The sequence below is a fragment of the Microvirga sp. P5_D2 genome (genome assembly GCF_054049475.1).
In genome coordinates, this window is sequence record NZ_JBFUMH010000025.1 from 1 (window position 1) to 46,648 (window position 46,648).

Annotated in this window: 47 protein-coding genes and 1 other RNA gene; 11 read left to right on the forward strand and 37 right to left on the reverse strand. The window is 60.5% G+C overall.

Annotated features, from left to right (window positions below; all coding sequences use genetic code 11):
• From ACXJKO_RS09730 to ACXJKO_RS09745, 4 genes are all read right to left on the reverse strand, one after another.
• Positions 1-274: uroporphyrinogen-III synthase (locus ACXJKO_RS09730; protein WP_457090888.1), on the reverse strand; the 274-nt coding region annotated here is incomplete at its 3' end.
• A 3-nt stretch (positions 275-277) separates the two neighbouring features.
• Positions 278-1,756, reverse strand: coding sequence for a siroheme synthase CysG (gene cysG / locus ACXJKO_RS09735; RefSeq protein WP_457090889.1), 1,479 nt, complete (start codon positions 1,754-1,756; stop codon positions 278-280).
• Positions 1,757-2,111: 355 nt separating this feature from the next.
• On the reverse strand, positions 2,112-3,443 hold the full coding sequence (locus tag ACXJKO_RS09740) for a CmpA/NrtA family ABC transporter substrate-binding protein (RefSeq protein WP_457090890.1): 1,332 nt from the start codon (positions 3,441-3,443) through the stop codon (positions 2,112-2,114).
• A gap of 4 nt (positions 3,444-3,447) precedes the next feature.
• Entirely contained in the window at positions 3,448-4,056 is a 609-nt protein-coding gene (locus ACXJKO_RS09745) for an ANTAR domain-containing response regulator (protein WP_457090891.1), read from the reverse strand.
• 324 nt (positions 4,057-4,380) lie between these two features.
• Between ACXJKO_RS09745 and ACXJKO_RS09750 the strand changes: the two genes are divergently transcribed.
• Both ACXJKO_RS09750 and ACXJKO_RS09755 read left to right on the forward strand, forming a co-directional pair.
• Positions 4,381-4,590, forward strand: coding sequence for a cold-shock protein (locus tag ACXJKO_RS09750; protein ID WP_457090892.1), 210 nt, complete (start codon positions 4,381-4,383; stop codon positions 4,588-4,590).
• Positions 4,591-4,704: 114 nt separating this feature from the next.
• Complete coding sequence (locus tag ACXJKO_RS09755; protein ID WP_457090893.1) at positions 4,705-4,932, forward strand: hypothetical protein; 228 nt, start codon at positions 4,705-4,707, stop codon at positions 4,930-4,932.
• Between the two features lie 15 nt (positions 4,933-4,947).
• Here the strand turns inward: ACXJKO_RS09755 and ACXJKO_RS09760 are convergent, their stop codons facing one another.
• On the reverse strand, positions 4,948-5,166 hold the full coding sequence (locus ACXJKO_RS09760) for a hypothetical protein (protein ID WP_457090894.1): 219 nt from the start codon (positions 5,164-5,166) through the stop codon (positions 4,948-4,950).
• A gap of 101 nt (positions 5,167-5,267) precedes the next feature.
• On the opposite strand from ACXJKO_RS09760, the gene ACXJKO_RS09765 reads away from it, so the two are divergent.
• The 6 genes from ACXJKO_RS09765 to ACXJKO_RS09790 all read left to right on the forward strand — a co-directional run bounded on the left by ACXJKO_RS09765 (position 5,268) and on the right by ACXJKO_RS09790 (position 7,760).
• Positions 5,268-5,477: a cold-shock protein gene (locus ACXJKO_RS09765; RefSeq protein ID WP_457090895.1), complete on the forward strand. Its 210-nt coding sequence runs from the start codon at positions 5,268-5,270 to the stop codon at positions 5,475-5,477.
• 107 nt (positions 5,478-5,584) lie between these two features.
• Complete coding sequence (locus tag ACXJKO_RS09770; protein ID WP_457090896.1) at positions 5,585-5,785, forward strand: hypothetical protein; 201 nt, start codon at positions 5,585-5,587, stop codon at positions 5,783-5,785.
• A gap of 49 nt (positions 5,786-5,834) precedes the next feature.
• Positions 5,835-6,182 (forward strand): DUF6481 family protein, encoded by a 348-nt coding sequence (locus ACXJKO_RS09775; protein WP_457090897.1) that lies wholly within the window; start codon positions 5,835-5,837, stop codon positions 6,180-6,182.
• A 70-nt stretch (positions 6,183-6,252) separates the two neighbouring features.
• The gene (locus ACXJKO_RS09780; RefSeq protein ID WP_457090898.1) at positions 6,253-6,447 is read left to right on the forward strand and encodes a hypothetical protein; all 195 of its coding nucleotides are present in this window, start codon (positions 6,253-6,255) and stop codon (positions 6,445-6,447) included.
• 82 nt (positions 6,448-6,529) lie between these two features.
• The gene (rpsU, locus tag ACXJKO_RS09785; protein ID WP_457090899.1) at positions 6,530-6,835 is read left to right on the forward strand and encodes a 30S ribosomal protein S21; all 306 of its coding nucleotides are present in this window, start codon (positions 6,530-6,532) and stop codon (positions 6,833-6,835) included.
• 205 nt (positions 6,836-7,040) lie between these two features.
• Complete coding sequence (locus ACXJKO_RS09790) at positions 7,041-7,760, forward strand: lysophospholipid acyltransferase family protein (RefSeq protein WP_457090900.1); 720 nt, start codon at positions 7,041-7,043, stop codon at positions 7,758-7,760.
• A 54-nt stretch (positions 7,761-7,814) separates the two neighbouring features.
• Here the strand turns inward: ACXJKO_RS09790 and ACXJKO_RS09795 are convergent, their stop codons facing one another.
• The 11 genes from ACXJKO_RS09795 to ACXJKO_RS09845 all read right to left on the reverse strand — a co-directional run bounded on the left by ACXJKO_RS09795 (position 7,815) and on the right by ACXJKO_RS09845 (position 21,396).
• A complete protein-coding gene (locus ACXJKO_RS09795; RefSeq protein ID WP_457090901.1) occupies positions 7,815-8,555 on the reverse strand; it encodes a hypothetical protein in 741 nt (246 codons plus the stop codon).
• A gap of 72 nt (positions 8,556-8,627) precedes the next feature.
• Positions 8,628-8,957: a transfer-messenger RNA gene (ssrA, locus tag ACXJKO_RS09800) on the reverse strand.
• 96 nt (positions 8,958-9,053) lie between these two features.
• On the reverse strand, positions 9,054-10,166 hold the full coding sequence (locus ACXJKO_RS09805) for a DUF1513 domain-containing protein (RefSeq protein ID WP_457090902.1): 1,113 nt from the start codon (positions 10,164-10,166) through the stop codon (positions 9,054-9,056).
• The gene (locus ACXJKO_RS09810; protein WP_457090903.1) at positions 10,156-11,202 is read right to left on the reverse strand and encodes an imelysin family protein; all 1,047 of its coding nucleotides are present in this window, start codon (positions 11,200-11,202) and stop codon (positions 10,156-10,158) included. Before ACXJKO_RS09810 ends, ACXJKO_RS09805 begins: the two co-directional genes overlap by 11 nt.
• Before the next feature lie 9 nt (positions 11,203-11,211).
• Positions 11,212-12,399: a di-heme oxidoredictase family protein gene (locus ACXJKO_RS09815; protein ID WP_457090904.1), complete on the reverse strand. Its 1,188-nt coding sequence runs from the start codon at positions 12,397-12,399 to the stop codon at positions 11,212-11,214.
• A complete protein-coding gene (locus ACXJKO_RS09820; protein ID WP_457090905.1) occupies positions 12,399-13,859 on the reverse strand; it encodes a multicopper oxidase family protein in 1,461 nt (486 codons plus the stop codon). The genes ACXJKO_RS09815 and ACXJKO_RS09820 overlap by 1 nt, the downstream gene beginning before the upstream one ends.
• A gap of 7 nt (positions 13,860-13,866) precedes the next feature.
• Positions 13,867-15,144: an imelysin family protein gene (locus tag ACXJKO_RS09825; protein ID WP_457090906.1), complete on the reverse strand. Its 1,278-nt coding sequence runs from the start codon at positions 15,142-15,144 to the stop codon at positions 13,867-13,869.
• Positions 15,145-15,404: 260 nt separating this feature from the next.
• Positions 15,405-18,008, reverse strand: coding sequence for a TRAP transporter permease (locus ACXJKO_RS09830; RefSeq protein ID WP_457090907.1), 2,604 nt, complete (start codon positions 18,006-18,008; stop codon positions 15,405-15,407).
• Positions 18,009-18,093: 85 nt separating this feature from the next.
• The gene (locus ACXJKO_RS09835) at positions 18,094-19,068 is read right to left on the reverse strand and encodes a TAXI family TRAP transporter solute-binding subunit (RefSeq protein ID WP_457090908.1); all 975 of its coding nucleotides are present in this window, start codon (positions 19,066-19,068) and stop codon (positions 18,094-18,096) included.
• Between the two features lie 97 nt (positions 19,069-19,165).
• On the reverse strand, positions 19,166-20,509 hold the full coding sequence (locus tag ACXJKO_RS09840) for an aspartate aminotransferase family protein (RefSeq protein ID WP_457090909.1): 1,344 nt from the start codon (positions 20,507-20,509) through the stop codon (positions 19,166-19,168).
• Positions 20,506-21,396, reverse strand: coding sequence for a MurR/RpiR family transcriptional regulator (locus ACXJKO_RS09845; RefSeq protein ID WP_457090910.1), 891 nt, complete (start codon positions 21,394-21,396; stop codon positions 20,506-20,508). Before ACXJKO_RS09845 ends, ACXJKO_RS09840 begins: the two co-directional genes overlap by 4 nt.
• A gap of 86 nt (positions 21,397-21,482) precedes the next feature.
• Between ACXJKO_RS09845 and ACXJKO_RS09850 the strand changes: the two genes are divergently transcribed.
• Positions 21,483-22,325 carry a 3-keto-5-aminohexanoate cleavage protein gene (locus tag ACXJKO_RS09850; RefSeq protein ID WP_457090911.1) on the forward strand — a complete coding sequence of 281 codons (843 nt, stop codon included), beginning with the start codon at positions 21,483-21,485 and terminating at the stop codon, positions 22,323-22,325.
• Between the two features lie 28 nt (positions 22,326-22,353).
• Here the strand turns inward: ACXJKO_RS09850 and ACXJKO_RS09855 are convergent, their stop codons facing one another.
• From ACXJKO_RS09855 to ACXJKO_RS09895, 9 genes are read right to left on the reverse strand one after another with little or no spacing between them, the layout of a single operon-like run.
• A complete protein-coding gene (locus tag ACXJKO_RS09855; RefSeq protein ID WP_457090912.1) occupies positions 22,354-23,172 on the reverse strand; it encodes an MBL fold metallo-hydrolase in 819 nt (272 codons plus the stop codon).
• Between the two features lie 50 nt (positions 23,173-23,222).
• Entirely contained in the window at positions 23,223-24,290 is a 1,068-nt protein-coding gene (locus tag ACXJKO_RS09860; RefSeq protein WP_457090913.1) for a phosphotransferase, read from the reverse strand.
• Positions 24,287-25,042, reverse strand: coding sequence for an SDR family NAD(P)-dependent oxidoreductase (locus ACXJKO_RS09865; RefSeq protein ID WP_457090914.1), 756 nt, complete (start codon positions 25,040-25,042; stop codon positions 24,287-24,289). Before ACXJKO_RS09865 ends, ACXJKO_RS09860 begins: the two co-directional genes overlap by 4 nt.
• Positions 25,043-25,055: 13 nt before the next feature.
• Positions 25,056-26,258 carry an acyl-CoA dehydrogenase family protein gene (locus tag ACXJKO_RS09870; RefSeq protein WP_457090915.1) on the reverse strand — a complete coding sequence of 401 codons (1,203 nt, stop codon included), beginning with the start codon at positions 26,256-26,258 and terminating at the stop codon, positions 25,056-25,058.
• A 9-nt stretch (positions 26,259-26,267) separates the two neighbouring features.
• Positions 26,268-26,711 (reverse strand): PaaI family thioesterase, encoded by a 444-nt coding sequence (locus ACXJKO_RS09875; protein ID WP_457090916.1) that lies wholly within the window; start codon positions 26,709-26,711, stop codon positions 26,268-26,270.
• Positions 26,708-27,682, reverse strand: coding sequence for an NADPH:quinone oxidoreductase family protein (locus ACXJKO_RS09880; protein WP_457090917.1), 975 nt, complete (start codon positions 27,680-27,682; stop codon positions 26,708-26,710). The genes ACXJKO_RS09875 and ACXJKO_RS09880 overlap by 4 nt, the downstream gene beginning before the upstream one ends.
• 16 nt (positions 27,683-27,698) lie before the next feature.
• Positions 27,699-28,877, reverse strand: a complete 1,179-nt coding sequence (locus tag ACXJKO_RS09885; protein ID WP_457090918.1) for an acetyl-CoA C-acyltransferase — start codon at positions 28,875-28,877, stop codon at positions 27,699-27,701.
• Between the two features lie 17 nt (positions 28,878-28,894).
• Positions 28,895-30,982: a 3-hydroxyacyl-CoA dehydrogenase NAD-binding domain-containing protein gene (locus tag ACXJKO_RS09890; RefSeq protein WP_457090919.1), complete on the reverse strand. Its 2,088-nt coding sequence runs from the start codon at positions 30,980-30,982 to the stop codon at positions 28,895-28,897.
• A gap of 35 nt (positions 30,983-31,017) precedes the next feature.
• A complete protein-coding gene (locus ACXJKO_RS09895; protein WP_457090920.1) occupies positions 31,018-32,178 on the reverse strand; it encodes an acyl-CoA dehydrogenase family protein in 1,161 nt (386 codons plus the stop codon).
• A 99-nt stretch (positions 32,179-32,277) separates the two neighbouring features.
• On the opposite strand from ACXJKO_RS09895, the gene ACXJKO_RS09900 reads away from it, so the two are divergent.
• Positions 32,278-33,084, forward strand: a complete 807-nt coding sequence (locus tag ACXJKO_RS09900; protein ID WP_457090921.1) for an IclR family transcriptional regulator — start codon at positions 32,278-32,280, stop codon at positions 33,082-33,084.
• 43 nt (positions 33,085-33,127) lie between these two features.
• Here ACXJKO_RS09900 and ACXJKO_RS09905 read toward each other — a convergent pair whose 3' ends face one another.
• From ACXJKO_RS09905 to ACXJKO_RS09960, 12 genes are all read right to left on the reverse strand, one after another.
• Positions 33,128-33,877, reverse strand: coding sequence for an enoyl-CoA hydratase/isomerase family protein (locus ACXJKO_RS09905; RefSeq protein ID WP_457090922.1), 750 nt, complete (start codon positions 33,875-33,877; stop codon positions 33,128-33,130).
• Between the two features lie 40 nt (positions 33,878-33,917).
• On the reverse strand, positions 33,918-34,919 hold the full coding sequence (locus tag ACXJKO_RS09910) for an oligopeptide/dipeptide ABC transporter ATP-binding protein (protein ID WP_457090923.1): 1,002 nt from the start codon (positions 34,917-34,919) through the stop codon (positions 33,918-33,920).
• 54 nt (positions 34,920-34,973) lie between these two features.
• The gene (locus ACXJKO_RS09915; protein WP_457090924.1) at positions 34,974-35,942 is read right to left on the reverse strand and encodes an ABC transporter ATP-binding protein; all 969 of its coding nucleotides are present in this window, start codon (positions 35,940-35,942) and stop codon (positions 34,974-34,976) included.
• Between the two features lie 14 nt (positions 35,943-35,956).
• Positions 35,957-37,483 (reverse strand): ABC transporter substrate-binding protein, encoded by a 1,527-nt coding sequence (locus ACXJKO_RS09920; RefSeq protein WP_457090925.1) that lies wholly within the window; start codon positions 37,481-37,483, stop codon positions 35,957-35,959.
• A gap of 15 nt (positions 37,484-37,498) precedes the next feature.
• Positions 37,499-38,347 (reverse strand): ABC transporter permease, encoded by an 849-nt coding sequence (locus ACXJKO_RS09925; RefSeq protein ID WP_457090926.1) that lies wholly within the window; start codon positions 38,345-38,347, stop codon positions 37,499-37,501.
• On the reverse strand, positions 38,344-39,264 hold the full coding sequence (locus ACXJKO_RS09930; RefSeq protein WP_457090927.1) for an ABC transporter permease: 921 nt from the start codon (positions 39,262-39,264) through the stop codon (positions 38,344-38,346). The genes ACXJKO_RS09925 and ACXJKO_RS09930 overlap by 4 nt, the downstream gene beginning before the upstream one ends.
• Positions 39,265-39,320: 56 nt before the next feature.
• Entirely contained in the window at positions 39,321-40,139 is an 819-nt protein-coding gene (locus tag ACXJKO_RS09935) for an enoyl-CoA hydratase/isomerase family protein (RefSeq protein ID WP_457090928.1), read from the reverse strand.
• 4 nt (positions 40,140-40,143) lie between these two features.
• Entirely contained in the window at positions 40,144-42,267 is a 2,124-nt protein-coding gene (locus tag ACXJKO_RS09940; protein ID WP_457090929.1) for an acetate--CoA ligase family protein, read from the reverse strand.
• Positions 42,268-43,097: 830 nt separating this feature from the next.
• Complete coding sequence (locus tag ACXJKO_RS09945; RefSeq protein WP_457090930.1) at positions 43,098-43,874, reverse strand: MIP/aquaporin family protein; 777 nt, start codon at positions 43,872-43,874, stop codon at positions 43,098-43,100.
• A 19-nt stretch (positions 43,875-43,893) separates the two neighbouring features.
• The gene (locus tag ACXJKO_RS09950) at positions 43,894-45,207 is read right to left on the reverse strand and encodes a family 1 glycosylhydrolase (protein ID WP_457090931.1); all 1,314 of its coding nucleotides are present in this window, start codon (positions 45,205-45,207) and stop codon (positions 43,894-43,896) included.
• Between the two features lie 100 nt (positions 45,208-45,307).
• Positions 45,308-46,177, reverse strand: a complete 870-nt coding sequence (locus ACXJKO_RS09955) for an alpha/beta fold hydrolase (RefSeq protein ID WP_457090932.1) — start codon at positions 46,175-46,177, stop codon at positions 45,308-45,310.
• A gap of 11 nt (positions 46,178-46,188) precedes the next feature.
• Positions 46,189-46,392, reverse strand: a complete 204-nt coding sequence (locus ACXJKO_RS09960; protein ID WP_457090933.1) for a hypothetical protein — start codon at positions 46,390-46,392, stop codon at positions 46,189-46,191.
• Positions 46,393-46,425: 33 nt separating this feature from the next.
• Between ACXJKO_RS09960 and ACXJKO_RS09965 the strand changes: the two genes are divergently transcribed.
• Positions 46,426-46,648, forward strand: a 223-nt coding sequence (locus tag ACXJKO_RS09965) for a DedA family protein (protein WP_457090934.1), incomplete at its 3' end; no start/stop codon positions are given.

Sequence of the window (46,648 nt, forward strand, 5' to 3'; positions counted from 1 at the left end):
GTCCAAGGCTGGCGATCACCTCCGCCTCGATGCCATCGCGGCGGGCAAACGCCAGCAAGCGAGCCAAGCCCTCGCCTGTGTAAAGGACGAGACTGTCGTGCTGCCCTTCAGCAAGCCGCTTCAGCCAAGACTGAACCGGCGCGGCATCTTCGACGTCATGGATCGAGACCAGCGGACAGGGAATAACGACAGCGCCGTATCGTTCTAGCATACGTGTGAACAGATCGAGTTCGCGGCTCTCTGGCACGGCAATCTTTCGGCCTTGCAGCATCATCGCTTACGCTTCCGTCAGCAGCCGCTGCGCAGATGCAGAACTGTGCCCAAGGCTCGACTGGAGAGCCCTACCGAAGACGCTGCCGACGCCAATGATCACGGGCTTCGAAGGATCGCGTTGATCGCTCGCCTTGCCGAGATCAGATATGGTTCCGGCCCACCGATCGTCATTCCGCGACACGTCCGACACCATCACTGCTGGAGTGTCCGCGGAGAAGCCCTCCTCCACCAGTCGTGCGGCAATGGCGCCTGCCGTTCCTCCGGCCATGTAGAAGATGATTGTCGTGAGAGGATCCACCAAGCCTTGCCAATCCAGATTGTCCGGAAGTTGCCCCGTCCTCGCGCATCCTGTTACGAACCGAACCGACTGCGCCATGTCGCGATGAGTGAGAGAGATACCGAGAGACGATGCCAGGGCGATGCCTGCCGTGATGCCGGGCACGACGTCTACGGGAACGCCCGCGCGCTCCAGATGATTGATCTCCTCTCCGGCCCGGCCGAAGATCATGGGATCGCCGGATTTCAGGCGCACCACATGTTTTCCTTGCATGGCAAGGCGGGTCATGAGGTCGTTGATGTCCTCCTGTGCGCAGGATGCGCGCCCTCCCCGCTTCCCGACCATGAGGCGCTTCGCTTCACGGCGTGCGAGTTCGAGCACATCTTCCGATACCAGATCATCGAAGAGAATGACGTCGGCAGCCTGCAGCGCGCGCATGGCTTTGAGGGTCAGCAATTCCGCATCGCCGGGACCCGCGCCGACGAGCGTGACACGCCCCACAGCCTTGGCGGAGTGCGAGGCGATTTGTCCGAGAACTGCGTCGACGTTTGATGCCACGGATTGCGGTGAGCCGCCCTGGAAAGCCAGATCGGTAAAGCGCTCCCAGAACGCGCGGCGCGACTGTCCCGGAGGCAGTTGCTCCATGATGCGTTCGCGTATGGCCTTGGCGAGCGAGGCCCAGGCGGACAGGGACGGATGCAGCAGCGTCTCGATGCGACGCCGTATGGCTTGCCCCAGGATCGGCGCTGCGCCGTCAGTGGAAATTCCAATGACGACTGGAGAACGATTGACCACCGAGCCGAATTGAAAATCGCAGTAGCCGGGCTTGTCGATCACGTTCACAGGAACGCCAGCTTCATGCGCGGCTATGGCAAATGCTTCCGCCTCGCTCTCATTCTCAAGATCGGCGACTGCGAGAACAGCATCATTCAGAATCTCGGGTGTCCAGCGACCACGATGCAGAGTGAGGCGGCCATCCGCCGCTCCGCGAGCCAGCAACGCCTCCATCTCGGCGCAGATTTCGGTTGCATAGACATCGACATACGCTCCCGCCGCAGCGAGAAGCTCCGCCTTCCACGCTGCGCCAGGGGAGCCGCCGACAAGCACGGCACGCTTGCCCTGCAGGTCGAAGAAGACCGGCAGCTTGGCGAGACGCCCCATGCGACCCGGCTCGGCCTCGGACGGTTTTCGTAACGACTGCAGCATCGATGAACCTCCGGATTTTCACACGACAGAAAGCGCAGTTCAGGCCGGCTATGTTGGGCAGGTTACCCGCCGCCTGCCGCGAGGACCTCGCCTGAATGCAAAAAACGCCGCGTGACGAACTGCATGCCGCTGCTGCGGCACTACAACCAATCTCGCGACGTCGTTGTCGGAAAATGCCTCTTCAGAGGCACGCGCGGCCGATCATCGTTGATCGGCGTTGCTCATGAAGGCCGGCTACGACTTCCTTGTCTGACCTGACCTTGAAGAAAAAAGGTACGCACTGCACAGATTTTGCTCAAGGCGATTGTTTGTGCAGTTTGCGCTTAATGTATGCGCTAGATTGTATAATTCGCGCTCAAGGCAAGGAAAGAGTGCTGATCGCAAAGCCATTGACGTAAGATGGAATATCCCTGGGATCGAAGGCACGCTGATCGATGAATGGGTGAGGATCGAGGATAAGATCCCCAGCTGTGCTGGGAACACTAGCTGAGCCTGACATCATACCCTCGATCTTGCTGTCGATCGTCGGGACGGCGGTCGCCGACCCGCCAAGTACACTACGGTAAATGTCCGGGCGGTAGGCTGCCTCGACCTGCGCAAGATGGGCATCATCATAAGCGACCTGTCCCCATCGAACCATCTGGCTGTAGATCCATGCGGCTTGGCTGACCCAGGGAAAGTTGGCCGCTTGACCATGGAACAGCAGATAGTTTTCGATCCGTCTCACCCTGCCGCCAGGATCGACGGTGAGTTCTCCCTTAAGCAGGCGCAGGATCATCTCCGCTGGAGTTCCCACGTAGGCGGGATCAGCCAGCATGTCGGCCAGAGACGCATGGTTATCCGGATCGTCGCACCAGCGAGCGGCGGCATCCAGCGCCACGATCAGACGCGACAGCGTCTCAGGATTATCCTCGGCCCAGTTGGGGCTGACACCCAGGACCTTCTCCGGGGCAGCCGGCCAGATATCGGCCTTCGTGGCCACCATCCGGCCCATGCCCCTTTCCACTGCGATCATGTTCCAGGGAGCGTTGACGCAGAAGCCGTCGATGGCCCGTGCCGACATGGCATCGACGGTCAGAGGGGGCGGGACCACGGTCATCGTCACGTCGCTGTCTGGATTGATCCCTGCTGCCGCAAGCCAGAAGCGGAACTCGTAATTGTGAGACGAGAACGGGTAAGTCATGGCGAAAACCAGCGGTCGGCGGCCGTCCTGCTTTCTCCGTTCGATTATCATCTTCAAGGCTAAGGCGTTTACGAGCGCATCTTCCGATCCGTCGAGTCCGAAAATCGCTTGCATCTCGCGATAAAGTTCAAGCGAGAGCGTGATGGCATTGCCGCCACGACCAAGGGCGAAGGGTGTGAAACAACGATATGGATTCGAGCCGAGGCCGAGCTGGGAAGCAATTGGCATCGGACTCAACATGTGGGCCACATCGAACTGACCGAAGGCAAGCCTGTCGCGGATGTTGGACCATGACACATCCTTGATGAGCTGCAGGCGAATGCCCTCGCGCCGGGCGAAACCCTGCTCCTCCGCTGCGACAAGCACGGCCATGTCCAGAAGTGGAATGAACCCTACACGCACCAGCCGCTCCGGCGTGGGACCGCCTCTTGCTGGAGTGGGGATGCCCTCAGTCGATCCTGATCGGCTTGAGAAGGGGCTCCCGAAGGCTTGGAAATCCAACACGCTATTATTTCTCCAGAAGCGAAGCTGCCGTGACGACGCTCTGCGCAATGTCGACCAGCTTTCTTTTTTCGTTCATGGCCGTTTGGCGCAGAAGCGCATAGGCCTCCTCCTCCGAGAGCTGCCGGGTTCTCATGAGAATTCCCTTGGCGCGCTCGATAGTCTTACGGGACGCAAGTTCGTTGCGCGCCGCCGTCAGCTCGCGTTGCAGGCGGTCGAACGCGTTGAACCGGCTGACCGCCATATCCACAATGGCCTTGACCCGCTCCTTGCGCAGCCCATCGACGACGTAGGCGGATACACCGGCTTCCACGGCGGCCTGGATCATGCCCTCGTCGGATTGGTCCACGAACATGGCTACCGGACGGGAGACGAGCTTGGAGACCTGGAACATCTGCTCGAGCACGTCGCGGCTGGGATTTTCGATCCCGATGATGATCACGTCCGGATCAATGGCGCTCAGCCGGCGAAGCATGTGGGTCATGGTGTCGATGACCTCCACGTCGACGACACCGGCATCCCGCAGGCCATCGAGGAGGATAGCGGCCCTGATGCTGTTCTCCTCGATGATCGCAACGCGGAGAGGCCGCTGCCCTGCTGGGTTATCTTTGGTCAAATCGCTGAAAGCTCTCGATGCCGATGTTCAGGTGGAACATCCTGCAAGTTTCGGGCCAAGATTATTGGGCGGGATCGGGTGGGTCCGAGTGAATTTTGCTTGTTTTTTAGGCATTTCATGCCGGCTGCTGTGGCAAGCTCACCCCTGTCTTGTCATAGAGGGCCATGACCTCTACGATGCGTCCGTCGAGATTTGGCCGACGACTGAGCTGCTGCGCGATACCGTGCACCTGCACGGGCGATTTCCCCAAGCATCGATATCTTCGAGCCAAGGCGCTTCGGCATCTTGACTCATCTTTAGGACCAACTGGGAAAGGAGCGCACCATGGCTACGGGCACGGTGAAGTGGTACAACGAAACAAAGGGCTATGGATTCATCCAGCCCGACAACGGCGGCAAGGATGTTTTCGTCCATGCGTCCGCTCTGGAGCGCGCCGGTCTGCGTGGTCTGGCCGAGGGCCAGAAGGTCTCCTACGAGATCGAGTCCGACCGCCGCACCGGCAAGGAATCGGCAGGAAACCTGAAGACGGCTTAATCAAGCCCTCCAGCCATCGATTTCTCAGCAGAGGCCGCTCCAGCTTGGAGCGGCCTCTGTATTTTGGCGCATGAGGTATCTCAATGCGCAAAGCCAAGGAAAGGAATCCTGACATTGGCGCGCAAGAAGTCAAAACCGATCGAGAGCGGATATGCTCTCTTTGACGTCCTCTACGAGGATGGCACCCGCAGTTCGAACAGACGCGTCCCGCGCTCCATCTTGGGTGGGCTCGATGGCGATGAGCCTGCCCGTATAACCATTGAAGAGCAGGACAACGCTATCGCCGAGAAAGCCGGCCGCCCCCGCATTCCGATCAAGAAGATTACGCGCTCGCCGGACTAACGCTAGCGGCCGGTCTTATCGTCGGCTTTTGCGGATATTTTGGGCGCGTTGATTGTTTTCGGGCATTTCTCCAAGAGAGATTGGGCGGAAACGGAAAGAAAAACGGCTAAAATCTTTGATTTTTCCTATAATTAGCAAGTTGGCACTTGTAAAAACTCGATAATTATCTATATCTTTATTATCGACTTTGGCCGGACAATCGGGCCGTTTCGCTGTTGGCTCTGCCAGGCGCACGTTCGGACTTTCTTACCAAAACTTCGACGAACCGAGTTGAGGCAGCGAATTCGCGTGCCTTCGCTCACGTGCATCTGCGGCAATCGCGAAAGGTCACCCCCATGATTACGGGCACTGTGAAATTCTATAACGACACGAAGGGCTTCGGCTTCATCCAGCCGGACGATGGCAGCAAGGACGTGTTTGTCCATGCCACGGCCCTCGAGCGCGCAGGGATGCGCGGTCTCGTGGAAGGCGAAAAGGTCTTATTCGACACGGCGGAAGACCGTCGCTCCGGCAAGATTGCAGTCGACAATATCCAGAAGGCCTGAGGATGACAGGGCGCATACCATAAGCGCCCTCCCCGAAGCCGCTCCCGAGCGGAGCGGCTTTTTCTTTACGAGCCTTCCTCGTCCGACGGCTAAGAAGTGAGGAATTGATGAACACGTTTCGAAGAGCCAATCCTGCGAAGACAGTCATGTTCGTGGTGGATTATGACGATGCGCGCAGGGCCTATCTGTGGGTCGACGATCTCACAAAGGCGAACGATAGCCGGGCCATCGCCTTGATTGCGCGAGCCCAGCAAGAGCAAGGCACGCTGCCTGAAGGCACCATCACCGGCATCAGACGTATCCGGTAAGCGGCTGCGCAGGTACGATCAGAACAACACATTGAGATCATTAAACGGAATGAAGCAGAAAGATTTAGGCGAGCGGCTGAGTGCCGCCATGAGCGCGAAACAAGCAATGGCGGCCAAGTTCCTTCAGCGCCCCGGCCCTGACGATGCGGCGGTGGCGGAACGGCGAGCGGCCCGAGCCGCCGTGAGCGCCGCGCGTGACGCCCGTCTGGCGGAGCGCGAGGCCCAGCGCCTTGCCGAGAACGCTCGCATCACGGCCGAGCGCGAGGCGATGGCGGCGGAACAAGCCGATCAGGAAGTGCGTGCTGCGGCCGAAAAGGAAGCGAATGACGCAAGGCTGGAGGCAGAACGCAAAGCCGCCCGCGATGCTCGTTACGCGGCCCGCAAAGCGCGGCAGTAGCGACTTCTGCCCCATAGCCTCTCGACGATTGCAACTGACCCGATTCACGCAACAGCAAGGAGATCGACAGATGTCTCACAAGTTCAAAGTCCGACAAATGGTCCGGTTGAAGCAGCCGGGCTTTTCCGATGCAAGAACGAGCGCCGTCAGCATCTATGAGGTTGTGCGACTGATGCCGGCCGATCAGACCGGCGAAGTTTCGTACCGGATCAAGTCGGGTGCGATCGAGAAAGCCGTGCGGGAAAGCGAAATTCGGAGCACCTAGCCCTCCATACCCACCCGCTATGTGATCCGCCCAATGCATGTTACGGCAGATTGAATCTCATCATTGAAAGATAGGACATCCTTTGCAGGTTTTAGTGCGCGACAACAATGTCGATCAGGCCCTTCGGGTTCTCAAGAAGAAGATGCAGCGCGAAGGCATCTTCCGCGAGATGAAAGCGCGGAAGGCTTATGAGAAGCCCTCCGAGCGCAAGACCCGTGAGAAAGCGGAAGCTGTCCGGCGCAACCGCAAAGCCGCTCGCAAGCAGGCTATCCGCGAGGGACTGATTGCGGCACCGAAGCCCAAGCCGCGCTTCGCCAATCCGCGTCGGCCCGGGGCTGCTGCCCCCAATACGACCCCGCGCACCGAAGCCGCAGGATCGAAGGTCTAGCAGGATCAGAGCGATAGAGCCGAGCATGGTTCTCCGAGACGGTAGAGCGGCTTTCGATATGCGCCGCTCCGTCTCCATCCTGGGCGTCAGTGCGCAATAAGCCTGACGCCGAGCACCCTCAAAAGAGCAGTCCGCTTTTGGGGCCGATGTTCTCGTCGCCCCTTAGTTTGTTCAATCGATTATTCATCCGAAGAAGTTATTCGCCGTGCAGCGCGCCCGCTCAAAATTGTTCGATATTCTATTGGCATTGTGGACCGGTCTCTTCGCGCCTGCCTTGGCCATTCTGTGGCTGTGCGGATCACCGGAGCGTGGCGTCCGGCTGGCGTCCCGGCTGTGGGCGCGCGGTATCCTTGTGGGCTTGAAGTGGGTTGTCGGCCTGAACTACGCCGAGCGAGGCTTGCACAACGTCCCCAATGAGCCCTGCCTGATCATCGCCAACCACCAATCGACGTGGGAGACCTTGGCGTTTCTGATCCTTTTCCCGGATGTGGCGATTATCGCGAAGCGGGAACTGCTGACGGTTCCGGTCTTCTCGTGGTTCCTGCGCAAGTCGCCGATGATCCTGATCGATCGGGAGAGCGGCTCGAAGGCGATTCGGAAGATGGTGGATGAAAGCCAAGCGGCTCTGGCCCAGGGTCGTTCCGTGCTCATCTTTCCCGAAGGAACCCGCAAGTCGGCCTCAGAGCCCATCGCGTTCAAGCGCGGAGTGGAACTGCTTTACATCAAACTCAACCGGGTGGTTCTCCCGGTGTCTCTGAATTCGGGTCTCTTTTGGGGACCGGATCGGCCTTACAAGCGGGCCGGCACGATTTCGGTTTCCTATCTCAGCCCCATCGAGCCAGGCCTTACAGGCCACGAATTCACACGCAAAGCCGAGCAGCTTCTCGAAACTGAGAGAAGACACTCCTGGTCACAGGCAGCCTGAGTTCGGGCTCGGCATCAGCGTATCGCCGAACCCGAATTAGCACCTAACGGCCCTCTATGGAGCCGACACCAGCTCGATGAAGGGCTCGAGGCTCGCATAAGGCAGCGTGAACTTCTCGCCCCTGAACAGCATCGGCACATCCTGCCCACCGGCAAAGCCGGAGGTCAATCTGCTGCGGACCGTGAAGGTCTCGTCTGCCTTCACATCGCCCCAGGGCTCATCCAGATGGTCCATCACGCCAAGTTCACTCAGCTTGGATTCAACGGTCTGCGTGCGGGCATGCGACGGCAACTGCCGCAAGCTGCTTTCCACTTCGTCGCGCATGACGGCATAGGCAGGATTACGAATCTTGTAGCGAAGCTCCGCATCTTGCGTGAAGCGCCATACGGAACCGATCACCATCTGCTGCTGCTTGGTGGGCGGCGTCTTCGCGGGCTTGTCCGTCTTCTTGTCCGCCTTGGCCCGGGCGGGAGGCTCGGCAGGCTGAACTCCGGCGATCAGCGTCCACTTGCTCGACCACTCCACCGCCCGATAGTCGCCTTTGGTGAGCCGATCGGTGAATTCCAGAATATCCTGATCGATGGGGCGCTTGCCGCCGCTTGACTCGAAATACCGTTGCCGCATGTCATCGGGAAGAAGCAGATAGAAATTGTCGCTCTTGACGTCCACATCGAAAATTTTGGCGACCTTCACCACCTGATCGCGCGTGGTCGGAGCCTCTACGCCGTTGCCCGTTGGGTAGACGATTGTCCCCTTGGAAACGCGGATGTAGCCGCCCACCTGAATATCCGACATGTAATCTTCTCTCTTTCATTGAAGCGGCAATTGCTGCGGACTCCGCAGGCAGTAAAAGGGAACGGCACCCGAAGGTGCCGTTTCTGTTGCTAGGCTTTCCCGAGCCCCGGATCGTTACGCCGCGAGGCGCACTGCACCCATGTCAACGTTGTCGTTGGCATTTATGAATTTGCACTATCAAGGCCGTAGCTAAGCCTAATCGCAACCTAGCCTTTATCACGCCCAGTCGAACCCATGTCGCCCCCATCAAAAACACGCCGGAACTACAGCCGATGTGCTTTTGGTGGAGGCGGCGGGAATCGAACCCGCGTCCTGAACGTCTATTCCACTCTGCCTCTACGATCATAGTCAGGCGAACCTGACACTCGGGATATAGAGGATCATCGACACGATATCTAGGCTTCAAATCGATGGTCTATGCTATTGAGCGCCCGACCTTATGACGCACCGCCCCCTGTTGGTGCGGCTACGCTTGGGCCAAAAGCCAATCGCCTTGATTTAAGAGAAGGGATTGAGGGACAAGGCATGGTTGTCCCAGATCCAGCGGTCGAAATCGCCGCCGATCCGCTCTATCGCCGGCTCTTCGATCCTTGCCATTCCCACACCCGCATTGCCGGAGGTCACCAGGAACGTGGCCCTATCTGGCGCCGCCGTTACCCCGCAGACATCCGACATGCGCTTGCGGCCGAGGTAACGTCGCGAAGCTCTGTCCCAGAACGCAACGACACTGCCTCTCGGGCTCGTGGCGGCAATGATGTCACCCGACCGGTCGAGGGACACGGAGCCGATATAGTTCTCCATCGAGACGAGATCGTCCTCCGGCATGTCGAGGAAAACCGTCTCGCCACGCGGCGTGAGAAGCCCAACCAGCTGCACGACGTTGAGCGGATCCCCTTTGAACTGGCAGCCGAAGACAACCTCGCCATCCGGCGCACAGGCAAGGTGACGGATGCTCAAGTTGCGCAACTCGCGCCCCAGTTCGATATGGCTTTCGACTTCACCGCTTCCTGCACGAATGAGAGCAAGGCTTGGCTCAAGTTCGCCTTCGTTGACGACATCCCGGCTGTCCGACTCCGTACGCTCGCCGCCATTGGCCACGACGAGGCGTTCGCCACCGGGCAGGAAGGCGAGGTCATGCGGCCCGGGTCCGCTCGTGGTCATCTCTCCGATCCGCGCGTAGCCGGCATCCGCGTTGTAGATCCCGAGGATTCCCTCGCCGGCCGCGATGTGGTTCTCGGTGGTGAAAAGCAGCCGTCCGTCATCGGAGAAGACGCCATGCCCATAGAAATGCCGCCCCTGCGCCGCCGTCACCACCTTGCGGACGCTGCCGCTGGCGGGATCGATCACGGCCATCCAGTTGCCGGGGCGGCGGGCAAAGACGACGAGTTCGCGCCCGTCTGGACGCAAAGTGATGTCATGCCCCCGTGATGGCAGGGTCGTGGCGAAATGCATGCGCCCGTCATGCGAGAATGCAGCCACATGATGAACGCCGTCCGCATTCGTGCAGGCTGAAACATAGACAGGCTCGCCCGCCTGCGCCGTCCGAGGGGCAAGGCTCGTGCCGATGGCCGCGCCGAGGGCGGCGAGGAAGCTTCTGCGATCAATCACCATCGAGAGAATTGAACCCTGTCGTGATGTTCAAAGCCGGCGGAAGATTAGCTGTTACAAGCGTGCGGGCCGAAGAGACAACATCGCGCAGCAGCACTACTTGCCCGCGACGGCGTGGATCGGCAACCGCTTCGCTCAGATTCTGCGGTGCGTTCTTGGCAATCGAAGCTGCATTATCAAGAGCGCCGAGCGCAACTTGTGCTTCATCGCCGGGATTTGCACCAAGCAGCGCTTGAGACAACGCACGCGCCCCTTCCAGATTGAGGCGGACCACCCGTGTGCCGCGTCCGCTGCGCCACATTTCGGCAAGCATAGGGCGGGAGGAATCGATGCTCTGGCCGAGAGGCGCGGTGAGCTTGAAGTCCTCGACGACTTCGAGGGCGGTCAGGAGATCCGTCACGAAGCGTGTCACGGCTTCGCGAGCGCGCGCTTCATCCGCCTGTTCCAGCATCGGCAAGGTTTTCTGCCGCCACTCGTCCGAAACCTTGCGCGATGTTGCGGCAAGCGCATTCGCGATGGCCTGCCCTACACGGCACAAACGCTCGCTGGCGTGTGTGCCGGAACGGAGATCGCCGCGCGTCTCCTTTTCGAACAGGAGCCGCTCAAGAGCCGAAAACCCCTGTCCGGCGACGCTGGTCTCCTGAAAGCGCTCTGAGGAAAAGACTTCAACATCCGGACGCGAAATGAGGTTCGACAGCGCGCGCGAGACTGCGTTCCGGCGCTCGGGCCAATGGGCCATGCGCTCGAACCTGAAGTCTTCGCCGATAGGCCCATAGCGCAGGAACTCGACCTGAGCCCACGCATCGGCGGCCGTATGATAAACGGCATCGAGCGCATTGAGATCACGCGGGGGGCGCGACTTGCAGATAGTGTTCCATGCTACTGCCTGTGCGGATGTCGCCTCCGCAAGCGCTTCGTAACGTGGCAATGCAAACTCGCGCGCGGCCCGCAAGGCTGCTTCGCGATGATCGGCCGCGTTTACGGGCGCGCCGGATGCGAGCGCGAAAACAAAACCGAATGCTGCCAGCAAGCGCTTCACGTCGAACTCCTAAAGCGAAGACAGGAAGGCGAGAAGCCGATCACGTTCACTCCTATCGAGAGCGATGTAGCGCGACCGTGCCGCGCTCCCCTCTCCGCCATGGGCCAGGATTGCCTCCTCAAGCGTTCCCGCACGCCCGTCATGCAGGAAGCCTGCCCGGGATGCAAGAATTCGAGAGAGCCCCCAGAGCGGTACGGTCTTCCATTCACCCGAGGCTACCCCGGGCTCGGTCGCACCGCCATCGAGTTCATCGCCCATGTCGTGTAGGAGAAGATCGGTATAAGCCTGCACCGGACCCCACGGCGACGGTAATGCAGGCGTGTGGCAGGCGGCGCAGCCGATGGCCACAAACAGCCTTTCGCCAGCGCTATCCATGGCTCCGTTCGTTCGCATGGGAGGAGCAACCGAGGCGAGATAATCACGAATCATCGCGACTAGCTCGACCGTGATCTCGGGCTCGCTCTCATTTCCCCCATGCGGAGCAGCGCGGCATTCAGATTGCATCCGCGAGCAATCGCCCCAGGGAGCAGGCAGCCCTGGCGTCGAAAGACCGATATCAAGCGAGAATGCCGTCTCGGTCATGCTGGAAAGGCTCGCCGCCGATGCCTTCCAGCCGAAGCGCCCAATGCGGTATGCGCCGTCATGCATGGCGACCATGTTCGCCCGGCCGGAAATGCCGTCGCCGTTCCGATCGTCCGCGTCCGCGCGCTCAAGAATGGCGGCATCGGGAACCGCTTCGAGTAACCCGAGGCCGTGCAGCGCTGGCGCAAGGCGGGCTCCTTGATAGGTGCTGGACGCGACGGCACCCCCGCTCAGATCGCGGGCATAAGGCCCCTTCTCCGAAAGAGCGATGCGCCCCTCCGGCTCGACACCCGGAACGGCGGCGGTCTGGAGCTGCTTGCCATAGACCGGGTCAGCCTTGCCGTCGTTATCTGAGAAACGCAGGATGAGATTGTCGCTCGTGACGATACCAGCTGCATTCACCTCGACGGGCATGCGCTCCAGACCCGCGTGGCAGGAGACACAGGCGCGAGCGTTGAAGAGAGGTCCCAGGCCGTCGTTGGCCTTCGTCGATGACGGCGCCGGCACCCAGGCGCGCTCGAACAGCGCCTTGCCGATGGTACGGCTCATCCTGTCGTCCGCCATGGCGGCTCCTGCGAGCGCGATGGCGATGCCGATGCCGGCGGCAAGGCGCATCACACGACCCTCACATAGCCCATCATCCCGAACTCCAGATGCTCGAGGATATGGCAGTGGAACATCCAGTCACCGCGCTCGGCCACGAAGGCGATCTCGATGCGCTCTTTCGGATGCAGCAGCACCGTATCGGCGAGAAAGCGTGGCACGTCCGAACGCGAGGCGGAAAGCACCTCGAACATATGTCCATGCAGATGGATCGGATGCGGATGCGGCGTGGCGTTCATCAACTCGAACACATAGGACTTGCCCGCGTCCAGCATCGCCAGAGGCGGCGGCATCTGCCGGTGCCCGGCATTCGGCCAGGATGCCTTGTTGATGGCCCAGAAGGTCGCATCCTGAACGCAGAGGGAATCGAGCAGCACCTTGCTGAGCGGATCGTCCTGCGCGATTGCCTGCACGAAGCCGGCAGCACCCGTTGCGGCGCTGAACGCGAAGCTCATGCGCTCGGCCGATTTCAAATCAGCGCGCGGCACACGCGATGCATAGAGAGGCTTGGGCCGGAACACGCGCGGCTTCAGAGCGGACTCGACCGTGTTCAGTGTCGCCAGCGTCCAGGGCTCGGAAGAGAAATAATCGAGCACTTTGAAAGATCGTCCGGCCTTAGGGGCGCGCACCAGAATGTCGAGGCGCATCGCCGCGCCGAGCTTCCAGCTATGCAGCGGAAAGGGGTCGATGGGATTGCCGTCGGTTGCGATCACATAAGCGTCGGCCCCCTCCACGCCGACCTCTATCGTGCGGGAAGCATCGATGTTGAGAATGCGCAGGCGAATATCGCCATGGGCGGGAACGTCGACGGAGAAAGCCTGCACACCGTTGACGGCCCGCACATTGCCGAAGGTGCCGGCGCGGCTCGCGCCCTCCGATGTTTCAAACGGCAGCCAGGCGCCGCTCTCGGCGAGACGCCAATCCTTGTTGGCGAGCACGATATCCGCATGCGACGGTTCCTGCTCGTCGCCTTCGACGATCAGGATGCCCGCAAGCCCGCGCCCAACCTGGCCCACTTCGTTGCAGTGCGGATGGAAGAAGAACGTTCCCGTATCGGGCGGCGTGAATTCGTAAGCGAAGGTCTCGCCCGGATTGACCGGTGGCTGCGTCAGGTACTGAACGCCGTCCTGGCTGTTGGGCACGCGAATGCCGTGCCAGTGCATCGAGGTGTGCTCGGGCAGGTTGTTGACGAGCTGCGCCCGCACCGTATCGCCGAGCCGCATGCGTGTGATGCCGAACGGCGCGTCTGTATAGGTCCATACACGCGAAACGGGCCCCGAGGGCCCGAGAAGCCGCGCGTCGCGCTCGGCTGCGGTAAAGATGAGTTCGTGCCGACGCCCGCCTTTTCCGGGCGGGCGAGTGGGCAGTCCCTCGCCCGCCCGGGCAGGCGAAGATCGCCATCCCAGGCTTGCAAGAGCGCCGCCGCCCGCAATCCCCGCAGCCCCGCTCAATAAGGCGCGGCGCGTCAGCACGACACCCTCACTGCACTGCCGACGGATTGTCGAGAGAGTCGGAACCCTCAATGTCGATCTTGAGACCGAGCGCGCTCACCAGACCTTCGATGGCACGGGCCTGGGCGACGAGAGCATTCACGCCGTCCTCGACCACGCGATTGCCCTCGGCATTGCCTTCCGCGATCATCTGGTCGTAGGACTCGACGCCCTTGTCGGCCCGCGCCTTGATGGCGCCGAGCTTGTCGGTCGTGTTCTTCATGGCGTCATCGACCTTGCCAGCCGCTTCGCCCGCTTTGTCCTTCGCATAGGCCGCAAGGCTCGCGCCCTCGACCACGCTCCCATCCGTGCGCACATAGCGGCCGTTATAGATCGCCGCCATGCCGGCTTGATCGTAATAGTGCGAGTTGTGGGTGTTGTCGGAGAAGCAATCATGCTCCTCTTCCGGATCGTGCAGGATGAGCCCGAGCTTCATGCGCTCGCCGGCCAACTCGCCGTAAGAGAGGCTGCCGAGACCGGTGAGGATCGTCGCAAGTCCGTCCTCGGCTTTCTTGGCTGTCACCTGCTTGCGGGCCGCGCCCTTGGCGCTCCAGGCCTGCGCCATCTCCGACAGATCGTCGACGAGAAGATCCGTCGCAACGCGCAGATACTCACGCCGGCGCTCGCAATTTCCGTGGGTGCATTTGTCGAGCGCGTAATCGGTTGCAGGACGCGTTCCGGCACCGGCCTTCGAGCCGTTGAGGTCCTGTCCCCAGAGCAGGAATTCGATGGCATGATAACCTGTCGCGACATTGGACTCGACGCCACCGGCTTCCTGCAGCTTGTCGCTCAGAAGCTTCTTCGTGATCTTGCTCGCATCGACCTGACTGCGTCCGATGCGGATCTTCTTGTTGGCGATCACATTGGCGCGGTAAAGCGGGTTTTCGTCCGACTTTTCGCCGTAGGAGGATGTGTCGACATAGTCGATCAGGCCTTCGTCCAGCGGCCACGCATTGACCGTGCCTTCCCACTCGTCGACCAGCGCATTGCCGAAGCGAAAACCTTCCGTCTGCTGGTAAGGCACGCGCGCCGCACGCCATGCTTCGCGCGTTTTCTGGAGGTTATCCTCCGTGGGCGCGCCTAAGAAGGCATCCACCGCCTTGCCGAGATCACGCGCCGCTTTCAGCGCATCCTCATACATGGCCTGCGCGATATTCGCATAAGTGGCAACCACCGCCTTGGGCTCGGGAGTTGCAGCGAAAGCGGGTGAGGCAACAAGCAAGCCGAAAAGCGCCGTTGCTGCCAACAGGGACCGGGCAGACTTCATGGACAGGGAACTCCCTCAAGATCAGCGTGATAGCGTAGTTTAGAAATCCTAAAAACTACTTTGCTTTCAATTACTTAACTACACGGCGCCGAGCCTTGCCGCAACCCTGTCTCCGGGAGCACGACATGAAGGGTGAAGAAGCGCCTGTTAAATGAGCAATCCAAAAGGAAGTTACGCTACTTGATAAGCTCTCATACGCTCTGTTCCGAGCTGGCCTGGAGCGCGGCCAGCCGCGCTCCAGGTAATATCCATTATCGATTCTAGGCCGCGACCGGCGAGAGCTTCTCGTTTCCGGTCCTCACCCGACGACGCTGCAGCCACCAGATCAGGCCCGCCACCGCGAGCGCCGGAATGTAAACCCAGATGGTCGAGGGCCGTCCCGGTGCGGGCTGGATGACGCTGACGATCTTGAAGCCGGGCTCGAGGCCCACGCGCTTGGCATAGGACCCGAAGGCCACGTTGCTGATCGTCATCTGATCGCCGAGGCCCGCCACGGTGATGCCGGTCTCGCGCAGGCGCTCCTGCGGCGTGGCCTTCGCGGTTCCCAGGTCGAGGCTCACCGTCTTGCGCACATCGTCGCCCTCAATATTCAGCCCCTCCACCACGAAGGCGAGGCGCTGGTTCTCAGGGGTGCGGGCGACCTGATTCATCAGCTCGCTCGCGGGCAGCGAAACGGTTGCCGGGTGGACCTGGTTGATGAACCAGTCGGGGCGGAACAGGGCGAAGCACACCGCAAGCAGGATCGCGCTCTCCCACAGGCGGCTTCTTGTCGCGAAGTAGTTCATGGTCGCCGCCGAGAAGATCAGAACCGCCGCCATGTTGGTAGCGATGACAATGCCCGCATCCATCCAACTCTCGATGCCGATGAGCAGCATGGCGGGGTTGAAGATGAACACGAAGGGCAGCACTGCGGTGCGCAGAGAATAGAGCGCACCCTGGAAGCCCGTCGCGATGGGATCCTCACGCGAGATTGCCGCCGCCGCGAAGGCCGCAAGGCCCACGGGTGGCGTGATATCGGCCATGATGCCGAAATAGAACACGAACATATGCACGGCGATCAGCGGAATCGCGAGGCCCGCCTGCGCGCCCAGCTCCACCACCACCGGCGCCATCAAGGTCGCGACCAAGATGTAGTTCGCCGTGGTCGGAATGCCCATGCCGAGCACGAGGCTGATGAGCGCGATCAGCAACAGCATGACGATGACATTGCCGCCGGAAATGAATTCCACGAACTCCGTCATCATGAGGCCGAGGCCGGTGAGCGTCACCGTGCCGACGACGATGCCGGCGGTTGCTGTCGCAATCGCGATGCCGATCATGTTGCGCGCACCGAGCGCGAAACCGTCCATGAGATCGGCGCCCGCCCCACGCGCCGCCGCGGGAATCGATTCCTTGCGGAACAGGGCAAGCAGGGGGCGGCGGGTTGCCAGGATGCCGATGATCGTAGTCGTCGCCCAGAAGGCCGAGAGACCCGGCGACATTTCCTCGACCATCAGGCACCACAAAAGCACCACGAGTGGAATCAGGAAGTCGAGGCCGGTGCGCGTCACGTCCCAGGCGCGGGGCAGACTGATGATGGGCGTGTTCGGATCGTCGAGCTCGAGATCGGGGAAGCGCGCCGCATAGGACACGGTGACGAGATAGATTACGACGCCCGCCGCTGCGAGAATCCAGGGTGCGCTGGCGCCGAAAGCGGCCTGTGCGCCGATGACGCCGTAGTAGAGAAGTCCGAGGACGACGATGGAGCCCGACAGACCGAGGCCCGTGCGCAGGAAGCGCGTCCTGGCGGGCATGGCCTCGCGCGGGATCGGCTTCGAACCGATCTTCAACGCTTCCAGATGCACGATGTAGAGAAGCGCGACGTAGGATGCGACCGCAGGCAGGAAGGCGTGGGTCACGATTTCCGAATAGGGAATGCCCACATATTCGACCATGAGGAAGGCGGCCGCGCCCATCACCGGCGGCATGATCTGCCCATTGATGGAGGAAGCGGCCTCGATGGCGCCGGCTTTCACGCCGGACAGGCCCGTGCGCTTCATCAGCGGAATCGTGAAGATGCCGCCCGACACCACGTTCGACACCGAGGAGCCGGAGACGACGCCGTTGAGCGCGGAGGACACCACGGCGACCTTTGCCGGGCCGCCGCGCAGATGGCCGAGAAGCGCGATGGAGATCTGCATCATCCAGTTGCCCGCGCCCGCTTTGTCGAGCAGCGTTCCGAAAAGAACGAAGAGGAACACAAAGCTGGTGGATACGCCGAGCGCGATGCCGAACACGCCTTCCGTCGTCAACCATTGATGTTGGAGGAACTTCGAGATCGATGCGCCGCGATGCAGCAGCACATCGGGCATGTAGGGGCCACCGAAAGTGAAGCCGATGAAGACCAGCGCGACGATGACCATGGGCAGGCCGAGCGCGCGGCGCGTGGCTTCGAGCAGCAGCAGGATGCCTACTCCCGCCGTCACGAGATCGAGCATGATCGGCTGGCCCGGACGCGCGGCGAGTTCACGATAGAACAGGAAGAGATACGAGCCCGCGAAGGCGCCGGCCAGCGCGAGCACCCAGTCGAGGGCTGGCACGTAGGAACGCGGCGAGGACTTGAAGGCCGGATAGGCCATGAAGGCGAGGAAGAGCCCGAGGCCGAGATGAATGGCGCGCGCCTCCGTATCGTTCAGAATGCCGAAGCCGAACACGAACGGCAGCGGCGATGCGTACCAAAGCTGGAACAGGGACCATGCGATGGCGACCGCTGTGATCAAGGTGGCGGTAGAACCGGTCGGCTTGCGGCCTCCCGTATCGGCTTCGGCGACGAGTTGTTCCAACTCGGCGGAGGGAGCAAGGGCGGCTTTCTCGGTGGTCGACATGGTCGTATCCTTGAACGTCTCAACAAGGCAAAGGGGCAGCCTGCGCCGCCCCCGCCCTCAAAAAGGTTTCTGTTTTGAAGCCTGCTTACTTCAGCCAGCCTTTTTCCTTGTAGTACTTCGCAGCGCCGGGATGCAGCGGAGCGGAGAGACCATCCTTCACCATCTTTGCCGGGTCGAGGCCGGCGAAGGCCGGGTGCAGCGACTTGAACTCGTTGAAGTTCTCGAACACCGCCTTGGTCACCTGATAGACGGTCTCTTCCGGTACCTTGGCCGAGGTCACGACGGTCGCGAGCACGCCGTMGGTTTCCACATCCTGCGGGTTGTTGTTGTAGAGGCCGCCCTTGATCGTCGCCTTGGCGTAGTAGGGCTTGTCGCCGAGCAGCTTATCCACGGCCGGACCGGTGATCGACACGAGCTTCGCGCCGCAGGTGGTGGTCGGGTCCTGGATGTTCGCGGAAGGATGGCCCACGCCGTAGAAGAAGGCGTCGATCTTGCCGTCGCAGAGCGCGGAGCCGTGCTCGTCGGCCTTCAGCTCGGAGGCGAGCGAGAAGTCGGACAGCTTCCAGCTCTTGGCGCCAAGCAGCTCCTCCATGGAGGCGCGGGTGCCGGAGCCCGGATTGCCCACGTTCACGCGCTTGCCCTTGAGATCGTCGAAGGTCGCGGCGTTCGCTTCCTTGCGGGCGAGCACCGTGAAGGGCTCAGGGTGCACGGAGAACACCGCACGCAGATCGCCGAACGCGCCGCCATCCTTGAACGCGCCTTCACCCTTCAGGGAGTTGTACTGCACGTCGGACTGGGTAAGGCCGAAATCGAGCTCGCCCGCCTTGATGGTGTTGACGTTGTAGGCCGAGCCGCCGGTGGATTCCACCGAGCAGCGGATGCCATGCGTCTTGCGGTCCTTGTTGACCAAACGGCAGATCGCGCCGCCGACGGCGTAGTACACGCCGGTCACGCCGCCCGTGCCGATGGTGGCGAAGTTCTGCTGCGCCTGCGCCGGCAGGGCCGTGAAGGCCAATGTGGCTGCGGCTGCGCCGAGCAGGGTCTTGTTCAACACTTTCATTTGTCTTCCCTCGTATTGCGTCCGGCTTTTTGCCGGACTTGAAGTCAGTCCGGGGATTGGTTTCCCCGCTGCCGCCCCTGCCTCTTCAGGAGAGGTCTCAGGCGACTTTCAGTTTCACGCCCGCGAGCGCCGCATCCACGGCATCTCCCAGACGCTCGACAATCGTATCGACGATGGCCTCGTCGACGATGAAGGGCGGGGCGAGCATGACGTGATCCCCCCGCACTCCGTCGATGGTGCCGCCCATGGGATAGACCATGAGGCCGCGGGCCATCGCCTCGCGCTTGATGCGAGCATGAAGTTTCTCTTTAGGGTCAAAGGTCGTTTTGGTCGAGCGGTCTTCCACCAGTTCGATTGCCATGAACAATCCCCTGCCCCGAACATCGCCCACATTGGGATGATTGCCAAACCGGTCGTTCAAGCGCTGCCTGAGGCGCCCCCCCATGGCCTTGACGTTGCCGAGCAGGCCATCGCGCTGGATGACTTCCTGTACGGCAAGGGCGGCGGCGCAGGCCATCGGATGTCCGAGATAGGTATGCCCATGCTGGAACAGGCCCGAGCCGTTCGCGAAGGCATCGAAGATGTGCTGGCCCAGCAGCACGGCCCCGATGGGCTGGTAACCGCCGCCCAGCCCTTTCGCGATGGTCAGGATGTCCGGCGCAATGCCGTCCTGCTCGCAGGCATGGAGCGTGCCCGTGCGGCCCATGCCGCACATGACTTCATCCAGAATGAGGAGCACGCCATAGCGGTCGCAGATGGCGCGAATACGCTTGAAATAATCCGCTACCGGCGGCACCGCGCCTGCCGTGGCGCCGACGACGGTTTCGGCCACGAAGGCCATGACCGTGTCCGGGCCGAGCTCCAGGATCTTGTCCTCCAGCGCCTGCGCGGCACGCGCGGCATAGGCCTCGTCGGTTTCACCGGACTGCTGATAGCGGTATGCGAAGCACGGATCGATGTGATGGGTCTCGACGAGAAGAGGCCGGAACTGGGCCCGGCGCCATTCGTTGCCGCCCGTGGCAAGCGCGCCCAAGGTGTTGCCATGATAGCTCTGGCGACGCGCGATGATGTTCCGGCGCTCCGGCTTGCCGTTTTCCACGAAATATTGCCGCGCCATTTTCAGCGCCGCCTCGACCGCCTCCGACCCGCCCGAGACGAAATAGACATGCGACAGCCCGGCCGGCGCATCCTCGATCAGTTTATCGGCGAGCGCCTCGGCCACTTCGGTGGTGAAGAAGCTGGTATGCGCATAAGCGAGCTTGTCGGCCTGCGCCTTCATGGCGGCGGTTACATCGGGATGGCCGTGCCCCAGGCAGGAAACCGCGGCTCCGCCGGACGCATCGATGTAGGAACGCCCTTCCGAATCGAACAGCTCGACTCCTCTGCCGCCCACGGCCACGGGCAAGGCTCCATGAATTTGACGATGAAGAATGCGGGTCATCGGGTTCTCCTGCCGTCCTGCGGCGACCAGTGAATATTGAAGGCGGCGAGCTGGGCTTCCGTGCGTTTGAGCGCCTCGAGCGACTGCTCCCCACCGCGTCCCGCGATGAGCGCTGCCAAGATCTCGCTTACGACAAAGCATGGCGTCATGGTGTGGAAGAACGATAGGCTGTCAGTCGGGATCAGGATGGTGGACTTCGCCACCTGCGCCAGCGGCGACACGGGGCTGTCGGTCAGGGCGACGATGGGAATGCCCTGCGCATGCGCATAATGCACGGCGTCAACCGTCGCGCGCGAATAGGGCGACACGCTCACTGCAAACACGATATCGTCCTCGGCCGCATCCCGGATGGAATCCGTTCCGATGCCCGCGACAGAATCGAGGAGCACCGCCTTCTCGCCGATAAGCGAGAGAACATAGCTGAGGTGCCACGCCACGGGATGCGCCGAGCGCAGGCCGAGACAGTAGATCCGGCGCGCATTCCCTAAGAGGATCGCCGCCTCCACCAGCCCATCCAGGACGGCTCCTTCACCGAGGCGGGCGATTTGCTGCGAAAGAGACGCAAGCATCTCCCCGGCAAGCGCCCGCTCGCCTTTCAACTTCTGGGTCGCGACCTGAGCGCCCGCCTTGCCGGCGAATCCGGGCCCGCCGGTGCGGATGGCGTGGGCATGGATCTCCCTGATCCCCTCATAGCCGCCGAACCCGAGCTTCTGCGCCAGGCGGGTCATGGTGGCAGGTTGCACGCCCGCATGCCGAGCCTGCTCGCGCATGGAGAGCAGAGCGACATCGTCCGGGTGGTCGAGCACGTAACGAGCCGCCGCCTGCAGCTGCGCTGGCATGCTGGCGAAGGTATCGACGATCTGATCTGCCAAGGCGGCGATATTCATAAGCGAGCAGATTAATGATCTTTACGATCCTTGCAACAAGTGTTTTATTCTGAAGATTGTTGAAACAATTGATCTATGGGAAGTCGATGCAGCGCCCTGAAAATCCGTCGCCGGTTGCAATCGCGGTCGCTCCCAATGGCGGGCGTCGGACCAAGGCCGACCATCCTGCTCTACCGATGACGCCGCATGAACTGGCGGAGACTGCGGCCAGCTGCCTTGAGGCAGGAGCCTGCATGATCCACGCGCATGTTCGAGATGCCGATGGCCGCCATCTTCTCGATGCACAGGCCTATCGCGACGCCATCGCCGCCATCCGAAAGGCGGTCGGCGACCGGCTCCTCATCCAGATCACGAGCGAGGCGCTCGGCATCTACGATTCGGGAACACAGATGGATGTAGTGCGCGCGGTGAAGCCCGAGGCCGTATCACTCGCCCTTCGCGAACTCGCTCCCGACGAAGCTTCCGAGCCGGCTTTCGTGGAGTTTCTGGCCTGGCTCCGGCAAGAACGGATCGTTCCCCAGATCATCCTCTACACACCCGAGGAAGCGATCCGGCTTGATGAGATGCGTAGGCGCGGGCTCGTCCCGTTCGAGACGATTCCCGTACTCTACGTTCTCGGCCGCTACACACCAGGGCAGACCTCGCACCCCACCGATCTACTGCCGTTCCTCGCATTGGGTCAACCCAATTTCAGCAACTGGATGGCCTGCGCCTTCGGCCGTCATGAGACCGCGTGCGTCACCGCCGGCGCCTTGCTCGGCGGGCATGTGCGAGTCGGGTTCGAGAACAACCTGGATCTTCCCGATGGCACGAGAGCCGGCTCGAATGCGGAGCTGGTTCAGAAAACGGTTGCCGCACTCGCCGCATGTGGCCGCACATTCGCCGACGCTCACATGCTACGCCAGACTTGGTCCGATTGCTTCCGATAGGTATCCGACCCTTGAGCCAGAACAGCCCTCACGCAGCCCGCCACTGCTCGCCATCTTCCCGAACCAAGCCTTCGCCCTGCAACTTGAGCAGATGCGCGACGACGTTGCGTTCGGCTGCCTGACGCAGCCAGGGATGCGTCTTGGAATAGAGGCGGTCCACCAGATCCCAGGTTGAGAAGGGGCCGTCGCCGAGCGCCCGCAGAATGGCGTTCTCGCGCTTCACGCGATACGCGATCAGGTCTTCGACGTAAGACTTCGGATCGGGAAGTGGCGGGCCATGCCCCGGCAGGTAGAGGCGGTCATCCCGCGACAGCATGCGATGCAGGCTTGCGACATAAGCCGCCATATCGCCGGTCGGCGGGGAGACGATACTGCTCGACCACGACATGACATGATCTGCGGTAAAGACAATTCCATCGGGGAGCGCAAAGCAGAGATGGTCGCTGGCATGTCCAGGTGTGTGGATCGCAGTCATTCCGAGAACATGGTCGCCGTCGCGCAAAGGCACATCGGGTGAGAATGCGGGTTTCTCGCTGAGATGGAAGCCATACGTGGGCGCGCCGGTGCGCTGCCTGAGGCTGTTCATTGCACCGTAATGGTCGGAATGGGTGTGGCTGAGAACGATTGCGGAAACCTTCCCGAGCGTCGCCGTCAGGATCGCGTTGACATGGCTCTCATCGTCTGGACCGGGATCGAGAACGATGAAGCCGTCGTCCTTTTCAAGCAGGTACGTGTTGGTGCCGTGATACGTCATCAGGCTGGCATTGGCCGCCACAATACGGAAGATCCCCGGTCCGATCGGCAGCGACACTCCCCGCTTTGGTTCCGGTTCAGTGAGAAATGCCATCCGCGTGCCATCCAAAGAAGTGTCGTCCGCAAATCAACCAGCGGAGCGATTTAGTGTTGTCGCGCAATGAACTGCCCCACCTCTGCGAGAAGACCCGCACGCTGTGCAACCTGCCGTGCGTTGGCGTCGCTCGCGTTGCCCTGGAGCGCGCGAGCCATCACGCCATGCAGAATGGCCGACAATCGGAAGAACGACAGGGCCAGGAACACGTTCCAATCCGGCGACACCGAGCGGCCCAATGCCGTGCAATATCGCTCGACGATCTCCTCTTCTTTCGGAATGCCAAGCTCCGCGAGATCGAGCCCAAGAATACCCCTGCTGTTCGGAACATTGGCATCAATGCGATAAGGCATGCAAAGATAAGCAAGATCGCTTAAAGGGTGTCCCAGTGTCGAGAGTTCCCAGTCGAAGATTGCGGAGACCCTCGGCTGATCGACAGCGAAACAAAGATTACCATGACGAAAATCGCCATGGGCGATCGTGGTCTCATCGGGCACGGACTGATGCTCGCGAAGCCAATCGGCAAGCCATGTCAGCGCCGGAAGTTCGCCTGCGCTCAATGATGAACGATATTGCCTGCTCCACCGTTCGACCTGCCGGGCCACATAGCCGCCCTTAGGCCCGAAATCTCCAAGGCCCACCGCATCGAAATCGACGGCGTGCAGCCTCGTCAGCGCATCCACGGATGCCAGGTGCAGACGCCTGCGCTCATCCGGCTTGAGGCCATCCATCATGGCATTGTCGAAGATCCGCCCTTCGACGAATTCCATCACGTAGAACGGCGTGCCGATCACGGAAGCGTCGTCGCATAACGCGATGACGCGTGCCACAGGCACATCCGTCGTTCCTAGTGCTGCCAGAACCCGGAACTCTCGTTCGACATCATGAGCCTTGCTGAGCAACTGCCCTGGCGGCTTCTTGCGCAGAACCAGCCGCTTTCCCTCTGCCTCGATCAGGAATGTCGGGTTCGACTGACCGCCCTGGAACTGACGAATGTTCAGCTCGCCGCGAAAATCCGGCACTGCGTTGGTCAGCCAACCTTTAAGCGTGTTCTCGTCGAAGCGGTGCGCGGGAATGACGGGCGCGAGATTCACCATGCTGCCGGACCGCCCCTTCAACTGATCGTCTCGCCGCCATCGGCGACGATCACTTGGCCGGTGATGTAAGCAGAGGCGGGAGATGCCAGGAAATGCACGATACCCGCGATGTCGCGGGGCTCGCCGAAGCGCCTCAGCGGCGTGCGGTTTTCCATTTGCGCCCGGCGAACCGGATCGTTGACCAGCTCCTTGGCGAAATCGGTATTCACCACACCCGGCGCAATCGCGTTGACGCGAATGCCCTTCGGTCCCCATTCGACGGCGAGGTTTCTGGCGATAGCCGCTTCGGCGGCTTTCGACATGCCGTAAGCTCCAATGGTCGCCGATCCACGCAGGGCCGCGATGGACGACAGAATGACAACGGAGCCACCTCCTCTTTCCGCCATCTGCGGCAACACCAGATTGCAGAGCCAGATCGTGCTATGCACGTTCACGGTCATGATCTTGCCGAACAGCTCGTCGGTCAGGTTGGCGGCGGGCCCGTAAACCGGATTCGTGGCGGCGTTGCAGACGAGAACATCGATCCCGCCCCACACTTCGTTCACATGGGAGACGAGGCTCTCGACCTGTGCCCGGTCGCCCACATGGCAGGCCTTGGCGATGGCCTCCCCACCGAAGGCCCTGATTTCCTCGACGACCGCATCGCAGGCGTTCTGCTTGCGGCTCGAGATGACCACTTTCGCGCCGTTCTCGGCGAGCTGGATTGCGGTTGCTCGCCCTATCCCACGAGAAGCGCCGGTGATGAGGACAACCTTGCCCCTGACGTCGAACATCGTTTCTTCCTGACTATCGGTAGGCATGCAGTTCCATCTTCGCAATCGCCTCGCGATGAACCTCGTCCGGCCCGTCGACGATGCGCAACGTGCGCGCCTTGGCATAGGCGAAGGCGAGAAACGTATCCTGCGAGACACCTGCCGCGCCATGGGCCTGGATCGCCCTGTCGATGACGTTGCAGGCCATCTCGGGAGCAACGACCTTGATCATGGCGATCTCGCGCCGCGCCGCCTTATTGCCCACAGTGTCCATCATGTGCGCTGCCTTGAGCGTCAGGAGGCGCGTCGTCTCGATCTCGCAACGCGAACGTGCGATGAGCTGGCGCAGATGCCCCTGGTCGGAAAGAGGCCTTCCGAACGCCACGCGCGACAGGGTGCGGCGACACATCGTCTCTAGCGCACGCTCCGCCAATCCGATGGCGCGCATGCAGTGATGGATRCGGCCCGGRCCSAGGCGSCCCTGCGCGATCTCGAAGCCRCGGCCYTCGCCGAGCAGAATATTGGAAGCCGGAACCCGCACGTTCTCGAAGCTGATTTCGGCGTGGCCGTGCGGCGCGTCGTCATAGCCGAACACGAGCAGGGGCCTCTCCACCTTGACGCCTGGCGTATCCAGGGGCACCAGGATCATGGATTGCTGCTTGTGCTTCTCGGCAGAGGGATCGGTGCGACCCATGACGATGGCGATCCTGCAGCGCTCGTCGATGGCACCCGTGCTCCACCACTTCCTGCCGTTGATGATATAATGGTCGCCGTCGCGCCGGATCTCGGTCTGGATATTAGTCGCGTCGGATGAAGCCACCGCCGGCTCGGTCATGGAGAAGCAGGAGCGGATCCGGCCATCGAGCAGCGGCTCGAGCCATTGCTTCTTCTGCTCCTCGGTGCCGTAGAGAATGAGCGTTTCCATGTTGCCGGTGTCGGGCGCCGAACAGTTGAACACCTCGGGCGCAATAGAGGAACGCCCCATCACCTCGCACAGATGCGCGTAGTCGAGGTTCGTCAGGTTCCGGTCGCTTTCGTGCCCCACGAGGAACAGGTTCCAGAGCCCCTGCTTCTTCGCCTTCTCCTTCAGCTCACCCATGATCTCGGGTTCCGACCAGAGATCCTTCTGCGAACGAAGCTGGCGTTCATACACCTCTTCATTGGGATAGATGTGCTCATCCATGAACTGCAGGAGTTCACGCATCAACGGCTTCAGGCCTTCTCGGATCTCGAACATCTGTGCCACTCATTCCTTCGCGGATATCATCGAACTGGCGCCTGGCTGGCTTCCCGCCGGCCATTGGAAACTCCCGATGCCGTGAGCCACAAGATCACCGTCATCGTCGAAGATGTGCGCCTCGGCGCTATAGCTCTTGCGGCCGGATGAGAGCAGGCGTCCTTCCACCCGCAGCCGTCCATCGCTGACCGCTTTCGTGAACTGCGTCGTCAGGGAAATCGTAATCCCATAGCGCAAGGGCTCTCCCGGCTCGCTGTGCAGGCCTGCCGCGCAAGCCGCGAAATCGATCATGCTGCACAACACGCCTCCATGCACGTTGCCGGCGCGGTTGAGATGCTGCGAAGCGATCTTGAGGCTGCCCGTCACGCGGGTTTCTTCCGAATGAACGAGTTCGAGTCCGAGGAGCTCGAAGAAGCCGATGCTTCGATAGGTGACGGCAAGGTCCTGGTTCATGTGGTCAGCACGATCTTGCCGATAGCGCTCCGGCCGGTGAGGATGTTGAACGCCGTCACCACCTCCGACAGATCCATCGTCTGGCTCACCAGCGGGTGCAGCTTGCCTTCCTCGTACCATTGGAAAAGCTCTGCGAAGTTCTGGCGGTTCGCCTCGGGATCGCGGTCGCGGAAGGTGCCGAAGAACACGCCCACCATCGCGCTGCCCTTCAAAAGCAGCAGGTTGGCCGGGACTTTCGGGATAGTACCGGAGGCAAAGCCGACAACCAGCACGCGCCCCTCCCAGGCTGTCGCCCGCACGGCCTCCTCCAGAAGGTCCCCGCCGACCGGATCGTAGACGACATCGACGCCTTTGCCGCCCGTCAGTTCCTTGACGCGGTCCTTCAGAGACTCTGTCGCGTAATTCACGAGATGGTCGGCGCCTGCCTTCTTGGCCACCTGCAGTTTCTCATCGCTGCTTGCGGCAGCGATCACGGTGGCGCCCGTCGCCTTGCCGATCTCGACGGCGGCAAGACCGACGCCTCCACTCGCGCCAAGCACGAGGAGAGTTTCTCCCGGCTGCAGCTTCGCCCGCTGCTTGAGCGCATGCATGCTGGTGCCGTAGGTCATCGAAAAACCGGCCGCCATCACGGCGGGCATGTTCGCCGGTCGCGACAGCAGGCGCGATGCCTTCACATTGGCGATTTCGGCAAAGGCTCCCAATCCGACCATGCCGATCACGGGCATGCCCGGCTGGAAACCGGTTACACCCTCGCCAACCGCCTCGATGATTCCAGCCAGCTCCGTGCCGGGAACGAAGGGGCGATCCGGCTTGGCCTGGTACTTGCCCTGCACCATCAGCGTGTCGGGAAAGTTGACGCCCGCGGCCTCTACACGCACTCGCGCCTGCCCCGGACCTGGAGGCGGAAGGTCGACATTCTCGATCTCGAGCGACGCGACCGGACCGAATTCTCTGCAAATCACCTGACGCATGGCGTCCTCCCGAGACTTATTGAAATTCGATGAGCCCGGCGCAGCCCATGCCGCCGGCAACACACATGGTGACAACGCCATATTTCGCGCGGCGCCTGCGGCCTTCGAGAAGGATGTGCCCAACCATGCGCGAACCGCTCATCCCGAACGGATGCCCGATGGATATGGCGCCGCCATTCACGTTGAGACGCTCCATGGGAATGCCGATCTTGTCGCGGCAATAGACCACTTGGCTCGCGAATGCCTCATTGAGCTCCCAAAGATCGATGTCGTCGACAGACAGGCCATGGCGCTCCAGCAGGCGCGGAATCGCGAAGACCGGGCCGATACCCATCTCATCAGGCGCGCACCCTGCCGACGCGAAACCACGGAATACGCCCAGCACATCGAGCCCGCGCCTCTCGGCCTCGGCGGAAGACATCAACAGGTTGACGGATGCACCGTCCGACAACTGGCTGGCATTGCCGGCGGTGATGAACTGGCCTTCCCGCACCGGCTTCAGCTTGGCCAATCCGTCGAGATTCGTGTCAGGCCGATTGCCCTCGTCGAGGTTCAGCCGAACCGGTTCCTTTCGGACTTCTCCCGTTTCCTTGTCCGTGACCAGCTTGATGGCTTCGGTCGGGATGATTTCGTCGCGGAAGATGCCGGCCTGCTGGGCCGTTGCCGTCCGCCGCTGGCTCTCGAGAGAATACTCGTCCTGCTGCTCGCGGCTGATGCCGTAACGAGCTGCGACGTTGTCGGCGGTTTCGATCATCGGCATGTAGATGCCGGGGATGTGCTGTTCCAGCCATTCGTTGCGAAGCCGATTCCTGTTCGTGTTCGGCCCGACGAGGCTGATCGATTCGACGCCGCCTGCGATCGAGATCGGCACGCCATCCATTATGATCCGCCGCGCGGCGTAGGCTACGGCCTCAAGGCCCGATGCACAGAAGCGGCTCACCATGACGCCCGCCGACGAAACGGGAAAACCGGCGCGCAAAGCCGCTGCCCGCGCCACGTTTCCGCCTGTCGCGCCTTCTGGATATCCGCAGCCCAGGACGACTTCCTCAATCTCGCCCGCTTCCACTTTCGCGCGGGACATCACCTCCGGCAGCAACGGCTCCACAAGGTCCACACCTGCAGTATCGTTGAACGCACCACGCTGAGCCTTGCCGATGGGAGTGCGGCAGGTTGCAACGATTACGGCTTCATTCATCATTTCTCTCCTGAATCTCAAACGCCCTTGCCGCGTTCTTGGGAATCCCAAGTCGCGCCCCCTCCTTCAGCGGCGAGCTTTTTCAGCAGCGGCGCCGGTTCGAGGGATGTGTCTCCTGTGGATTTGGATAGCGCTTCGAGCCTGCGGGCGACATCAGCCAACCCACGCTGCTGCGCATAAAACATCGGCCCGCCTCTCCAGTTCGGGAAGCCATAGCCATTGAGCCAGATCACATCGATATCGCTTGGGCGATCCGCGATGCCCTCTTCGATGATGCGCGCGCCCTCATTGACCATCGGCAGGATCAGGCGGTCGAGGATCTCGTCCTTAGGTATTGCACGGCGTTTGATGCCATGCGCCTCAGCCACGCCCTCGATCAGCTCCTTCACTGCGGGATCGCTAGCCCGTGTGCGGGCATTATCGGCGTAGACGTAATATCCGTGCCCGGACTTCTGCCCGAGCCTGCCGGCTTCCACCAGAGCATCCGCGACCGGCGCCGTCTTCCCCGTGGCACGGCGCATCCGCCAGCTGATATCGAGACCGGCTAGATCGCCCATGGCACAGGGCCCGAGCTTGAAGCCGAAACCGGTCAGCACCTCATCGATCTCCTCTGGGGATGCTCCTTCGAGGAGTAGGCGGTCAACTTGCTCGCTGCGCCGCGCGAGCATGCGGTTGCCGACGAAGCCGTGACAATTGCCGACGATGACCGGCACCTTGCCGAGCCGCTTGGCCGCCTTGACGACTGTAGCGATAGCGTCCGGCCCACTCTGTTCACCGCGAACCACTTCGACCAGCCGCATGACGTTGGCGGGGCTGAAGAAATGCATTCCGACGACACGGTCTGCACGGCCGCTTGCTTGTGCAATCTTGTCGATGTCGAGGTAAGAGGTGTTGGTGGCGAGAATTGCCTCTGGCTTCGTGGCGGCAGCGAGCGCCTGGAAGATCTGGCGCTTGATATCGAGCTCCTCGAACGCGGCCTCAATCACGAGATCCGCATCGGCCAGGGCATCGTAGGATGTGGCCTGCTTGATGCGCCCCATGATTTCCGTGCGCGTTGCCTCCGATATGCGGCCCCGCTTCAAGGACTGGTCATAATTGCCGGCGATTCTTTCGATGGCCCGCTTTGCAGCGTCAATATCCGTCTCGATGATGGTCACATCGACGCCGCTGCTGGCGAAGGCCATGGCGATGCCGGTTCCCATGGTACCGCCGCCGATGACGCCCACCGACCGCACGTTCAGCGCCTTGGCAGGATCTACACCCTCCGGCAGCTGCCCACTCTGGCGTTCGGCAAAGAAGGCATAGCGGAGGGCCTGCGACCGCTCGCTCGCCATCAATTGCTCGAAATGCTCACGCTCACGCTTCAGCCCATCGGCAAACGTGCCGCTGTAGCCGGTGTGGATCGCGTCGATCAGCGCCTCGATCTGCGGCTCATCGTGGTGCGCTTTCTTCAACTCGGTCGCGGCTTTGTCGAATGCCTCAATCCCCGCCGCGTCAATCGTCGCATCGCGCAAAATCCGCCGCTGTGCTTGCCGGGAGAGCAGTTTGCATTTCGAGATTGCAGCATCGATCAGACGGTCGGATTCGGCGATCTCATCGGCGAGACCGAGTGCGACCGCTTGCTCGCCGGTCTTCGGCGCACCCTCGGCCATCATCTTCAATGCCTCGGCTGCCTCGATCAGGCGTGGGAGGCGTTGGGTGCCGCCGGCACCGGGAATGAGACCGAGCTTGACCTCAGGCAACCCGAGACGTGCCGAAGGCGTGACGATGCGGGCGTCGCAAGCCAGCRCGATCTCCAGCCCTCCGCCGAAGGCAACGCCGTTGATGGCTGCGACGAGCGGCTTTTGCGAGGAATCGAAAATCTCGATGACATCCCGCAGCGTCGGGCTGATCGGCGGACGCCCGAATTCCTTGATATCCGCTCCCGCGACGAAGTTCAGGATGCGCGAGGCAATGACGATGCCGAGAATGGATTGATCCGCATTGGCGGCTTCGACCGCTTGAACCAATTCCGTTCGGACTTGGGCATTGAGCGCGTTGACGGGCGGATTGTTGATCCAGAGGATCGAAATGCCATCGACGCGCTCTGTTTGGACAACGGACATGGATGCGTACTCTCAGGTCTTTTCTTTGGCGAAATTTACTGCCGCGCTGCGCGCGCCATATTCCGGGCGATGACCAGCTGCTGAATCTGYGTCGTTCCCTCATAGATCCGGAACAGACGGACATCGCGATAGAACCGTTCAATTCCGTGATCGGCAACATAGCCGGCACCGCCATGGATCTGCACGGCCTTGTCGGCAACGCGCCCGACCATCTCGGATGCGAACATCTTGCAGCAGGCAGCCTCGGCGGGAATCGGCTCACCGGCATCGTAGCGGCGTGCCGTCTCCTCGATCATGCACTGCGCGGCGTAGCTCTCCGCCCGCATATCCGCGAGCATGGCCTGCACGAGCTGGAACTCGACGATGGGACGTCCGAACTGCTTGCGCTCCATGGCATAGGCCAGGCTGTCGGCGATCAGACGCTCCGAGATGCCGACGCAGACCGAACCGATGATGAGGCGGCCGCGATCGAGCACCTTCATCGCGGTCGTGAAACCCTTGCCGACATTCGCCTCGCCACCGATGATGGCGCTTGCCGGCACGCTGACATTGTCGAAGATGACGTCGCAGGTATGCGCACCCTGCTGCCCCATTTTCCGGTCTTTCTTGCCGAGCGAGATTCCGGGCCGGTTTGCATCGACGAGAAAGGCCGTCACGCCCGATGAATTCGTGCTCTTCGGGTCGGTGCGAGCGAACACGGTGAAGACACCAGCCTGCGGCGCATTCGTGATGAATCGCTTGGTACCGTTGATGATGTAATTGTCGCCTTCGCGCGTGGCAGTGGTACGCAGAGAGCCTGCATCCGAACCTGCCTCCGGCTCCGTCAGGCAGAAGGACCCGATAAGTTCGCCGTTTGCCATGCGCGGCAGGTAATAGGCCTTCTGTTCAGGCGTGCCGTCGATAATGATTCCTTGCGATCCGATGCCATTGTTGGTTCCTATCACGGAGCGAAAGGCGGGCGATGTGCCGCCGAGACGGAAGGCAACCCTGACCTCCTCGGATACGGTCAGAGCAAGGCCGCCGTACTCTTCGGGAATCGTAAGACCGAAAAGGCCCAGGTCCCGCATCTCCTGAACGATCTCGGCCGGGATCTGGTCGTTGATCGCGACTTCGGCTTCTCGCGGCCTCAGGCGCTCACGCACAAAGCGCTCCACGGTCTCGAGAAGCTGCTCAAACACATCGTTGTCCATTGACAATTCCGTTCCTCGGAATTAAATTCCACTTAAGCGATTATTCCCTTGTCCCTCCCTTAGGTCAAGGGCAGATAGGGCATTCTTTTCAGCGAGGCGCAAAAAATGCGGACCCGTCAAAACAGCCTTGTGGCCGAACCGAATATGGAGCGCGAGGACGACCCACGTTTCGTCGTCGCTCTGGCGCGCGGGTTGAGCATTCTCAAAGCTTTCAAGCGCGGCGACTCAGGCCTCAGCAATCAACAGCTCGCAGCCCGAACAGGGCTTGCGAAAGCAACCATTTCACGGCTCACCTATACGCTCACTCGTCTGGGCTATCTCGACTACTCGACGATCACAGGCCGCTATTCACTGTCCGTGTCGGCGCTCGCACTGGGCTTCACCGCGCTCGGCGGTCTGGCGGTGCGGGACATCGCCAGGCCATTGATGCAAACGCTTGCGGATCGCCTCGGATGCTCCGTCGCCATCGGCGTGCCGGACAAGCGGACGATGGTGTATATCGAGCATTGCCGGGGCCAAAGCCCCCTTCACATCGGCATCGAAGTCGGATCGCACATTCGTATGGCGACCTCCGCCATGGGCAGGGCTTATCTCGCGAGTCTCGAGCCGGCTGCGCGCGATAATCTCCTGAACGAACTCTGCCCTCCCGATGAAAGCGGCGCCGTCATGCGAGCAGGCGTGCAAGCCGCCGTCGAGCAGTATCAGAAGTGCGGCTATGTCACCTCCGTCGGAGAGTGGAAGCAGGAGATCAATTCCGTCGGCGTCCCACTCATCTTCCACGGCTCGCAACCCTACGCGCTGAACTGCGGTGGCTCCGCGCTGCTGCTGAAGACCGAGGCGCTGGACTCGGTTGGCCGTGAACTCGTCGATCTGGCCGCGCGTATTCGGCGCTCGCTCGAAAACAACGCCTGACAAGCGGCCGCTCCAGACAGAGCGGCCATCTGCCAAGGCTTTCTCAGAAGCTGGGAACTCTCTTCTCCACAAAGGCGCGTGAGCCTTCAGCCATGTCACTCCCGCTCATCAGTTCCTTGATGGTGGTTGCCTCGTACTGCTCGAAGGCATCGCGCCCTTCCCGGTCGAAGACTTTCATTCCGGCCTTGATGGCCTGAACCGCGTTGGGAGAATTCCGCGCGATCCGCTCGGCGAGTTCGAGAGCGACCTGACGAGCCTGCCCTTTCGCGACGAGACGGTTCACCAAGCCCCAATCGAAAGCATCCTGGGCGGAGAGCATCTCGGCCGTCATCATCATTTCCATGGCACGAACGCGCGGGATCGCCTGCGAGATGCGCCAGATCTGTCCGCCCGCCGGCAATTGCCCCAGCTTCGCTCCCGGCTGACCGAAGACGGCATTCTCGCTGGCGATTCTAAGATCGCAACACAAAGCGAGCATCAAACCCGCCGCGTGGCAATGTCCATTGACTGCCGCAATGACCGGTTTCTTCATGCGATCCGGGTGCCCCATCGGGTCTGGCTTCATCAGCTTGATGTCCTTGCGCCCGACCTCCGTCAGATCGTGTCCGCTGCAGAAGGCGATCTCGCCCGCACCGGTGATGACGACGACGCGGATCTCGTCATCCTGCTCGGCCTCGACGAGAGCATTGAAGAACGGCTCTTCCATCGACTTGTTGAGAGCGTTGCGCTTGGCTTCGTTCGCAATCGTTACGACCATCACGCGCCCAAGGCGCTCCGTCAGAATCTCGCCCATTGTTCGTCTTCATCCCTTGCTTGCTGTCAATTCAATACTGCTAACGGCCATTCGCGAAAGCTTTCGTCGCTCCTGAGGATTGCTCGTTRTGGCACGCGGCCACCCTGCCCTCCGGCCCGACCGGCAGCAGATCGGGCGCGATCGTCTCACAGGGACGAACCGAGAAACGGCACCGTGGACGGTACAGGCAACCCTCCGACGGGAGGCTGACGCCGGACGCGGGCTCGATAGCCGCCGATCGCACCCGGTTTTTCTCGATCCGCGGATCGGGAACGAAAGCGCTCTCGATCAGAACCTTCGTATAGGGATGGGCAGGATCCGAGAGAATGGTGCTCGCCGGTCCCTCTTCCACGATCCGTCCCATATACATGACGGCAATCTCGTCCGCGATGCTGGCGACGGCGCTCAGGTCATGGGAGATGAAGATGTAGGAGACGCCGCTGTCCTTTTGGATATCCAGAAGAAGATTGATGATCTGCGCCTGAACCGACACGTCGAGGGCAGACACGGCTTCATCGCAAATCACGACCTTCGGATTGGTGATCAGCGCCCTTGCGATGCCGACCCGTTGCTGCTGACCGCCGGACAGTTGGTGGGGATACCTGTCGAGATAAGTATCGTTCAATCCGACGCGCGTCATGATCTCCGACACGAGCCGGCGCTTTTCCGCGGAGGCGAGATCGGACCTGTGAATGTCGAGCGGCTCTCCGACGATGGCTCCGATCCGCATTCTCGGATCGAGAGATCCGGCCGGAGACTGAAACACCATCTGCAGGTCGCGCAGGCGCTTCCTTTGTTCGCGCGTGCTGCCCTCGAAAACCGGCTCGCCATCGATATAGACATTCCCCGAGGTCGGCGGCGTGATCCCTGCGATGATGCGTGAGAGTGTCGATTTCCCGCACCCCGATTCACCGACGATCCCGAGTGTCTGCCCTCGCTTCAGGCTGAGATCAACGCCCCTCACCGCGATTGCCTTGCTGTTGCCTCCCAGCATGCTCGCACGGCCATAAACCTTGGTGATCCCCTGGACTCTGAGAAGCACAGGCACCTCTTGCGATGTTCCGACCGCTCGCTGTCTGTTGTCCATCTCACTCACTTAGTTCGGAACGTTGCAGCGAGTCACATGATCGGCGGCCGTGAACTCGTTCACCGTGGCGCTGCACAGCTGAATGGCCTTCTCGCAGCGGGGCTTGTATGGACATCCCTTGACATTGAAGGGGGGAGCCGGCGGCGCCCCGGGGATGTTCTTGAGCCGCATCTTCCAAGCATTGATGCTGGGTACGGCCGCAATCAGCGCTGCGGTATAGGGGTGCCGCGGATTGGCGAACAACTCCTCCACCGGCCCGCTCTCGACAGCCTGACCGGCATACATGACGATCATGTGGTCAGCGAGTGCCGCCACGATACCCATATCGTGCGTGATAAGGAGAACCGACAGATCGAGCTCACGGCGCAGGCCGTCGAGAAGCTTGACCACCTGGAGCTTCACCGTGGCATCAAGAGCCGTCGTCGGCTCATCCGCAAGCAGAAGCTTCGGCCCCAATGCAATCGAGGTTGCGATTAGCGCCCGTTGCCGCATGCCGCCGGAGAATTCATGCGGATAATACTGAGCCCTCCGCTCGGCTTCGGGGATGCCAGTTCGCCGTAGCAATTCGACGGCGTGATCGAAAGCCTCTCTCTTGGAAACGCCACGATGCACCATCAGCATTTCGGCGATCTGAAATCCAACGGTCGTTGCGGGGTTCAGCGAGTTCAATGCATCCTGGCTGATCAGGGAGACGAGGCTCCCGTTAAGCCTTCTCCGAGTGGCGGGGCGCAGATTGTCCAACCGCATCCCCGCGACCTCGATGGTGCCTTGCTGCCGGGCATTGCCCGGCAACAAGCCCATGATGCTTTTCACCAGAGTCGACTTTCCACAACCCGACTCGCCCACCACTGCCGTGACTTGTCCGGGCAGCACTGAGAGGCTGACATTGTGGAGAACGGTCGCGTCGCCGCTTTGCCCTAAGTACTGGACACTCAGATCCTTGACGGAAAGCACATGCGAATCGACGCGATCGTTCATCTTCGAGACCAATCTCAATTCTGGATCTTGATGTCGGTGAGAGAGATGTTGTCGCCGAAATTTGCCTCCCACTTGACCTCCTTGCGTGCACCGAAGATCGAAGCGGCCTGCCAGGTTCCCGCAATCATGTACGAGTCCTTCATCGCACGTTGAGCGGTCTTCCACAGTTCGGTGCGCTTCTCGTCATCGAGCTCCGTCATCGCCTTGCCGGCAGCGGCATCGTATTCAGGAACCTTGCAGAGCGCGGTGGGACGGTTCGAATTACCGAAGGCATGCATCTTGCTCGCATCGCCCTCGCTGTAATCCCAGCCGACGATGTAGAATGGACCTGCGGTCGCACCGGTAATCATCGAGATCAGGCGGCCCCACTCGACGACGCGCGGCGTGATCTTGAATCCGACGGCCCCGGCCTGAGCGTTAATGGACTGATAGATTTCCCGGTCGGCGACATAGCGTCCATCGGACGTATTCGTCGAAATCGGCACCGGCTTCTTGGCCTGCACCACTTTCATCGCAGCTTCCGGATCATACTTGTACGGCTCCAGCGTCTTGTCGTACTGCACGACATTCGGGGGGAGCGGGCCAGGCAGAACGCGACCATACTCGCCGAGAAGACTGCTCACGATGCCTTCCAGATCCAAGCTTTCGGAGAAGGCCTTTCTGACGGCGATGTCGTTGAACGGCGCGCTGCGGCAATCCAAGTTGATGTTATGGACGAGACCGTTAGGCGTCGAGATGACCGAGAGTTCCTTGTTGCCCTTGATCCGCTCGATATCGGCGATCGGCAAACGTTGAATGAGATCCACTTCCTTCTGGATGAGCGCATTCACCCTTGTTGAGTTCTCCGGGATAAAGGTAAAGGTCGCCTTGGTCACATCGGCCGCCTGCCCCCAGTAGTTCGGGTTCTTGTCGAGCACGATACGCTGGCCTTTGTTCCATTCAACCAGCTTGTAGGGGCCACTTCCCATCGGCTTGTCCGAGACGGCCTCGGGCGTGTTGGCCTCGAAATACTTTTTGGAAACGATGAAGACGCGACCCGTTCCACCATAGGCCTGCATCCGTCGCGGCAGCTGCGGGTCTGGGCCGGTCGTCACCACATCGACGGTGTGATCATCCACGACGACCACATCCTTGATGGTGCTCAACTGACTTGCATGGGTGGACGCCATCTGCTTGTCGAGGATGCGCATGATGGAGTACTTCACGTCCTCGCCCGTCAGGGGAGTACCGTCGCTGAACTTCACATCTTTGCGCAGATTGAAGCGCCAGGTGTTCTCAGCGGAAGCCGCCCATGATTCCGCGACGTTGGGCTGAAGTTCGCCCGTTGGGCTCATCCTCAACAACGTGTCGTAGATCTGCCCGAGGATCATGAGGTCGGGCCCGTTCGATGTTTTCGCCGGATCCAGGCGGTCGAGCCCACCGCTCAGGGCAATCGTGATAGCGCCGTCCTTCAGTTGCGCGAAACTTTGCGTCGCTGACACTGCGCTCAGGGCAACGCCCAAGCTCAGAACGGCCGTCAAATGCTTCAGAACTCGTTTCATGGTCCTCTCCCTCTGTTAGTTCGTTCGTGGATCAAGAATAATTCGAAGACGCTCGCCGATGATGTTGATCGACAGGACAAGTAGAAAAACGGCGAGACCCGGAAATACGGTCAGCCACCACGCCGTCGAAGCATAGTCGCGGCCTTCGCTGAGCATCCGGCCCCAGGTGGGGCTGGCCGATGGCATGCCCAGACCAAGAAAGCTGAGCGCCGCTTCCGCAATGATGGCATTGGCCAGCGCGAATGTCGCAACGATGATCACGTTCGGCAGCACGTTCGGAATCAGGTGGCGGAGGATGATCCTGGCCTGGGAGCCACGCATGACCTTGACCGCATCGATGAATTCGAGATGCACCAGCTCGCGGGAGCTGTTGTAGCTGATACGGGCGAACGGAACCCACAAGCCGACAGCGATGACGCCGATCACGAGCGCGCTGGATGGCTGCATCATGCCGATGACGGCGACAGCAACCAGGAAGAAGGGAAACGACAGCTGAACATTGGAGAATAGGATCAGGGAGGATGCGAAACGCCCGCCCACGAGCCCGGCCCATGTGCCGATGACCGTGCCGAAGGCGGCCGCGATGCTGACCGAGACAACAGAAACCAGAAGCGCCGTCCTGCTGCCGAGAACGATCAGCGACAGGATATCGCGCCCGAGACCGTCCGTTCCCAACAGGTGAAGCCCGGCGGGCACTTCAGTCCCTGGCGGCAGCAGCCTGCCGCGAAGGTTCAGGAAGGCCGTGTTGAACGGCACGATGTATTGGCCGAACAAAGCCGCGAACACCCCGACGAGCAGAATGCCGATCGCGATGATCTCCAGAATATTGCGCTTATCGAATCGCGAGACGAGCCATTGTGTCATACGCTACCTCGCAGACGGGGGCTGGCCAGACGGATGAGGAGTTCATTGAGGATAGTGATCATTACGAAAATGATGGACACGTAAACGACCACACCCTGCACGATCGGGAAGTCACGGCGCTGAAGCGAGACGACCGTGAGATGCCCGATGCCCGGCCAGGAGAAGACGGTTTCCGTCACCACAGCGCCTCCAAGGAGCGCGCCGATCTCCAGGGTGAGGAGCGTAATGATCGGAACAAGCGCGTTTCTGAGGACGACGCGGCCGATGACACGCCTCTCCGGCATTCCCTTCGCGCGGGAGGCCTGGACGTAATTCAGGGGGAGAACCTCGAGCAGGGACGACCTTGTCAGGCGCGCCAGGCTCGGCACGCTGATCAATGTCAGGGTTGCCGCAGGCAGGATGAGATGTCGCCAGGATCCCGTTCCATAGGTCGGCAGCCAGTTGAGATAGAGCGCGAAAAGCTGAACCAACAACAACGCCAGCCAGAATGCCGGGATCGACGAGAAGACGACGGCTGACATTTGCAGAAGCCGATCGCCCAACGACCCCGGAAAGACGGCAGCGTAGATACCTGTTGGAATGGCTATGAGAACGGAGGCGACAAACGCGACGCTTGCCAGAAGCAACGTGTTGCCGAGATGCCGACCGATGACATCGCCCACGGAGGAGCCCTCGAAGTATGACTGCCCCATATCGCCGGTGATCGCCGATCCCAGGAAGTTGAAGTACTGCGAATAAATCGGCAGATCGAGCCCAAGTCTTTCCTTGAGTAGAGTGATTGCTTCCTGCGGCGCATCCTCCGGAAGAAGGATCGCCACGGGATCGCCGCTCAGTCGAACGAGGACGAACGTAGCCGACAAGACGATCCAGATGACGATAATCCCCTGCAAAATCTGTCGAACTGCTACACGGATCATATTCTTTTCACTCACCGATCGTCATGGGCGGCTGTTGCTTCGCCAGGTTTCAGGCATCAGGCGGTTTGATCACCTTCATAATGGGCCGTGCGCCACTTGATGCCGGCGCTTGCGCCCTGTTCCTGCACTTGCTTCTTGAACTCGTCGCGCGTGGGATCAGGGATCTGTCCGAGGATGGCGACCGTTTCGACCCAGCTGTTGATGTGCGGGATCATGCCGGCGGTTTCATAAGCGCGGTTGACGCCCTGCTTGTTCATCCATACGGCACCGCGCGGCATCCGGAGCAACTGGTTGACGCACTTCTCCGTCTCTTCCGCAAGCTTGTCGTCGGGGACGACCTTGGATACGAGGCCCGCATCGTAGGCCTCTGCCGCGCTGAACTTTTCCCCAAGCAGTAGAATCGACTTTGCCTTCTTATGGCTCATCATCCAGGGAAACATATTGAAGGCGGGACCTGCACCGAAAAGAATCTCGGGCACGCCGAACCGGCAGCTTTCGCTTGAGATCGTGAGGTCCGTCGGGAGGACGAGTTCCAGCGCTCCGCCGATGCAATAGCCATGAACAGATGCAACGACCGGTTTGCGGCAGTTCCAGATCGCCCAGCGCGCCCTGTTGGCGGTCAGATGAATGCTGTTGAGCTTCTCCTCGACCGTGCGATTGGACGTTTGGAGCTTCAGGTCGAAGCCTGACGAGAACGCCCTTCCGTTTCCTTTCAGGACGATGACCTTGACCTTCTCGTCCGTGCTCGCTTCGTTGACCTTGTCTCCGACATATCGATAGATGTCCGAGGTCAAAGCGTTCAGCCGCTCAGGGCGATTGAAGGTGAGTGTCAGTACGCCGTCGTTGAGTTCTGTAATAGGCAGATCGTTCGACATCGGTTCACTCCTCAGAATATTCAAATGCGGCGTCCACGGCTATCAGATCGTGTCCGATAACCATCACCGGGTTACATTCAATCGCCGTGCAGCCTTCCTGCGAGTTCAGCGCGCCGGCCAATTGGTTGAGCAGTTTCGCAACCTCGCTTCGGTCGAGCTCAGGCTCGCCGCGGAATTCAGACCACATATTGCTGCTGCGAAGATTGCCGAGACACGCGGAAACGGATTCGGGCGTCGCCGGCAGGATGCACACGCTCGTATCGCCGATGGCTTCTGCATAGACGCCGCCTACGCCAAGAACACCGATGCTCCCGAATGTATGATCCTTCCGAACACCGACGAAGAGTTCGCGCTTGCGTCCGAGATCTTGAGTGACGAGATAGCCGGTCAAAGCGTCGGCGCCGAGTTTGGTCGCAACCTGCTTTTCCATCTTCTGCGCCGCCACCGCGACAGCCTCGCGATCGCCAAGGCCAACAGCGACACCACCGACATCTGATTTGTGCAGCACACCCGGCATGATTCCTTTCAGAACGACCGGGAAACCGACCTCTTCCGCCGCGGCGACAGCTTCATGCGGAGTTTTCGCTTCCACGGCGCGCGGAAACTTGACGCCATAGGCTGCAAGATACTGCGATGCCTCGGCTTCCGAACGGGGGCGGCCACTCGCGCCGGTTTCCTTGGCCGAAGAGGCCGAGCCGACGGCCTCAGACGAAGTACGGTCGAGGAATTTCTGTCGCTTGCGCAATGCGGCCAAGCCGAGCGCGGCCAAGTTCAGATCGGCATAGCAAGGAATTCCGGCCTCACGCAAAGCCGTGAACGAGCTATGCTTTTGATATGCGTATGGCGTGTAGAAGATGATCGGAAGGCCGGTCTTCTCCTGGATCGCTCCCAGGACGGGCGCCGCACTTTCATAAGTGTGGACATGCCCGTCATCGAGGCGCCCATCGCGGTACAAACCGTAGAGACCGTAATTGATGAACCCGTCGAAGGAGCCATCGATATCGATCACCATCTGCGTGAATTGCGCGAACAGGGTCGGGTCCTTGGTGAACCCGCCAGTCATATCGATGGGATTGCGCTTGGGCGCATAGACGGGAAGCTTCTTTCCCGCAGCCTGCTGCAACTCTTGGCTGAACTCGGGCACTTCAAGCCCAACCAGCTCGACCTCGTCGGTACAAACCGTCGAGTGTCCGCCGCCGGAGCCGACGATGGCAACACGGTCGCCTTTCATCAGCGGGCAACGATAGAGAACTTCTGCGAGCGGGAGCAGATGTTCGAGATGCCCGATTTCGGTGATTCCGCATTCATCGAACAAGGCGGAATACACTTGCGATTCAGATGAGAGCGACGCGGTGTGAGATTGTGCTGCCCGCATTCCGGCATTCGTTCTGCCGCCTTTGAGCGCAACGATCGGCTTTTTGCGGCTGACCTTCTTGCAGATTTCGAGGAAGGCCTGGCCCTGCCCTGCCGGCAAGCCTTCGATATAAAGCGCGATCACTTTCGTGTTGTCGTCATCGCCGAGATACGCAATGTGATCATGGAGCGGAATGTCGGACTGATTGCCTACGCCGATAAAGGCCGTGAAACCAATGTCCAGCATCTTGGACTGATCCCACAAGGTGATGCCCACGTTGCCGCTTTGCGAAATCAGCGCGACTGGCCCCTGCTTCAATCCCTGCTGGGCCGTGAGATTGACGTTGTTCGGGAAGTAGAAGTAGCCGGGGCAGTTGGGGCCAACGAGGCGCATGCCATTCGCGCGGCACGCTTTCACCAGTTCCTGCTGAGCATCGGCAGCATCGCCACCCTGCTCCGCGAAACYGGATGTGAAGACGACCGCGAGCGGAACGCCGCGCGCCGCAACTTTCGGGAGAACATCGAGCGTAATGTTGGCCGGATACATGTTGAAAGCGAGATCAATGCCGTCAGGCAGGGCATCCACACTGTCGTAGATCCTGAGACCTTCGAACTCACCCGCTGTGCGGCCGAGCAGTGAGATCTGGCCGGAATAGCCCTGAGCTATCAAGCCGGCCACAAAACGCGCGCCCGCCTTTTTCGGATCGGCCGAGAAACCGGTGATCAGAATATGACGTGGTGCATACAGCGATTTCAGATAACTCACGTCGTCCACAGTGCTTCCCTACCTGTGTTTCTGCCTAAGACCGAACCGCTTCACCCGAGTATTTTTGAAGTCTGGACTGCTAGTCTTTGAGGCGCAGGTGACGTCCCCTGACACAGCCGCCTCGCGCCGCATCCGGTCGGTTCATCAAGCATGTTTCGCTCAGTGGAATTAAATTCCATAGATTAGTCTTGCCCATGACGTAAGGGCAGTCAAGCAAACTTTCCTTATTCTGCTTAGGAATGCGACCTAAGTTGACTGGAGCATATGAGGTATGACTGAGGACCGACGGCGCGTTGCAGCGTTACGATCCACTCATGTTCATGAGCAGATCGAAATGCACCGCATCGTTGGAGGACGCCCCGAGAACCCGTCGTGAGCTGAGCCGGTATATGTTCGAACGAGAATACCAATGTAATGGGGTTGAAGTGGTAAAGGACCTGAGATGAGTTTGGTGCCTTTCGAGCACTTGCGCATCTTCAACAGATTGAAGTGCTGGAATGTAAAAGGAACATTCACGTCTTCTCGAACGCCATGACAGCGGTGCCACTTTTTACAGAGGCCAACGCACACTGATGAGAACTATGTCGCGTATGGCATCAAGTGTCAGGGCTTTGGGGGATGATCCTAGCGCCTGCAATCGCCTTTGGTTTAAAATGCCGGGGCGATCCAGCTTATGCCTGATCAAGTCATAGAGCGCGATGACGGGCTTGTCGCACCACGCTCCTTTTCGGCCCTCAATGAGGAACCGCCGCGCGCAAACTGCGAATGACATTCTAACCTCTTAAATGACCAATCAACCGCCATCGCATTCGCGAAAGCGGCTTCTGATTTCTCTCATCTCAGGCCAGATGGAAATGGTACAGGCGAGCCACCACGACACGCGGCAAGGCGACGATCTGAAGGCGGATAAACCCGATCGCCAAGGATGAACCGAGCATCGGGCCGATGATGTAGATCCATTGGTCATGCCAGGTTCCGGCAATCAAGGCAGGCCCGATGGAACGCGCAGGATTGGCGCTGGTGCCTGAAACCGGCCCCTCACACCATGCCATCACGCTGAAAATAATCGGCATGGTCCATGGGGTGAAACGACGCGTCCGCACATGGGCCGCCGTGATGAAGATCGTAAGAATGAGAACGAAGGTGATCGCTGCCTCGCCGACCAGCGCACCCCACAGGGACACATCGGTGCCCGGCTCCGTGACACCGAACGCAACGCTTCGCCCGGTTTGCCCCCATGCGAGAAGGCATATCGCCCCGAGGATTCCTCCGCCGATCTGAGCGAGCATGAAAAGAACGGCATCCAGCCAAGCCAGTTTTCCTTCAAGCCAGAAGGCAAGGGAGACTGCCGGATTGAGATGAGCTCCACTGATCTTGCCGATAGGCGAAACGGTAATCAGGCTTCCGACCAAGCCGAACATCGCGCCTGCCAGAAAGCGACGTCCGGCCTCGCTCGGCAGAAGCGCTTGGATGGAGCTGCCTTGCCCGAATATGGCGATCACGAAGGAAACACCGATGGCCACGAGCACTGCTGTGCCGATGAACTCCGCTCCGTAGAGCCTCAGGTGCAACCGGCCAGGAGGAAAGGGAGAGCCGTGAAGCGGCCTGTCGGGCAAGAACGGCGATCCAGTGCCCCTACCCTCCATTATCAGGAACCAGCGGCGCTGCGGAGGGTTGGCGTAGCTCACGGGTCATAGCCTGCTGAAGATCCGAATGGGAGCTTCCGAACTGGCTTGGAGGGACGACCGGGACCGTCAGGCAAACGCTTTGCGTAGGCAGAACCTTGCGCCAGTTTTGGACCAGTTCCTGATACGCCTTGCCGACAGGGCGGATATTGCGATTCAGATCATAAAGGCCAAGCGGGTTCACATGCCCATTCTCTTCCCGGAGCGCGCTGTCCCAATCGACCTGATCGGTCAGCGAATACCATGTGAAACCGACAATCGGCACGCCGCTGTTGCGAACGCGCAGGACGTTGGCCCATTCCTTTTGCAGCCAATCCACCGCCTCCTGGCCCGATAGCCCCTGCGCTAGATTCGTTTCCGTGTGCATGACCGGCAACTTGTAGCGATCATAGTACTGCCGCGTGATTTCCGAGTATCCGAATATCTCACCCGAGGCCCATGTTCTTCCGTCAACTGCAACACGATGCTCGTTCGTGATGTAGTAGTCGTTCCCCATGATGCAGTGCTGGCGCAGATGGTTCGTGAGAAAGAAATGATACTCCTCGCGGGTCATCCCGTTATCCATGAGAAACTCATACATGCCGGAATCGACCCGGTGGCCATAGTTCAGATCGAGTGAGAGAAAACGCCGCGAGTTCAGAACTTCAGCCTTTCCGACCGCATCGGGCTCGTGGGCGTGGAAATACTCCGAAGACTCGCTTTGGATGAAGATCGCATCCGACCGAACTTCAAGGATCGCCGCCATCGCAAGTACATTGGCCTTGACGATGTGCTTGAGAGCCGTGACGAAGGCCTGATCGCTGGAAAGCTGCTCGTTCCACCAGCCATAAGCTGCGGAGAAGGTGGCGCAAACGAACATTTCGTTGACGGGCGTATAGAGCTGTACCCAAGGAAAGCGCTGCGCGAATGCTTTCGCATAGACCGCGAAGAGTTCCGGAAAGTCGGGGTTCTGGAAGTTTCCGACCCAATCGGGGACACCGAAATGGCAAAGGTCGACGATCGGCACGACATCTTGATCTTTGATAACGCCGAAGGTCTCGTCCGTGAAGCTCCAGTCATAGCGCTCCGGCCCGAGCCACACGCGATGGATCGGCGGTCCGTATCGCAGATAGCGAATATCGATTTCCTTCAAAAGTTCGAAGTCTGTTCGCCAATGCTCATAATGTCCGCACTTTTCCATCTCGTCGATACGGCGGCGACCGTTATCGACGGTTGGATAACTGTTCTCGATGCCAGTCGCGAACATGAACCACGGTGCGGTCATCATCCATCTCCGTTTGAACCTTCAAACAGGCTCCAGTTGTTTGTTTGCCCTCAAGTCGAGGCGCTTATCTGCCCGTTGCAGGAAGTTAGGACGAGAGCTCTCACGAAGAAGGCGCTTGTTGTGCAAATGAATGCACTTCACGGCCAAGCTCCTGCGGGGCTTCGAACGGCAAGAGATGTCCTGCTCCGTCAATCTGAATGTACTTCGCCGTCGGCAATCTTGATGTAACCTGCGTGGTGATCACTTGGGGCGGGATGACAGGGTCGAGCGTGCCACCAAGGACAAGAACCTGGTACGCAATATCTCCGACTTCGGAAGTGATGTCCTCCCGGCTGCCTGAGGCTAGCCACCAATGCCACGCTGAGGCGGATGTCCGAAGATTGTCGTCGATGCAGGTCGCCTTGTCCTCTGCAGTCAGGGGGCGCCTCGCAATGGCCTGCAATGTTTGCTCAGCCGAAGCCCGATTGCCTTGCGTCGAGAGAAGGCGATTTCGTTCGTCTTCCTCCATAGGTTCCGGCGACGGTGGAGATGGCGCAACTAGGATCAGCCCCTTTAGACCGAACGGTCGTTCAACGGCGCAGGCCATCGCCAGCTTTCCACCCATCGAATGACCGATGAGGATGTAGTCTTCGAGGCCGCGGCGGGAAATAAACGAGGCAATGGCCTCGGCCACGGCCTGCACGCTGAAGGCGGACAACGGTGGTGTGCTGCCGAAACCCGGTAGATCGATGGAAATGCAGCGATGCTGCCCCACAAGAGCATCGACTACATGAACCCACGATCGAGAAGAGCCTGCGAAGTAATGCAGAAAAACAAGAGCCGGCGATCCGCTTCCCCGGTCATCGTAATGAAGTTCGAAATTATCCATAGGCCTGCCCACCGAATTGCCTTTGATGGAGGCGTTTAAACGCAGTGCCGAACCGAACGGAAAAAGTAATGCTTGTCGCATAAGGTCGCAAGCAGGCTGCATCTCGGCTCTGCTTATTCGCCGTGATTGAGCAGTTGCACTGAAAACTCCTTCATATGAAGAACTCTTGCAGGGTAATTGCTATTTGCCTCCTGCCCGACCTCGGTCAATAGTAGGGCAATGTTAGCTTTTGAGATAATGGAGCTCAATTGCTCTGGCTTGATTTCCATATCTGTGACGGACCACGCCGATCCAGCCTGCCGCGAGACTTTCTCCATGACTAGATCTCTTAAGTTGCCCGTCGGTGCTCGATGACGATCGTCCATGATCTGTTGGCCGGGATCGAACCTGCCATCAAAACATATGGCGTATCCGCGCTATTTCTGACGATCTATCTTGAATCCTTCGGCGTACCTCTGCCGGGTGAGAGCGGCCTGATCGCAGCCTCACTTCTAGCCGCGCGTGGAGACCTCAGCATCATCCACGTTTTCCTGGCCGCTTGGTTTGGCGGCATCCTTGGAGATAGCACAGGCT

Bases quoted from the DNA above. Each gene is read 5' to 3' on its own strand.
- ACXJKO_RS09925 (WP_457090926.1), bottom strand. From the start codon at position 38,347: ATGACACAATGGCTCGTCTCGCGATTCGATAAGCGCAATATTCTGGAG.
- ACXJKO_RS09815 (WP_457090904.1), bottom strand. From the start codon at position 12,399: ATGCGCCTTGCCGCCGGCATCGGCATCGCCATCGCGCTCGCAGGAGCC.
- ACXJKO_RS09955 (WP_457090932.1), bottom strand. From the start codon at position 46,177: ATGCAGCCTGCTTGCGACCTTATGCGACAAGCATTACTTTTTCCGTTC.
- ACXJKO_RS09850 (WP_457090911.1), top strand. From the start codon at position 21,483: ATGCAGCGCCCTGAAAATCCGTCGCCGGTTGCAATCGCGGTCGCTCCC.
- ACXJKO_RS09900 (WP_457090921.1), top strand. From the start codon at position 32,278: ATGCGGACCCGTCAAAACAGCCTTGTGGCCGAACCGAATATGGAGCGC.
- ACXJKO_RS09795 (WP_457090901.1), bottom strand. From the start codon at position 8,555: ATGTCGGATATTCAGGTGGGCGGCTACATCCGCGTTTCCAAGGGGACA.
- ACXJKO_RS09950 (WP_457090931.1), bottom strand. From the start codon at position 45,207: ATGACCGCACCGTGGTTCATGTTCGCGACTGGCATCGAGAACAGTTAT.
- ACXJKO_RS09875 (WP_457090916.1), bottom strand. From the start codon at position 26,711: ATGAACCAGGACCTTGCCGTCACCTATCGAAGCATCGGCTTCTTCGAG.
- ACXJKO_RS09845 (WP_457090910.1), bottom strand. From the start codon at position 21,396: ATGAATATCGCCGCCTTGGCAGATCAGATCGTCGATACCTTCGCCAGC.
- ACXJKO_RS09960 (WP_457090933.1), bottom strand. From the start codon at position 46,392: ATGGAGAAAGTCTCGCGGCAGGCTGGATCGGCGTGGTCCGTCACAGAT.
- ACXJKO_RS09880 (WP_457090917.1), bottom strand. From the start codon at position 27,682: ATGCGTCAGGTGATTTGCAGAGAATTCGGTCCGGTCGCGTCGCTCGAG.
- cysG (WP_457090889.1), bottom strand. From the start codon at position 1,756: ATGCTGCAGTCGTTACGAAAACCGTCCGAGGCCGAGCCGGGTCGCATG.
- ACXJKO_RS09915 (WP_457090924.1), bottom strand. From the start codon at position 35,942: ATGAACGATCGCGTCGATTCGCATGTGCTTTCCGTCAAGGATCTGAGT.
- ACXJKO_RS09765 (WP_457090895.1), top strand. From the start codon at position 5,268: ATGATTACGGGCACTGTGAAATTCTATAACGACACGAAGGGCTTCGGC.
- ACXJKO_RS09855 (WP_457090912.1), bottom strand. From the start codon at position 23,172: ATGGCATTTCTCACTGAACCGGAACCAAAGCGGGGAGTGTCGCTGCCG.
- ACXJKO_RS09780 (WP_457090898.1), top strand. From the start codon at position 6,253: ATGTCTCACAAGTTCAAAGTCCGACAAATGGTCCGGTTGAAGCAGCCG.
- ACXJKO_RS09935 (WP_457090928.1), bottom strand. From the start codon at position 40,139: ATGTCGAACGATCTGCCTATTACAGAACTCAACGACGGCGTACTGACA.
- ACXJKO_RS09905 (WP_457090922.1), bottom strand. From the start codon at position 33,877: ATGGGCGAGATTCTGACGGAGCGCCTTGGGCGCGTGATGGTCGTAACG.
- ACXJKO_RS09865 (WP_457090914.1), bottom strand. From the start codon at position 25,042: ATGTTCGACGTCAGGGGCAAGGTTGTCCTCATCACCGGCGCTTCTCGT.
- ACXJKO_RS09885 (WP_457090918.1), bottom strand. From the start codon at position 28,877: ATGAATGAAGCCGTAATCGTTGCAACCTGCCGCACTCCCATCGGCAAG.
- ACXJKO_RS09930 (WP_457090927.1), bottom strand. From the start codon at position 39,264: ATGATCCGTGTAGCAGTTCGACAGATTTTGCAGGGGATTATCGTCATC.
- ACXJKO_RS09840 (WP_457090909.1), bottom strand. From the start codon at position 20,509: ATGACCCGCATTCTTCATCGTCAAATTCATGGAGCCTTGCCCGTGGCC.
- ACXJKO_RS09825 (WP_457090906.1), bottom strand. From the start codon at position 15,144: ATGAAGTCTGCCCGGTCCCTGTTGGCAGCAACGGCGCTTTTCGGCTTG.
- ACXJKO_RS09805 (WP_457090902.1), bottom strand. From the start codon at position 10,166: ATGGTGATTGATCGCAGAAGCTTCCTCGCCGCCCTCGGCGCGGCCATC.
- ACXJKO_RS09775 (WP_457090897.1), top strand. From the start codon at position 5,835: ATGAAGCAGAAAGATTTAGGCGAGCGGCTGAGTGCCGCCATGAGCGCG.
- ACXJKO_RS09920 (WP_457090925.1), bottom strand. From the start codon at position 37,483: ATGAAACGAGTTCTGAAGCATTTGACGGCCGTTCTGAGCTTGGGCGTT.
- ACXJKO_RS09750 (WP_457090892.1), top strand. From the start codon at position 4,381: ATGGCTACGGGCACGGTGAAGTGGTACAACGAAACAAAGGGCTATGGA.
- ACXJKO_RS09770 (WP_457090896.1), top strand. From the start codon at position 5,585: ATGAACACGTTTCGAAGAGCCAATCCTGCGAAGACAGTCATGTTCGTG.
- ACXJKO_RS09830 (WP_457090907.1), bottom strand. From the start codon at position 18,008: ATGTCGACCACCGAGAAAGCCGCCCTTGCTCCCTCCGCCGAGTTGGAA.